Origin of the sequence: Marinobacterium profundum (assembly GCF_001528745.1) — a bacterium.
GTDB lineage: Bacteria > Pseudomonadota > Gammaproteobacteria > Pseudomonadales > Balneatricaceae > Marinobacterium_A > Marinobacterium_A profundum.
The window spans coordinates 1-57671 of sequence record NZ_BCNS01000100.1; the positions used below are offsets into that span (position 1 = coordinate 1).

The following is a 57671-nucleotide window of genomic DNA, read 5'->3' on the forward strand; positions in this document are numbered from 1 at the left end:
TTCCAGGCATTTGAGTTGAGGATATATTAAGATTTATCAAGAGTGAAACACTACACTAGCAGAGCCCGACGACCAGCCCTATCAGGCCAGCGCCAGGTTATCGCGATGCACCAGCTCCACCTCCGCCATATATCCAAGCAACGACTCGATCATTGAGCTTGGCTTGCCGATCAGCTTGCGCGCATCTTCAGCACCGTAATTCGCCAGCCCGCGCGCGATGATCTGCCCCTGCTCATCCTGCAGCACCACCATCTCGCCGCGCGAGAAATTCCCGGACAGACTGCGCACACCGGCCGGCAACAAGCTTTTGCCGCGCTCACGCAACGCCGCCACAGCACCCGCATCCAGCACCAGAGTGCCCCGCGCCTGCAAATGCCCCGCAATCCACTGCTTGCGCGCAGCCTCAGGACTGCGCTCAGGCACCAGCAGCGTACCCACAGCATCACCTGCCTTGAGCCGCAGCAGCACATCCGGCTCACGCCCACTGGCAATCACCGTAACAGCACCACTGCGTGCAGCCAGGCGCGCAGCACGCACCTTGGTCGCCATGCCGCCGCGACCCAGCTTGCCGCCACCGCCCGCCATGGCGATCAGCGCATCATCCTCTGCCCGCGCCTCGGACACAAAGGCCGCATCGGGATTGGAACGCGGATCAGCCTCAAACAACCCCAACTGATCAGTCAGCAGAATCAATCCATCCGCTTCGATCAAATTGGCCACCAGAGCGCCGAGCGTATCGTTGTCACCAAAGCGGATTTCATCCGTGACGACGGTGTCATTCTCGTTCACTACCGGCACAACACCCAGACGAATCAGCTCACCCAAGGCCGCACGGGCATTGAGATAACGCCGTCGGTTGGACAGATCCTCATGGGTCAGCAAAATTTGCGCCGTATGGGTGCCGTGGCGCTGGAAGTTGGCCTCATAGGCCTGCACCAGCCCCATCTGACCAATGGCCGCCGCCGCCTGCAAACGGTACATCTCGTGCGGACGGTTAGACCAGCCCAGACGCGACATACCCTCGGCAACCGCTCCCGAGGACACCAGCAATACTTCCATGCCTGCAGCACGCAGAGCGGCCAGCTGATCAACCCAGCGAGAAATCGCCTCCTGATCAAGCCCGCGACCATCATTGGTCAGCAGCGCGCTACCGATCTTTACGACCCAGCGCCCGCCCGTTTTCAGCCTGTTCCTACCCGTGGACACCCGTGAATCCTCTAATTACTAGCGAGCCCATTCGACATCAACGTCGAACTCGTCATCGTCGAAATCATCCCAGTCATCATCCTCACCCGTGCGCCGCGCCCGAATAGCCATACGCATCGCCTCGACACACTCACGCGCCTCGGCATCAATCTGCAGACGAGTATCACGCTCAACATCAAGCAAGTCCGGATCCTGCTGAATTTCCAGCGCACGCCTATCAAGGAAGCCCTGAATATCCTGCACCAGAACCTGCACACCTTCCTTGTTCAGCGCCGAGATGCGATATACAGGCCCTTCCCAGCCCAGCGCATCAACCACTGCCTGACAGCGCTCTTCCTGCTCTTCTTCAGGCACCAGATCCAGCTTGTTCAGCACCAGCCAGCGCGGCTGAGCTTCCAGTGTCGCGCTGAATTTCTTCAGCTCAGCCACCGCCACACAAGCCGACTGCGCAGCACCCTGCTCATCCCAGGGCGCCATATCTACCAGGTGCAGCAACAAACGGTTGCGCGCCAGGTGACGCAGGAACCGAATACCCAGGCCCGTGCCTTCTGCTGCGCCTTCGATAATGCCCGGAATATCCGCAATCACGAAGCTGCGGTGACTTTCGGTACGCACCACACCCAGGTTCGGCACCAGAGTCGTGAAGGGGTAGTTGGCCACTTTCGGCTTGGCGGAAGAGACTGAGCGAATAAAGGTCGATTTGCCCGCATTCGGCAAACCCAGCAGACCCACATCCGCCAGCACCTTGAGCTCCAGTTTCAGGTTGCGCGCCTCACCCGGGGATCCATTACTGGTCTGGCGCGGCGCACGGTTAACCGAACTCTTGTAGCGAATGTTGCCAAGGCCATGAAAGCCCGCCTGGGCCACTTTTTCAATCTGCCCTTCAACCGTCAGATCCGCCAGCACTTCACCGGTATCCTGATCGACAACAGTGGTACCCACCGGCAGCTTCAGCACAAGGTCTTCACCCTTGGAGCCGGTACACTGACGCGTCATGCCATTCTGACCGTTCTGCGCCTTGTAGTGGCGCGTAAAACGGAAATCGATCAGCGTATTCAGGCTGCTATCCGCCTCAACGAATACCGAACCGCCATCACCACCGTCACCACCGTCGGGGCCGCCTCTGGCAACGTATTTCTCGCGCCGGAAACTCATGCAGCCGTTACCACCTTTACCGGCTTCCACCGAGATCAACGCTTCATCGACAAACTTCATTAAAACCTCCCCGACGGGTCAGGATCCTGCACTGAATATAGCGCGAACACTGCCCGAATAGCCTCACACACACGACACCACGCACAACCACGAGCCCCAACAGGCCCGAGACCCGGCGCCGTCATGAATGACGCAACCGCCGCTTTGCACATGCAAATACAGTAAATCACAGCCCTATACGAAAAAAGCCCCGCACAGGCGGAGCTTTTTCGAACATCAAAGTGCGCTTCAGGCAGGTACGATACTGATGTACTTACGCTTCTTTTCGCCTTTGATTTCAAACTTTACTACGCCATCCGCTTTAGCGAACAGAGTGTGGTCCTTGCCCAGACCGACATTGGTGCCGGCGTGAAACTTGGTGCCACGCTGACGAACCAGGATGTTACCTGCAGCAACAACCTGACCACCGTAGCGCTTCACACCAAGGCGTTTCGATTCTGAGTCGCGACCGTTACGAGTCGAGCCACCAGCTTTCTTATGAGCCATTTTCTATCTCCTGATCTGGGTTGCGTTAAGCACTGATGCCAGTGATCTTCACTTCAGTGAACGACTGACGGTGACCCTGACGCTTCATGTGGTGCTTACGACGCTTGAACTTCAGGATGGTCACTTTCTTGCCACGGCCATGCTCAACAACTTCAGCAGTTACCTTGGCGCCATCAACAACCGGCGCACCGATTTTGATGTCATCACCGGCGCCAACCATCAGCACGCGGTCAAATTCTATGCTGGAACCCAGTTCTGCTGGCAGCTTTTCGAGCCGTACAGTCTGGCCTTCCTGAACGCGGTACTGCTTACCACCGCTAACGATTACTGCGTACATTTCTCTCTCCAGGTCATGCTCATCCGGCTACTGTGAATAACAACCTACTTCTAAGGGCGAAACCCTATGATAGGGAGCAAATTTGGATGAGCTCAGGGCGGGGGATTCTATAGTAAAGACACCCCAAACTCAAGCCAGCCGGCGGCAAATTATAGACCCTGCAGGCAAAGCGCTAACTGAGCACCTCAAGGCCGGCATCCAGAGGCCTTTAGACTGGCACTTTCTTGACACCTTTGCAGGCACCCCCTAGCATGCGCGCTTACCATTCGTACAGTCGACGACCCTCCCTACATGCAGCCACATCAGCTAAATCCGGCGATCGAGCCGCAGTTCGAAGCCGTAAATGACTACATTCTCAACCATCTGGGCTCCACCGTGCCGCTGGTCGAGAAGATTGGCCACTATATAGTTGAGAGTGGTGGCAAGCGCCTGCGTCCGCTACTCGTATTACTGAGCGCCAACGCCTGTGGTTATCAGGGTCAGCAACATGTTCCGCTGGCGGCCCTTGTTGAATTCATTCACACCGCCACCCTGCTGCACGACGATGTGGTCGACAATTCGGACCTGCGCCGTGGCAAGGATACCGCCAACGCCCGCTGGGGCAACGCACCTAGCGTGCTGGTCGGCGACTTCCTATACAGTCGTGCATTTCAGGTGATGGTCGAGATCGGCAACATGGACATCATGCATGTTATTTCCAATGCCACCAACGTCATTGCCGAAGGCGAAGTTCTGCAGCTGCTAAACTGCAAAAATCCAGACACCACCGAAGACGCCTATATGCAGGTGATTATCGGCAAGACAGCCACCCTGTTTGAGGCCGCAACCGAAACCGGCGCTATTCTCGCCCAGGCTTCAACGGCGGAACGGGATGCACTGCGCCTTTACGGTCGTCATCTTGGAATCGCCTTTCAGCTGGTCGATGATCTAATGGATTATCTCTCCAGTGCCGAAGAAATGGGCAAAAATGTCGGCGACGACCTGGCCGAAGGCAAACCCACCCTGCCGCTGATTCAGGCCATGAAAGCCGGCACCGACGAAGAACGCCTGCTTATTCGCCAGTGCATTCGCAAGGGCGGCCTGGACGATCTGCAGCCGATTCTGGATATAGTGCAGCGTACCGGCGCCATAGACTACACCCGCGCCGCAGCGCAGCGCGCCGCCGCAAGCGCCTGCGAAGCGCTTGCAGCACTGCCCGCCAGCTCTTTCAAGGACACCCTGACTCAGCTGGCCGAAATCGCGGTTAACCGTACTCACTGACAGCCACGGAAGGGTCCGAGCACCTGAACCACAGGCGCATCGGGCGTCCTGAGAGCGCCCTCTGCCGGGCCTGATCGCGACTATCGCGGCAGCGCCAAGGCAGAAACAAGCCCCAAACAGTGCTTCAGGGCGTCCGACCCGCTATAATCGGCGGATATTTTTAGCTGAAACCTATAAGACTTTCCTATATGACAAAAGCTTCTTCGTTCGATCGCAAAGACCTGCTGAGCTGCGGCCACGGCGAAATGTTCGGCCCGGGCAATGCCCAGCTGCCGATCGACAACATGCTGATGATGGACCGAGTTGTTAATATCTCCTCGGAAGGCGGCCTCTATGGCAAAGGCGAAATTATTGCCGAGCTCGACATCAATCCGGACCTCTGGTTTTTCCAGTGCCATTTCCCTGGCGACCCTGTGATGCCGGGCTGCCTGGGTCTGGATGCCATGTGGCAGCTGGTAGGATTCTTCCTCGGCTGGCGCGGCAACCAGGGCCGCGGACGCGCACTGGGCTCAGGTGAAGTCAAATTCACCGGCCAGATCCTGCCGACCGCCAAAAAGGTGACTTACCACATTCACCTCAAGCGTGTAATCGAGCGCAAACTGGTCATGGGCATCGCCGACGGTTCCGTGTTTGTTGACGGTCGCGAAATCTACACCGCCAAGGATCTGCGCGTCGGCCTGTTCACCACCACCGACAACTTCTAGCAGGCGCCGGGGGCTGCCGGCCACTGGCCTGCGCCCCGTAAAAGCCGATAAAACCTAATTCAGGTAGCCATCAGAGGCGCTTTATCGGACAATAGGCGGTCTGTATATCCGCAAAGAACATTACCTTAGTGAAACACAAGAGGCCTCACATGCGTCGTGTCGTTGTTACAGGTATGGGGATTGTGTCCTGTCTGGGCACCGACAAGGATTCCGTCCTCAGCGCCCTTCAAGAAGGACGTTCTGGTATCAAATTCCAGGAAGAATACAAGGAGCTCGGCTTTCGCAGCCAGGTTGCCGGTAGTATCGACCTCGACCTTGAATCCCTGATCGACCGTAAACTACTCCGCTTTATGGGCAACGCCGCCGCCTACGCGTACCTGGCCATGGACCAGGCCGTGAAGGATTCCGGCCTGAGCGAAGATCAGGTATCCAACGTACGCACCGGCCTTATCGCCGGCTCCGGTGGGGCCTCATCCGCCGATATCGTTGAAACCGCGGACATTCTGCGCACCAAGGGCGTCCGTCGTGTCGGCCCTTACCGCGTCACTCGCACCATGGGCAGCACTGTATCCGCCTGCCTGGCCACGCCGTTCAAAATCAAGGGCGTGAACTACTCCATTACCTCTGCCTGCGCCACCAGCGCACACTGCATTGGTAACGCCATGGAGCAGATTCAGCTGGGCAAGCAGGACGTTGTTTTTGCCGGTGGCGGTGAAGAACTGCATTGGTCCCTGAGTGTGATGTTTGATGCCATGGGCGCGCTGTCCAGCAAATACAACGACACGCCGGAAAAAGCTTCCCGTGCCTACGACGCCAACCGTGACGGTTTCGTCATCTCTGGCGGCGCCGGCATGCTGGTACTCGAAGATCTCGAGCACGCCAAGGCTCGTGGCGCCAAGATCTATGCTGAACTGGTTGGCTACGGCGCCACCTCCGACGGCTACGACATGGTTGCACCGTCTGGCGAAGGCGCCCTGCGCTGCATGCAGCAGGCGATGGCTACCGTTGATGGCCCTATCGACTACATCAATTCCCACGGCACCTCCACGCCGGCCGGTGACATCCAGGAATTGAAGGCAATGAAGATGGCTTTCGGCGACAAAATGCCGACAGTCAGCTCTACCAAGTCGCTGACCGGCCACTCACTGGGTGCTACAGGCGCACAGGAGGCAATCTACTGCCTGCTGATGCAGGAAAACAACTTCATCTGTGCCTCTGCCAATATCGACCAGCTCGACCCGGAAGCCGAAGGCCTGCCGATCGCGACCACGCGGATCGACAATGCCAACCTGGAGCGTGTGATGTCCAACAGCTTCGGCTTTGGCGGCACCAACTCCACGCTGGTCTTCCAGAAGTACAAAGGCTGAGCCTCCAATACCCAGCCACGAAAAAGCCGCTTTTTAGCGGCTTTTTTTTGTGCTTTAACGAACTGAAGCTTATTACCTACAAAGAACCTCAGGCACCGATGCGCACCTGCACCCTATCCGCATCGACAACGCCAACCTGGAACCTGTGATGTCCAACAGCTTCGGCTTTGGCGGCACCAACTCCACGCTGGTCTTCCAGAAGTACAAAGGCTGAGCCTCCAATACCCAGCCACGAAAAAGCCGCTTTTTAGCGGCTTTTTTTTGTGCTTTAACGAACTGAAGCTTACTACCACAAAGAACCTCAGGCACCGATCTCGCGCATTTCCTGCTCGATCCAGGCCACCGATTCACGGTGCACATCATCAACCGTGCGCTCCACCGTCGCCAGAGGCGCACCAATTCGCACCTGCACCACCCCCGGAAACTTCACAAAGCTCTTGCCCGGCCAGTAGAGCCCCGCATTGTGCACTATGGGCACCACCGGTACCTGGCTATCGACCGCCAGCATGGCACCGCCCTTGTTGAAGCGTCCCATCTCGCCCACCTTGACGCGGGTTCCCTGGGGAAATATCAGCACCGGCACCTGCTGCGCCAGACGGTCACGCCCCTGGCTGAGCAATTGCTTCAAGGCGCCACGGCGCTGACTGCGATCCAGTGCAATGGGCTGCAGCATGGCGAGCGCCCAACCGAAAAAGGGCAGTTTGAGCAGTTCCTGCTTCAGTACCACCGACTGGGGGCGCACCAGCGTCTGGAAATACAGCGTTTCCCATTCACTCTGGTGATTGGCCACCACCACATAGGCGCCACTGCGGGGCAAATTTTCCAGCCCAGACACTTCAAAACGCACGCCGCAGCAGATGCGCAGCCAGATCATGTAGAAGTAGTTCAGCACCGTAAACAGCTTGAAGCGGGGACGAAAGGGCAACGCCCAACCCACCAGAAGGCAGAAGGTCGAATACAAAATGGTGACCGGATAAAAGCCGGCATAGAACAGGGTCGCACGCAGATAATGCAGCGGTGTCGCTTTAGGCATTTTCAGCCTCCTGTGACCGGTGGGAAAAAAGCAACTTCATCGCCATCCGCCAGGGAGGTCGATAAGCTGACCATCTCCTGATTAACGGCGACCAGCAGGTTCGGCGCCTTGAGCACCGCCTGCCAGCGCTCGCCACGTTCAGCCACCAGATAATCGATCAGCTGATCGACCCGACTCAGTTCAGCAGAACACTGCAGCTCTTCGGCATCAAGACCAAGCTGTTCCCGTACGCGGGCAAAATAAACCAACTGCAATTTCATCTTATTCCTCTACTTTCCAGTGCCCACTCTTGCCGCCCTTCTTTTCCATCACCCGAATACCCGAGATGATCATGCCGCGATCGACCGCCTTGCACATGTCATAGAGCGTAAGTGCGGCGACACTGGCCGCCGTAAGCGCCTCCATCTCCACCCCGGTCTGCCCGGATAACTTACAGGTAGCGGTAATTTCGATGCGGTTATGTTCCGGTACCGGCACCAGCTCCACTGCCACCTTGCTCAACATCAGCGGGTGACACAGCGGGATCAGCTCCCAGGTACGCTTGGCGGCCTGGATACCGGCAATACGCGCCACCGCCAGCACATCACCCTTCTTGTGGCCGCCACCCATAATCAGCTGCAGCGTTTGCGGCAGCATTTCTATATAAGCCTGGGCTACAGCTTCGCGATAGGTTACGTCCTTAGCGGATACATCCACCATATGGGCATGGCCCTGGTCATCCAGATGGGTCAGCTTGCTCATGACGCCTCCAGGGCACGCTTGTTGATCAGTGGATTGGCATACATCTGCCGCATGATGTCCTGCGCGCCAGGCTCAAGCTCATCCAGCCGCTGCTGGAAAGCCGTGCGCTGCTCCTCTGTGACCTCGGCCGTATCGCCAGCGGCAATCCGGTTGGATGAATGCAGCTGATAGTTGGCGATAATTTCCCGGTCGATCACAGCAGCCAGAGCTTCGGGGGACTCAAAGTCACCCTTAATAGGTTCACCAAAGGCGACATGCACCTCTCCTTTGAGGCCCGTAATGCCCTTGACGATGCTATCCAGATCTTCGTACTGACCCTTGGCATAGCAGCCATCGCTGGCCCTTGCATAGAGCTCCCGCGCCTTGGCGGCATCGCAGGGATCGTATTCGTAGGAAATCGACACCGGCACCAGGTTCAACCGGGTAATGGCCTCACCGAAAGAGCGCTGCTTGCGCTGTGACATATAGAACATCTTCAGGATGGCGGGATCGGTGCGATCATTACCGTCCTTGGCGCGCCCTTCGCGCTGCGCAATCCAGATGGAGGCACCTTCATTAATGCTGTGATCGATATAGCTCGACAGCTGATTCAGCGCCGTCATCATCTCGCGACCACGGGCCGAGCGGTTGACGATGAAACTCTTGTTGAGGCGCATCAGGTCCGATACATACCCCTTGCGCAGCAGGTTGTCACCAATGGCGATGCGCGCCGTGTTCATGCCAGCCTTGTACAGCACCCAGTTTACGAAGGCGGGATCCAGCGCTATATCGCGGTGATTGGAGATAAACAGGTAAGCTTCGTCCGGATCAAGCCGCTCGATACCTGAACAACTCAGGCGAGTGGTACTGCGGCCGATCATTTTTTCCATGTACTTGGCCACCCGTTCCTGGAAGCCACGAATGGTTTCAACATCGCCCACTTCCCGCGCCAGCGCCATGCGCACCAGGGGGCGCAACAACCAGCCGAAGGCGCTCGCCATCCGGGGAAACTGGTAACGGGTCACAACCCGGATAAATTCTTCGTTATACAACAACCGGTTGAGCACCTCTGCCACTTCGGTGTCGCGGTACGGACGGATCTCTTTGTACGGATCCTGCAGCGCGGTATTGTCGTCGCTCATGGTGCTCTCTAATTATCATGATAGGGTTCAGCTGGGCGCTATTTTACCCGCTGGGAGGGGCTTTTGCAGTGCCGTTAGCCCAGCAGCTCCGAGAACGGTATAAAGCCCACCAGATCGCCCTCGGCAATTGGGGTCTGCGGCGGCACAACCACCAGCCCCTGCGCCCAGCTGGCAGAAGACAGCACGCCCGAGCTCTGATTCACAAAGGGACAGGCACGCCCGGCCTCAATCCGCGCACGCAGATACTCCTGGCGTCCGCCAGGACGGGGGCGCGCAAAGCCCGCCGGTACCTGCAGCAGCAGCGGTGGCTCAACGACTGTCCCTTGCAGACGCAGCAGATAAGGCCTGGCCAGCAGACAAAAAGTCACCAGCGCCGACGCCGGATTACCCGGCAAACCAAAGAAAGGCACCCGCCCCACCCGGCCGTACGCCAGCGGTTTGCCAGGCTTGATACGCAGGCGCCACAAACGCAACTCACCAAGGGACTCCACCGCCGCCTTGACGTGATCTTCATCACCGACAGAAACGCCGCCGGTGCTGATAATGCAATCCGCCTGACTCGCAGCCTGCGCCAGTGCCGCTCGAGTCGCTGCAGCGCTATCGGCCACCAGGCCCAGATCGAGAACCTGAATACCGAGCTTGCGCAGCAAGCCGGCCAGCAAATAGCGATTGGAGTTGTAAATCTGCCCGGGCTTAAGCGCAGTACCCGGCTCGACCAGCTCATCGCCGGTGCATAGCAACGCCACCCGCAAGGGGCGCGTGACCCACACCTGGGCAACGCCGGTCGATGCCAGCACACCCAGATCGGCCGGCTGCAGCCGCGTTCCCGCCGCGACCACCACCGCACCTGCAGCTATATCCTGTCCGCGCGGCCGCACATTGTCGCCAGCCTCTGGCTGTACGCTGAAATGCACCAGACCTTCGATAACCTCGGCCTGCTCCTGCATCACCACAGCGTCAGCACCTGGCGGAATTTCGGCGCCGGTGAAGATGCGCGCTACAGTGCCAGGCGCCAGTGATGCAGGCGCGGAACCTGCCGGGATGCGTTGGCTGATACGCAGCCCCGCCTTGGCGGCATCAGCATGAAAGCAGGCATAGCCATCCATGGCACTGTTGGCCGCTGGCGGTACGTCCACGGCCGCTATAACGTCTTCGGCCAGCACCCGACCCAGGGCATCCATCAAAGGCAGCCGCTCGGAATCCGATATGGGCTGAACATCTGCCAGCAGTGCTTCAATGGCCTCTTCTACCGGCATCAGATCCGACTTTGCGCCAGGTGCAGCATCACAGCCCTGCATGCCTTAAACCTGTTCCTGTGCGTGACGCATCAGCATGTCGACGAAATTGCACGGCCTATGCCGCTTGTCGAGCTGCTCGGCAATAATGCGATCCCAGCCGGTACGACAGGCACCGGTAGACCCCGGCAGGCAGAAAATCACCGTACCATTGGCCAGGCCTGCCACTGCGCGGGACTGAATGGTCGAAGTACCAATTTCCTCAAATGACAGGCTGCGAAACAGCTCGCCAAAGCCTTCAATCTGCTTGTCGAACAGTGGCTGCAGTGCCTCGGGCGTAGAGTCGCGATGGGAAAAGCCGGTACCGCCGGTGCTCAGCACTACATGGATACCGGGGTCGGCAATCCAGGCGGAGACTTGGGCTCGCAGCTGATAGACATCATCCTTGACGATGGTGCGCGCCTGCAGCTTATGCCCCACAGCCTCCAGCCGATCCACCAGCGTTTGCCCCGAAGTATCCGTTTCCAGCGTGCGGGTATCGGATACGGTCAGAACGGCAATGTTAAGTGCAACAAAATCTGCGTCGTCGCTGCAACGTCCCATAAAAATCTCCTGAAAATTGTTAAAACTGAATCTATGTCAACAGGCGCCCGGGCTGGCCACACAGGCCCTTGTACGCAACAATGACCCCCGCGCCAAGAAAACCCGTCCCTGCACTCCCAACACTCTGATGCGTATAGAAAATATTGATCGCATCAACCGAAAAAAACCACAAGGAAAGAGCCTTACTGCCATGTACATGACACTGAAACACCTGCACCTGGCTGCAGTGACCCTGAGCATTTCGCTATTTCTGCTGCGTGGCTACTGGATGCTGATCGGTTCAGGCTGGCGGAACAGCCGCCTTATGCGCGTCATACCACATCTGGTGGATACCGTTCTGCTACTCAGTGCCACAGGCCTGGCCCTTACGCTGCAGCAATATCCATTTGTGAATGACTGGCTCAGCGCCAAACTCTTCGCTCTGGTGGCCTACATAATGCTCGGCATCATCGCCCTTAAGCGCGGCCGGAGCAAGACCAGCCGCACCCTGGCGTTTGGTGCAGCACTGGCCACCTTTGGCTATATCGCCTGGGTTGCGGTCACGCGGGATCCAACGCCTTGGCAATAATACCAAGCAGCTTCCAGCATTTGGATCAGAAACGTTCGTAGAGCTGGCGCACCAGAGAAACCAGCTCACCGCGCCAGGGACGCTGGCGAATGCCGAAGGTACTGAGAAGTTTGGTGCATTTGAGCACCGAGCTGGCGGGACGCTCAGCCTCGGTGGGGAAGTTTTTGCTGGCAACCGGCGTCAGCCGCTCCACCTTGAGCGCTTCGTACTGACTCGCCGTGGCAATGATGGCTTCACTGAAAGCATAGCGGGTGGTAATTTCGGCGCCGCAGTAATGGTAAGTGCCCCAGGCATCGGCACCGCATGTGAGCTGTTTGACGATCGCCAGCACCACACGGGCAACATCGGTCGCCGCTGTCGGGCAGCCACGGCGATCATCCACCGAAACCAGCTCGACCTCAGTGCGCGCCTGCTCCAGAGTACGAATCAGGAAGTTGTGTCCGCTACCACTGAAGACCCAGCTCACGCGCAGAATGATATGCCGCGCATGGGCTTGGCGCAGTAACTCCTCCCCCTGCCATTTGCTGTCGCCGTAGACACCCAGCGGGCGTACTGCATCGTTTTCACGGTATCCGCTGGCATAGTGACCATCAAACACATAGTCCGTGGAAAGGTGTATGAGGGGAATATCCAGCTCGGCGCAGGCGCTTGCCAACTGCTGCAGCGCCTCAGCGTTGACGCGCATGCAGTACTCGCGCTGCTTTTGCGCAGCGTCGGCCCGGTTAAAGGCGGCACAGTTGATAACATAGTCAGGCCGGTGCTGTTCAAGCTGCTGACGAATCTTTGCGGTATCCGTGATATCCAACTGCCTGCGTGTCAGGCCAATCACATCAAAAAAGACATCCGCGCCCGCCTGGCCAACCAGCTCGCGCCCGACCTGCCCATTAGCTCCCGTTATCAGAATACGTGCCGGCCGATTGAAGTAATCACTGGCCATAATGCGATGTACAAACCTCCACTGGGAGCAGGAAATTCAGAAATATGCGAATGCGATGAACGAATTTCACCTTACCACAGAACCCTGCCGGACAATACAGCCACAGCGCTGTACTTTAATGCCTTAATTCAAGCACCGGCCAGGCACGCTGAAAGGGCCACAACCCAGACGGCAGAACAGCTTCCGGCAATTAAAGAGCCACTCCCAGTCCCCGGATGCTGCATTGCAGCTAAGCTTGAGATGACCGTTCAACGCATGTCATTATTTTCTGACTCTTGAGTCAGTTTTTGTTGACTTCAAAGTCAGCTTTAATCTAAAGTCAGTTCATCGGCTAATAATTAAACAAACAGCAGGAGGTTTGCCTTGATCAGGTTCTTACTCAACCAGGAACTGCGGACAGAGAGCGATCTCGATCCGAACGTCACGGTCCTCAACTATCTGCGGGAAAATCTCGGCAAGACCGGCACCAAGGAAGGCTGCGCTTCGGGTGACTGCGGCGCCTGCACCGTCGTCGTCGGCGAGCTGGTGAACGACCGCATTCGCTACCGCACCCTCAATTCCTGCCTGACCTTCGTTGCCGCGCTCGATGGCAAGCAGCTGATCACCGTCGAAGGCCTCAAACACCAGGGACAGATGCACAGCGTGCAGCAGGCCATGGTCGACTGCCACGGTTCGCAGTGTGGCTTCTGTACCCCGGGCTTTGTCATGTCACTGTTTGCGCTGCAGAAAAACAGCCCACAGGCCGACAAGAGCGCAGCCGAAGAAGCCCTGGCCGGCAATCTCTGCCGTTGCACCGGCTACCGCCCGATTCTGGACGCCGCCGCCAGCAGCTGCACCGCAGCCCCCCAGGATCAGTTTGATCAGCAACACGAGCAGACTCTGACTCGGCTGCGCGCCATTCAGCCAGACACCACCAGCACGCTGAACAGTGCCGGCCGGCAGAGCTTTGCACCACTCACAGTGGCGGATCTGGCCCAGCTGTATCAGGACAACCCCCAGGCCCGCCTGCTGGCCGGCGGCACCGACCTGGCACTGGAAGTCACTCAGATGCACCGCACCTTGCCGGTCATGATCTATGTCGGCAATGTGGCCGAGCTGAAACAGGTTGAGACGTTCGATGATCGCATCGAGATCGGCGCCGCCGTGCCCCTGACCGATTGCTACGACGTTCTGACCCACGAATATCCGGATTTCGGTGCCATGCTGCATCGTTTCGCATCACTGCAAATCCGCAACCAGGGTACCCTTGGCGGGAATATCGGTAATGCCTCACCGATCGGCGATTCGCCACCCGCCCTTCTTACACTAGACGCGCAGATCGTTCTGCGTCAGGGCAGCAGCACCCGCACCATTGCGCTGGCCGACTACTTTGTGGACTACCGCGTCACCGTACGCCAGGAAGCGGAATTCATCGAGAAGATCATTGTGCCGCGGGCGCAGGGCCGTGACAGCTTTAGGGTCTACAAAATCTCCAAGCGTCTGGATGATGATATCTCCGCTGTGTGCGGCGCCTTCGACCTGCGCATAAAGGACGGCCAGATCAGTGACGCCCGCATCGCCTTCGGCGGCATGGCCGCCATTCCAAAACGCGCCAGCCGCTGCGAACAGGCGCTGATCGGCAAGCCCTGGAATCAGGCCACCATTGAAGCGGCCGCCAAGGCCCTGGGGGAAGATTTCACCCCCCTCAGCGATTTTCGCGCCAGCAAGGAGTACCGCGTGCTCACCGCCGCCAACCTGTTGCGCAAATACTTCGTTGAACTCAGCACACCGGAACTGGCTACACGGGTGACCGATTATGTCTAACCACAACAAGATCAGCAGAACTCAGGACGAAATGATGGCGCTGGTGCGCCAGGACCTGCAAACAGGCGTTGGCCGCAAGATTCCCCATGAAAGCGCAGCCAAGCACGTCAGCGGCGAAGCGGTCTATATCGATGACCGGCTGGAGTTCCCCAACCAGCTGCACATCTATGCCCGCCTCAGTGACAGGCCCCATGCCCGCATCCTCAGCATCGATACCAGCCCCTGCTACCAGATGCCGGGCGTACGCATCGCCATTACCAGCAAGGACGTACCGGGTCAGCTCGATATCGGAGCCGTGGCGCCGGGTGATCCGCTGCTGGCCGATGGCAAGGTGGAATATGTCGGCCAACCGGTCATCGCCGTTGCCGCCGACAGCCTGGAGAATGCCCGTCGCGCCGCCATGGCCGCGGTCATCGAATACGAAGACCTCGAAGCCGTGCTAAGCGTGGAAGATGCGCTGAAGAAGAAACATTTCGTGCTCGACAGCCACCAGCACAAGCGCGGCGACTCCGCCCGCGCCCTGGCTGCCGCACCCCACCGTCTGCAGGGCAAACTGCATATAGGTGGTCAGGAACATTTCTACCTCGAAACCCAGATCTCGTCGGTCATTCCCACCGAAGACGACGGCATGATCGTCTACACCTCCAGCCAGAACCCCACCGAGGTGCAGAAACTGGTCGCCGAGGTGCTCGACGTACCCATGCACAAAATCGTCATCGACATGCGTCGCATGGGCGGTGGTTTTGGCGGCAAGGAAACCCAGGCCGCAGGCCCTGCCTGCCTCTGCGCCGTGGTCGCACGCCTCACCGGCCAGCCCACCAAGATGCGTCTGCCCCGAGTCGACGACATGCTGATGACCGGCAAGCGCCATCCGTTCTATGTCGAGTACGATGTCGGTTATGACGACAAGGGCCGGCTGCACGGCATCGATCTGGTGCTGGCGGGCAACTGCGGCTATTCACCAGACCTGTCGGGTTCCATCGTCGACCGCGCCATGTTCCATTCCGACAATGCCTATTACCTGGGCGATGCCACGGTCACCGGTCACCGCTGCAAGACCAACACCGCCTCCAATACCGCCTATCGCGGTTTCGGTGGCCCCCAGGGCATGGTGGCCATCGAATACATCATGGATGATATCGCCCGTACCCTGGGCAAGGATCCACTGGAAGTGCGCAAGCACAACTATTACGGCAAGACCGAGCGTAATGTGACGCACTACTACCAGACCGTCGAAGACAACATGCTCGACGAGATGACCGCTGAACTCGAAGCCAGCAGTGAATACCAGCAGCGCCGTGAAGCCATTACCGCTTTCAATGCTGGCAGCACGATCCTGAAAAAGGGCATCGCCCTGACACCGGTGAAGTTTGGTATTTCCTTTACCGCGACCTTCCTTAATCAGGCCGGCGCTCTGGTGCATGTCTATACCGATGGCAGTATCCACCTCAACCACGGCGGCACCGAGATGGGCCAGGGCTTGAACACCAAGGTTGCGCAGATCGTGGCCGAGGAATTTCAGGTTGAAGTCGAGCGCATCCAGATCACCGCGACCAATACCGACAAGGTGCCGAACACCTCGCCCACGGCGGCCTCCAGCGGCACCGATCTTAACGGCAAGGCGGCGCAGAACGCCGCCCGCACCATTCGCGGCCGCCTGGTAAGCTTTGCCGCCGCACACTTCCAGGTGTCCGAGGAAGATATCGAGTTTCGCAACAGCCATGTGCGCATCCGCGACAAGGCGATGCCGTTCGACGAACTGATTCAGCTGGCCTATTTCAACCAGATTTCGCTGTCCAGCACCGGTTTTTACCGCACGCCCAAAATCTACTACGACCGCGACAAGGCCGCCGGCCGGCCCTTCTACTACTACGCCTATGGCGCGGCCTGTTCCGAAGTGCTGCTCGATACCCTCACCGGCGAGTACCGCATGCTGCGCACCGATATCCTGCATGACGTCGGCGCCTCGCTAAACCCGGCCATCGACATCGGTCAGGTTGAAGGCGGCTTCATACAGGGTATGGGCTGGCTCACCATGGAAGAGCTCGACTGGAATGCCCAGGGCAAGCTGACCACCAACAGTCCTGCGAGCTACAAGATCCCGGCGGTGGCCGATATGCCGCTTGATCTGCGCGTGCGCCTGGTGGAAAACCGCAAGAACCCCGAAGACACTGTGTTCCACTCCAAGGCCGTGGGCGAACCGCCCTTCATGCTCGGCATCTCTGTGTGGTGTGCGCTCAAGGATGCCATCGCCAGCGTGGCGGATTATCGCATCAGCCCGCACGTCGATGCTCCGGCCACCCCCGAGCGCGTGCTCTGGGGCGTCGAACAGATGAAAGCCGCCATGGCCCAGACCCAGGTAACGGAAAACATTTAACGATCCGGCCGCGCTCGCCGCGGCCTGCAGGTCGGCCGTTTACGGTATTGCAAGAGGACAGACTATGAACCGGGTTGACTGGATCAGCGCACTGAACAAGCTGCGGGACAGAGGCGAATCCTGCGTGCTGGTCACCATACTGGACGAGCGCGGCTCCACGCCGCGCAACAACGGCACCAAGATGGTGGTCACGGCACAGAAAAGCTACGAGACCATTGGTGGCGGTCACCTGGAGCACAAGGCCATGCAGATCGCCCGCCAGATGCTCAGCGATGGTGATACCGAGGTACGGCTGGAGAAGTTTTCCCTGGGCGCCAGCCTCGGTCAGTGCTGCGGCGGCGCCACCTCGCTACTGTTCGAACCTGTACTGCAGTCCGGCGTTCAGATCGCTCTCTTCGGCGCCGGCCATGTTGCCCGGGCGCTGGTGAATCTGCTGGCGACGCTGCCCTGCCGGGTGCGCTGGATAGACTCGCGCGACAACGAGTTCCCGGCGCAGATTCCGGATAACGTCGAGAAAGTCGTCAGCGAGTTTCCCACCGACGAGGTGGACGACCTGCCCGCCCACAGTTACTGCATAGTGCTGACCCACAACCACCAGCTGGATCTGGAACTGAGCGAGCGCATCCTCAAGCGCGGTGACTTCGACTATTTCGGCCTGATCGGCTCGCGCACCAAGCGCAAGCGCTTTGAGCACCGCTTGCGCGCCAAGGGCATGGACGATGCCCTGCTGGCCCGCATGATCTGCCCCATGGGCACCCCGGAAGTCAAAGGCAAGCTGCCGGCGGAAATCGCCATCGCCATCGCCGGCGAAGTGATTGCGCACTACAACGCCGACTTCGGGGCCCAGAAAAAACGCACCAAAGAGCCTCAGGCTCTGAGCATTTGCCGGCCCGCCTGAGCCGGCCCAAACACCTTTTCAAGCTTCAAGAGTGACAGACTCCATGACATCAGCACGCAAGGCTTACCGCGCATCCATCCTCCATAGCATCGCCGATCCGGCCGAGGTGGGTATTGAAGCGTCTTACGAATACTTTGAAGACGGCCTGCTGATCGTCAGCGATGGCCGCATAGAAGCCCTGGGCGAGGCAGAATCCCTGCTGGCCGAACTGCCGGCGGGCACCGAGGTTACCGAATACGCCAACGGCCTGCTGATGCCCGGCTTTATCGACACCCATATTCACTACCCGCAAACCGGCATGATCGCCTCCTACGGCGAACAGCTGCTGGACTGGCTCAACAACTACACCTTCCCGGCCGAGCGCGAGTTTGAAAACCCGGAACACGCCGCCGAGGTCGCCGAGATCTTTATTCGCGAACTGCTGCGCAACGGCACCACCAGCGCCCTGGTCTTTGGCACCGTGCACAAGGCCTCGGTCGATGCTCTCTTCAGTGCCGCTGAAAAGCGTAACCTGCGCATGATTGGCGGCAAGGTACTGATGGATCGCAATGCCCCGGACTACCTGACCGATACCGCCGAATCCGGCTATCAGGACAGCCGTGAACTGATCGAACGCTGGCACGGCAAGGGCCGACTGCACTATGCCGTCACGCCCCGTTTCGCCCCCACCTGTTCCGACGAACAGCTGGCCAGCGCCGGCCAGTTGCTGCAGGAGTACGAAGGTCTGTACATGCATACCCATCTGTCGGAAAACCGCGACGAGGTGGAATGGGTCAAGTCCCTGTTCCCGCAGTGCAGCAGCTATCTGGATGTTTACGACCACTTCAACCTGCTGAGCGAGCGCTCCGTCTTTGCCCACGGCATTCACCTGTGTGATGACGAATGCAAACGTCTGGCTGAAACGGGCTCGGCCATCGCTTTTTGCCCGACCTCCAACCTGTTCCTGGGCAGCGGCCTGTTCAACCTGCCGAAAATGGAGCAGTACGGCGTTAACGTCGGCCTGGGCACCGATGTCGGCGCCGGCACCAGTTTCTCGATTCTGCAAACGCTGAACGAGGCCTACAAGGTCATGCAGCTGCAGGGCGCCAAGCTGAGCCCCTTCAAATCGCTCTACCTGGCAACCCTCGGCGGTGCCCGCGCCCTGCGCCTGGATGATCGCATTGGCAGCTTTTCCCCGGGCAACGAAGCCGACTTCGTACTGCTCGACTACCACTGCACACCGCTGATGCAGTACCGCATGCAGCAGGCGCGCACGCTGGACGAACGCCTGTTCGTACTCATGACCCTGGGTGACGACCGTGCCGTGCGTGCGACCTTCGCCGCCGGCCAGTGCGTACACCAGCGCGACTGATCAAAAGCCCTCGGAGGCCGCGACCATGATGATGGTACTCCCACAAAAAAGCCCCCTGCCTTGCGGCGAGGGGGCTCTGAACAGCAGCGTGACGGCGGCCTTATTTGGCGCCCTTGCTGCGATCCTTGATCAGGTGCGAGAACACCGCATGCAGATCACCGGACGCGCCGTCATCCTGCAGGTTCAGCTTGTGATCAATATGATCCAGGTGGTGCATCATCAACTCTACCGCGCGGGTCTTGTCGCGCTGCTCAATGGCCTTGATCAGCTGATTATGCTCGTCGTAGGAGCAGTGCGAACGGTTACCGGTTTCGTAACGGGCAATGATCAGGGAGGTCTGGGAAACCAGGCTGCGCTGAAAGTTCAGCAAGGGCGCATTGTTGGCCATCAGCGCCAGCTGCAGGTGGAACTCGCCCGACAGGCGAATGCCGGAGCCTCGGTCGCCCTTGTCGAAACAGGCCTGCTCTTCCTTCACCAGCCGCTTCATGTTGGCGATCTGCTCGCTGGTGGCGTGCTCTACCGCCAACTCGGTAATGGCACGCTCAACGATGCGCCTGGCAAAGGAAATCTGCCGAGCCTCTTCCAGGCTCGGTTCGGCCACCACCGCGCCCCGATTGGGCCGCAGCAGCACCACCTGCTCGTGGGCCAGACGCGACAGCGCGCGACGAATAATGGTGCGGCTGACACCAAAGATCTCGCCCAGGGCTTCTTCGCTCAGCTTGGTACCTGGCGCCAGGCGCTGTTCCAGGATGGCATCAAAGATATGCGCATAGACCACATCATCCTGGGTGCCGCTACGCACCTCGCGCGGATTACCGCTCTGGCCGATGATCTGCTGCAATCGATCGTTCATAAGTTTGACCACGTTCTGCTGTCGGGCACCGCGCAACAGTCCTCCGAAGGAGAAGCATGGCTGCGAAGTACACAAAGAAATTGTTTAAGTGCCGTGAATAGTACAGAGGACGCCAACAATTGTACACGCAGAATGGGAACAATGATGCAGTCAAAACATCCATTTCTGCGCTTTGGCATTGGCGACCGCAAACGCAGCGGGAAATTATTCACCAGCGAGCATCGGCACTTTTGGAAAACGTACACACTAGGCAATGCGGCCTCTGGAATCCTTTTTTACGTTTTTAAAACTTCATTATGGAAATCACCCACCGACCGGAGAGCACACTAACTATTGATATTTTTGTATACAATCCTAGAATACACCAGACTGCAGCGTCAGTCTGGTATTGCAACAGCCAGTCCACTACAACGGTGAGCAACCGCTCGCAATACCAATAAAGAAATGAGGAGCACGCGTCGTGGCGAGCATTCAACAAGAACAAGATGCCGCTCATTCCATGAATGAGCCACAGACCCGCGGACCGCTTGATCGCTTTTTTAAACTGAGCGAGCACAAGACTAACGTCCGCACCGAACTGATCGCAGGCATGACAACCTTTGTCACCATGGCCTACATCATTTTTGTGAACCCCAATATCATGGCCGATGCCGGCATCGACCATGGCGCTGCCTTCGTGGCCACCTGCATAGGTGCAGCCCTGGCCTGCTTCCTCATGGGACTCTACGCCAACTGGCCGGTCGGGCTGGCACCCGGCATGGGCCTGAACGCCTTCTTTACCTACACCGTGGTCGGTGACATGGGCTACAACTGGGAAATCGCTCTGGGAGCCGTATTCCTGTCCGGCATCCTGTTTGTGATCCTCAGTTTCTGGCATATCCGCGAGTGGCTGCTCAACAGCATCCCCTCCAGCCTGCGCTTTGCCATGGGCGCGGGTGTGGGACTCTTCCTGGGTATTATCGGTCTGAAAACCGCCGGTATCGTCGTCGACAGCCCGGCTACTCTGATCACCATGGGCTCCTTTACCGAACCTTCGGTGCTACTGGCCGCACTCTGTTTTCTGATGATCGCCGTGCTGTCGCACCTGCGCGTGTTTGGCGCTGTGCTGATCAGCATAATGACCGTGACCCTGATCGGCTGGGGCCTTGGCCTGGTGGAATATCGCGGCCTGGTCTCAATGCCACCGAGCCTTGGACCCACCTTCCTGGCCATGGATATCGTCGGCGCTTTTGACGTTGCCATGATCAGCGTGATTCTGGCTTTCCTGTTCGTCAACATGTTCGATACCGCAGGCACCCTGATGGCGGTGGCGCACCGCGCCAACCTGATCCGTGAAGACGGCTATATCGAGAACATGAGCAAGGCCCTCAAGGCCGACAGCAGCTCCAGCGTAATCGGCTCCCTGGTGGGTTGCCCGCCAGTGACCAGCTATGTTGAAAGCGCTTCAGGCATCGCCGCTGGCGGTCGCACAGGCCTGACCGCCGTTACCGTGGGTGTACTCTTTGCCGCCGCTGTTTTCCTGGCACCCCTGGCCGGCATGATTCCGGCCTACGCCACCGCCGGCGCGCTTATCTACGTTGCGATGCTGATGATGGGCGGCCTGAGCCAGATCGAATGGGAAGATCAGACCGACATGATCCCGGCCATAGTGACCGTGGTCATGATGCCGCTGACCTTCTCCATCGCCAACGGCATAGCGCTGGGCTTTGTAACCTACACCGTCATGAAGGTGTGCACCGGACAGCAGAGCAAGATATCCGCCGCTATGTACGTGCTCTGTGCGATTTTCATCGCCAAGTTCGTCTTCCTGTGATTCCAGGAGCCTGACTCGTCCTCCGCCGGTACAACCGGCGGCATCCGACAGGACTCCCTAACCCCGGCCAGAGGCTGCAACCCAGCAGCCTCGGCCACAACACCTGCAGCGGCTTCACGGCCGCTGCGGGTCTTTTGCTATTGGGAATAATGACTGATGCTGCTGGAAACCTGGTTACTTTTTACCGCCGCGATCTTCGTGGTGATACTGATTCCCGGCCCGCTGTCGCTGCTGATGGTTAGCAACAGCCTGAACTACGGCATTCTGCGTACCACACCCGCCTTTCTCGGCGGTGTCAGCGCCTCGGTGCTGCTGCTTACCGCCTCCGCCCTGGGCCTGGGCGCACTGCTGATGGCCTCGGAACAGCTGTTCAGCGCCCTGAAGATCGCCGGTGCCCTCTATCTGTTCTATCTGGCATGGCGCAGCTGGCGTGAAGCCAGCCACCTGAATGCCTGCTCCCTGGCCGAAAAGCAGCCTGTCCCGGGTTTCAAAGTCATGTTCTGGCAGGCCTTCGGCCTGGGTGCCAGCAATCCCAAGGACATTCTGTTCTTCGCCGCCTTCCTGCCCCAGTTCATCAGCGCCGACAGCCCCCTGCTGGCACAGCTGCTGATCATGATTGTCACCTGGGCCTGTGCCGACCTGATCTGCAAGCTGGGCTACGGCCTCTGCGCCCGCGGCGCAGCACGTTTCATGACAACCGCATCGAGCCGCGCCTGGTTTAGCCGTTTTACCGCCGGCATCTTCGCCAGCGCAGGGGCCGCGGCTCTGCTGAGCCGGTGAAAGCTGAAAGCTGAAAGAGGCTAGGGGCTAGGGGCTAGCTGAAAGTTGCAGGGAGCAGGGAGCAGGTGCGAGGGGCGAGGGAGCAAGAGCTTTCAGCTTACGGCTTACGGCTTACGGCTTACGGCTTACGGCTTACGGCTTACGGCTTACGGCTTAAAACAATGAGCCACCGGGAAAAAAGGGGCAAGCGGAAAGCGGAAAGCCGCAGGGCTTTTCGGCCGCTGCGGTTTTTATGATGTCGATTAAGAGCCTGCGGCGGATCAGCTGCCGCGGTAGGTCGAATAGCTGTACGGCGAAATCAGCAGCGGTACATGATAGTGATCGTCTTCAGCCGAGATGCCAAAGCGCAGCACAACCTGATCGAGGAAAGCAGGCTCGGGCATTTCCACACCCAGGGCGCGGTAGTAGTCGCCGGCGTGGAACAGCAGCTCGTACACACCGGCAACAAAAGCGTCGCCTTCCAGTACAGGGCTGTCACAGCGACCATCATCATTAGTGACAGTGGTCAGAACCAGCTCGCGCTCCTGCCCCACAATACGATAAAGATCAATGCGGATTTCATTGCCCGGACGGCCGTGAGCGGCATCCAGCACATGCGTGGTCAAATATCCCATTGGTTCAAGAGGCCTCCTGCATCTGCACCCGACTCTCGAGTGCCATGCCCTTGCGCCCCACCTCCTCTTCGATCAAGTCAGCTGACGTTACACCCCATATCGCACCTATATGCGGCCAGGGCAGTTTCAGAAATAATATACACAGTTTTAAATTTTTTTGTACACAAAAGTACCAACAACTTGACACTCAGCATCGTAATCAGCCCCTCGACACCGCCATCCGAGGCACCCAGAATACATTGGTGCCCAGCTAAAGCGGCCTGATCACCCGACCAGCGACCTTTTATCACACAAACAAATGGCAAATTTATTTACAATGACTAATATTTTTTGTATACAATAAAGCACATCAAGGCTTCCGCGGTTACCGCACCAAGCCGAACCCGACAATCTGTCACTGGAATATTGAGAAGGAGTCGCCCTGTGAGCAATGATTACCCACGCGACCTGATTGGCTACGGTGCCAATCCCCCGCACCCCCGCTGGCCGGGCGACGCGCGTATCGCAATCTCTTTCGTACTCAACTACGAAGAGGGTGGCGAGCGCTGCATCCTGCACGGGGACAAGGAATCCGAAGCCTTTTTGTCGGAAATGGTGTCAGCTCAGCCGCTCCAGGGCGAACGCAACATGAGCATGGAGTCGCTTTACGAGTATGGCAGCCGCGTGGGTGTCTGGCGTCTGCTGCGCCTGTTCAAGAAACACGATATTCCGCTGACCATCTTTGCCGTCGCCATGGCCGCCGAGCGCAACCCCGAAGTCATTCAGGCCATGCACGCCGCCGGCCACGAGATCTGCAGCCACGGTTACCGCTGGATCGACTATCAGTATATGGATGAATCTGAAGAGCGCGATCACATGCAGCGCGCCATCGACATCCTGACCCGGATTACCGGCGAACGTCCGCTGGGCTGGTACACCGGCCGTACTGGCCCGAACACCCGCAATCTGGTGATGCAGGAAGGTGGTTTCCTTTACGACTCTGACACCTATGACGACGACCTGCCGTACTGGGCCGACAATAACGGCAAAGGACACCTGGTTATCCCCTACACTCTGGATACCAATGATATGCGCTTCTCCCAGGCACAGGGTTTCAACTGCGGTGATCAGTTCTACCAGTACCTGAAAGACGCCTTCGATGTGCTCTACGAGGAAGGCGCCGAGGCACCGAAGATGCTGTCCATCGGCATGCACTGCCGCCTGCTCGGTCGCCCGGCGCGCATGGCCGCGCTGGAGAAGTTTATCAAGTATGCCAACAGCCACGACAAGGTCTGGTTCAGCCGCCGCGTCGATATAGCCCGCCACTGGCATGAAACCCATCCGTACAAGGCCGGGGAGTCCAAATGAGCCCGTTCAAGACCTGCACCCCCAGCACACTGAGTCGCGCAGCCTTCATCCAGCTGCTGGGTGATATCTATGAGCACTCCGCCTGGGTCGCTGAGCAGACCTTCGATCAGGCACAGGCCGAGAACAACACAACGGAGCTCGACAGCGTCGAGTCGCTGCACGCTCTTATGGCTGCGCAACTTATGCAGGCCTCACACCAGGCCCAGCTGGCACTGATCAATGCCCACCCGGATCTCGCTGGCAAGGCCGCCGTGCGCGGTGAGCTGACCGCAGCCTCCACCTCCGAGCAGGCCGGCGCCGGTATCAGCGAGTGCAATGCGCAAGAGTTTGCCCGCTTCACCGAGCTCAACGCGGCCTATAAAGACAAATTCAAGTTCCCTTTCATCATGGCGGTGAAAGGCAGTAATCGGCACCAGATACTGGCGGCGTTCGAAGAACGCATCCAGAACAGCCACGAACAGGAGTTCGCGCGCGCACTGGCCGAAATTAACAATATTGCGCTGTTCCGGCTGCAGACTCTTTAAGGACTAACCCCAAGAGCTGACCCGCGACAGGCAAAGACCCAATGGACAAGGACATTATGAGCACAGAGAATTTCGACAAGTACATCAACCTGGCCGACGCGCGCCTGGGCACCAAGGCCATCTCCGTCACTGACGACTGGTTTGCCGACGTGAACCGCCTGTTCCAGCCGGATGCGGCTGTGTGGAAAGAAGGCGTATTCGATGATAACGGCAAATGGATGGATGGCTGGGAATCCCGCCGCAAACGCTTTGAAGGTTACGACTCCGCCGTAATCCGCCTTGGCGTGCCCGGCACCATCAAGGGTTTCGATATAGACACCAGCTTTTTCACCGGCAACTTCCCGCCGTCCGCTTCTATCGACGCCTGCTTCTGCGCCGAAGGCGAACCCAATGAAGACAGCCGCTGGGAAGAGATACTGACCTCGGTCGAGCTGCAGGGCAACAGCCATCACCTGCACGCCATTGCCGATGGCCGCGCCTGGACGCACCTGCGTCTTAACATCTACCCCGATGGCGGCGTGGCCCGTCTGCGCGTTTACGGCGTACCCTTCCGCGACTGGAGTGCACATAACAGCAGCGAACAGGTCGACCTGGCCTCGGCCCTGAATGGCGGCCGCGCCCTGGCTTGCAGCGACGAGCACTTCGGTCGCATGAGCAATATCCTCAACCCTGGCCGCGGTATCAATATGGGGGATGGCTGGGAAACCGCCCGTCGCCGCACACCGGGCAATGACTGGGTTATCATCGCCCTGGGTCACCCCGGTGAAATCGAACAGATAGTGGTCGATACCCTCCACTTCAAGGGCAACTACCCGGACAGCTGCTCTATTCAGGCGGCCTATGTTGAAGGTGGCACCGACTCCCAGATCGAGGCACGCAGCCTGTACTGGCGTGAACTGCTTCCCTCGCAGAAACTGGAAATGCACCAGGAACACAGCTTCGCAGCCCAGATCAAGGATCTTGGCCCGGTTACGCATGTGCGCCTGAACATCTTCCCCGATGGTGGTGTGAGCCGGCTGCGCCTGCTCGGCCGCATCGCCAAGAAAGCCTGAGGCCCGTCGCCATGCAGAGGTTAAAGATTGAAACCCTGAACCCGGAGGCCTTCGCCCCCTTCGGAGATCTGATCGGCAGCGAGGGTCATGATTTTTTCATGATCAACAATGGCTCCACGCGCCGTTACCATCGTCTGGCCGAGGTGGAAACCGGCAACGAGGGCACGCCGATTATCAGTATTTTCCGGGCTCAGACACTCCCCATGCCCCTGCGGGTACGCATGATGGAACGTCACCCCTTGGGCAGCCAGGCCTTTATTCCGATGCGTGGCAATCCGTTTCTGATTCTGGTGGCGCCACCGGGGGATGATCTGACATCATCCCAGTTGCGTGCCTTTTACAGCGACGGTACCCAGGGCGTGAACTATCGCCCAGGCGTCTGGCACCACCCGATTCTGGCACTGACCGATCAGGACGAATTTCTGGTGGTCGACCGTGCCGGGCCCGGCAACAACTGTGACGAATTTTTCTTTGCCGACAGCGAAGAAATAATGCTCGACCCAGAGCTCTGAAATTTAGAGCACCAAAAACTCAACTATTAACCACAACTAGCAGCAATTTGGAGCCGGGAAGCAGTCGCCCCAGAGCGTACTGAGCAGTTACCCAGGTTCAGTCACTGGCCCCCCGGGGCCGGTGCATCTGAGGAGCGAATTATGGATCCGCATATTACTGAATGGCTCAACCTGACCGCCCGCTGGGTACACATGATCGTAGGCATTGCCTGGATCGGAGCGTCTTTCTACTTCGTCTGGCTCGAAAACCATCTTGACCGCAGCAATCCCCGTGAAGGCCTGTCCGGCGATCTCTGGGCCATCCATGGCGGCGGCATTTACCACCTGGAAAAGTACAAGCTGGCGCCACCGAAAATGCCGGAAGAGCTGCACTGGTTCAAGTGGGAAGCCTACGCCACCTGGCTCAGCGGCATGGCGCTGCTGACCATAGTGTTCTATCTGAATGCCGACCTCTATCTGGTTGCACCGGGCTCAGACATGAACCCGACCACCGCCATTGCCATAGGCGTGGGTGCACTGATTGCAGGCTGGTTTATCTATGATTTCCTGTGCGACTCAGCCCTTGGCAAGCAGCCTGCCCTGCTCGGCGCCCTGCTGTTCGTATTGCTCATCGGTGCCGCCTGGGGCCTGAGCCTGGTGTTCAGCGGTCGCGGTGCCTTTATCCACGTGGGCGCCATTATAGGCACCATGATGGTGGGTAACGTATTTCGCGTCATCATGCCGGGGCAGCGTGCTCTGGTAGGCGCCATTGAAGCCAAGCGCGAGCCCGACCCAACACTGCCAGCCAAGGCCCTGCTGCGCTCGCGTCATAACAACTACCTGACACTGCCTGTGCTGTTCATCATGATCAGCAACCATTTCCCGAGCACCTATGGCAGCGCATCCAACTGGATGATTCTGGCAGCTCTGGCGGTACTGAGTGTACTGGTTCGCCATTACTTCAACACCCGTCACGAAAGCCAGAAACTGGCCTGGACCCTGCCAGCCGCTGCGCTGGGCATGGTTGCCCTGGCCTTTGTCACCAAGCCGGATACAGCGCCGACAAGCGTTGAAACCGCTAGCGGCCGACCCGCCGCGGTTCAGAGCGTGAAGTTCGACGCCGTATACAATGTGATTCAGCAGCGCTGCGCCAGCTGCCATTCCGCCACGCCCTCCAGCCCGGCCTTCAGCACCGCACCCGGAGGCGTTATCATGGATGAACCCGGCCAGATCAAGCAGCTGGCCTCGCGTATCCATGCCCAGGCTGTTGCCAGCAATATAATGCCGCTGGGCAATATCACCAATATGACCCAGGAAGAACGCAACCTGCTCGGCAACTGGATTGCCGCAGGCGCACCCACCGAGTAACAACCCAGAATTACTGCAATTCCCTCAGCCGCCCCGACTCTCGTCAGGGTGGCTTTTTTGTGTTCCCCCGCTACCTAGCAAAGGTTCAGATCCCTCGAAACACAAAAAAACAGCCCAATTTGTATCCATATAAAAATATAAGTGCATACGAAATTCAGACCGAATATTCATGAAAAACCTGTAAACACAACAACAATAAGGACAGCTGATGATCCGCAAAAGAAATATCCTCGCCCTCATGCTGGGTAGCACCCTTGCCGGCTCCGCCAGTGCCGAAATGCTCTGGAGCGACTTCAGCCTTAGCTACCTTAATGGCCGTGATTACGAAGTCGTGACTCCCAGCGGCAAGATGGAGACCGTCACCTTTGAGCACGCCAGCGGACACAGCTGGGGAGATACCTTTCTGTTCATTGATCGTCTGATGCCAGACGAGCGCGACAGTACCTTCTATGGCGAATTTGCGCCCCGCCTGAGTCTGTCGTCACTCAGCGGTAGGGATCTGAACGCCGGCCCCATCCAGGATGTACTGCTGGCCGGCACCTGGGAGATGGGGGATGGTTTCGACAACCAGCTCTATGGAATAGGATTTGCACTTAAGGTACCGGGTTTTCGCTACTTCAACCTGAATCTGTACAAGGCCAGCAATGACAAGTGGGACGACGACGAGCAGCTCACTCTGAGCTGGGCTTATCCCTTCAGCATCGACAATGCCGACTTCCTGCTTGATGGCTTCCTGGACTGGTCCAGCAGCTCAGATACCAATGCCTCTGAGATGAACTTCACCCCGCAGCTGAAGTGGAATGCCGGCAAGCATCTGGGATTAAAGGCACCACTGTACGTCGGAATGGAGTATTCCCACTGGAACAACAAGTTTGGCATTCAGGACCGTAACGAGCGCAATGCCTCCCTACTGCTAAAATGGCATTTCTGATCGAGCATTTCGTCGTTGTTGTCAGGCGCTCCTGCGCCTGGCGATAACGACGGATCAGCGACCACAGACGGGGCGAGCGCCCATTCAGTCTGATTACGCGACAAGTTAAAATTGTGTACATTATTCTGAATTATTATAGACATTAATTTTTCCATCCCCTATATTGGTCACTACCTGACCAACTAGTCAGCATTGTCAAAACCCGTTATCTCGCGACGGTTACGGCCCTCGCCACAACCAGCTCTTCATAACAATAACTAGGGTAGGCACTTACCATGACCGCAAAAACCACAGGGGCAAAGGCAAGCCCCAAAACCAATCACGATCTTATCTATCACCTTGAGGATACCCCGACCTTCGGCCCGGCATTCTTTGCAGCGCTGCAGCACGTGCTCGCCAGCTTTATCGGCATCATCACCCCTACCCTGATTGTCGGCGGCGTGCTGGGTCTGGGCAGCGAAGTGCCTTACCTGGTGAGCATGGCACTGGTCGTCTCTGGTGTCGGCACCTTTATTCAGGCGCGCCGTATTGGCCCCATCGGTTCCGGCCTGCTCTGCGTACAGGGCACCAGCTTCGCCTTCCTCAGCACCATCCTCAGTGTCGGTTTTATCGTCAAGAGTGCAGGCGGTGGCCCCGACGAGATTCTGTCGACCATCTTTGGCGTCTGCTTTCTCGCCGCTTTTGTGGAAGTTTTCCTGAGCCGCTTTATTCATCGCCTGGGTCGGGTTATCACTCCCGTGGTCACCGGTACCGTGATTACCATTATCGGCCTGTCGCTGATCAAGGTGGGCATGACCGATCTGGCGGGCGGCTTTGGCGCCAAAGACTTTGGCTCGCTTGAGAACCTCGGCCTCGGCGGCCTGGTGCTCGCAACCATTATCATCATGAACCGTTTCAACAACCCGATGATTCGCCTCAGCGCCGTGATTGTCGGACTGCTGGTCGGCTTCTGTGTTGCCTGGACCCTGGGTCGCGTCGACTTCAGTGGTCTGTCGGATCTGCCGCTACTGACCATACCGCAGCCGTTCAAGTACGGTTTCTCGTTTGATATTGCCGCCTTTGTTTCCCTGGCTGTAATCTATGTAGTCACCGCGATTGAAACCACCGGCGACCTGACCGCCAACTCCATCGTATCGAGCCAGCCAGTCAAGGGCCCCATCTACCTGAACCGCATCAAGTCCGGCGTTCTGGCCGACGGCTTTAACTCCGCCATGGCCGCAGCCCTCAACAGCCTGCCCATGACCACCTTCAGCCAGAACAACGGTGTCATTCAGCTCACCGGTGTCGCCAGCCGTCGCGTGGCCTACTACATCGCCGGCATACTGGCGCTGCTCGGCCTGTTCCCCTACATCGGTGGCATTCTGCAGCAGATGCCTAAACCGGTACTCGGTGGCGCCACTCTGATCATGTTCGGCACCGTTGCCACCGCAGGCGTGAAGATCCTTGCCCAGTGCGAACTGAATCGCCGCAACATGCTGATTGTTGCCGTTTCCATCGGCCTTGGCCTGGGTGTCGCAGCGGTTCCTGAAGTACTCCAAGAGCTGCCCAAGACGCTGCAGAACATCATCGGTTCGCCGGTCAGCATCGGCGCCTTCAGCGCCATCATCCTGAGCCTGTTCCTGCCGGATGAGTCTGCCCAGCACGCCGATGAGGATCTGCCGGACCAGCACCCGGCAAAAGATGCCAGCCCGTCCAGAACAACGGACAGTCAGCAGGCCACCCGGGCTGATTCGCTGACCGACAGCACCAGCCCCAAGCCTCTGGGCGGTACAGCCTCTTAACCGGATAACTCACCGGTTCCAGGCAACCGAAAGCGCTGCAACCTGCAGCGCTTTCGGTCTTTGGCGTGATGGCGCCAATCCATTCCGGCCTTGCTTTTGCCACAGCGCCGCGCCTTGAGCCGCCGGAGGACGGAATGGTAAGATTCAGCTCCTGACGCAACGATACTTAGCTCCCTGCTGCGCTCAGTACCAAGGTCCATGACGGGCCCGCATCACAGCAAGGAACAGGCTTCAATGGCCAGCATTCGCGAACGCAATAAACGCCTGATCATCAAGACCGCCTGTCAGGTGTTCGCCGACACGGGCTTTGCCGCCACCAAGACCAGTGACATCGCCGACAAGGCCGGCCTGCCCAAGGCCAACATCTATTACTATTTCAAATCCAAGGAGGCCCTGTACCGCGCAGTGCTCGAAAGCATTATCGAGCCGCTGCTGCAGGCCTATGCACCCTTTCACCGCGAGGAAGAACCGGAGCTGGCACTGCGGGCTTATATAAAGGCCAAGGTACGTATTTCACGGGAACACGCCGATGCCTCCAAGGTCTTCGCCAGCGAGATAATGCACGGCGCACCGCACTTGTCTGCTGACAGTCTGGAACAGCTGAAGACAGAAGCCGAACGCAGCATCCAGCGGTTACGCCAGTGGATCGCCGATGGCCGCATGGCAGCGGTGGATCCGCAGCACCTGATGTTCACCATCTGGGCCTCGACCCAGACCTACGCGGACTTCGACTGGCAAATTCTGGAAGTGACCGGCCGCAAGAAACTGCAGGCCAGGGACTATGATGCCGCCGCCGAGCTAATCACCCGACTGGTGCTCAAAGGCTGCGAAGTTCAGCCAGAGCACAGCAGTGCCTAACAGCCTGACCGGCCCCCCAGAACGCAAACAGGCCCGCTGCCAGGGGCAGCGGGCCTGTTAGAAGCTCACAGGCCGTCGATCAGACGCCGTTGTCACCCCGCAAGCCGCTCACCGCCACGCCTGCCATGGCGCACAGCTCATCCACATCCGACGTATCACCACTGATACCCACAGCTCCCACGATAACGCCGGCGTTATCACGCACCAGCACACCACCCGCCACCGGCACTATGTTGCCCTGGGCCAGGGTATTCACCGCACCTATAAAGGCCGGGCGATTTTCCGCATCCGCCGCAATCAGACGCGAAGGCTTGCCCAGCGCCAGCGACCCCCAGGCTTTGGCTGTGGCTATCTCGGGCCGCAACAGGCTGGAACCGTCTTCGCGCTGCAGCGAAACCACACGCCCAGCCTGATCAAGCACCGCGACGGTCAGGGGCGCCGCTCCAAGTTCCCGCCCCTTGCTCAGGGCGGCCGCGCAAATACTCAGCGCCGTTGCCAGATTAACTGTCGACATTTTACATCTCCTCAAGGTTTTACAAGGTTAAACAAGATCAGTTGACGCTGCAGGACAGCCCCTGCCTGGGGCTCCTTGTCCTGCCCGCCTGAAATGGGTCGGGTGTGCGCCCGGGACAGATCGCCAGCAGAGACCTGTACTGAAAAAACGCCAGACTGTATGCACTAGTACCGAACAGATCGGTTACAAAAAACACAATTAAAAATACAAACCAACCTTAAACAGACAATATCTATAGCCCAACAAAACCACCAATCCAATACATTTTTTATATTTTTTTGTATACAAAATGTAACAGACTAAAGTATTAGTCCGTAACATCATGTTTTAAAACAACTTACCAGGCAGCCCGCAATTTCACCTTCAGTCAAAGGGGGCTTGACCTTAAGTAGGCCTAATGCATAGAATCAGTCATAAGTATTTTGTACACAATTAACAACAAATAAAGGTCACAATATAATGGCAAAGATGAGAGCGATTGAAGCCGCCATTGAAGTACTCAAGCGCGAAGGCATCGACACCGCCTTCGGTCTGCCAGGCGCCGCCATCAACCCGATGTATGCCGCCATGAAAAAACTCGGTGGTATTGATCATGTGCTGGCACGCCATGTTGAAGGCGCCTCCCATATGGCCGAGGGCTACACCCGAACCAACCCTGGTAACATTGGCCTCTGTATCGGTACCTCCGGCCCCGCCGGCACCGACATGATCACCGGCCTCTATTCCGCCTCCGCCGACTCTATTCCCATTCTGTGCATCACCGGCCAGGCCCCCCGTGCACGCATGCACAAGGAAGACTTCCAGGCGGTGGATATCAGTAGCATCGCAGCCCCTGTCACCAAGTGGGCCACCACCGTACTGGAACCGGCCCAGGTACCCTGGGTATTCCAGAAGGCATTCCACATCATGCGCTCCGGTCGCCCCGGCCCCGTGCTGATCGACCTGCCATTCGATGTACAGATGGCCGAAATCGAATTTGATATAGACACCTACGAGCCGCTGCCCCAGGCCAGGCCTGCAGCCACCCGCAAGCAGGTCGAGAAAGCGCTGACCATGCTCAGCGCCGCCGAGCGCCCGCTGCTGGTGGCCGGTGGTGGCATCATCAATGCCGACGCCTGCGAGAAGTTTGTCGAGTTCGCTGAACTGACCGGCATTCCGGTTATCCCGACGCTGATGGGCTGGGGCATCATCCCGGATGATCACCCACAGATGGTCGGCATGGTGGGGCTGCAGACATCCCACCGTTACGGCAACGCCACCATGCTGGCATCGGATGTAGTACTGGGCATCGGCAACCGCTGGGCCAACCGCCACACCGGCTCCGTTGAGGTCTACACCGAGAACCGCAGCTTTATCCACGTCGATATAGAACCAACCCAGATCGGCCGCGTCTTCATGCCGGATTTAGGGATAGTGTCCGACGCCGGCGCCGCACTGGACCGTTTCCTGGAAGTTGCCCGCGAATGGAAGGCCGCCGGCAAGCTGGCGGATCGCAGTGCCTGGCTGGCGGAATGTCAGGAACGCAAGCGTACCCTGCAGCGCAAGACCCACTTCGACAATGTGCCGGTCAAACCGCAGCGCGTGTACGAGGAAATGAACAAAGCCTTTGGCAGGGACACCTGTTATGTCAGCACCATCGGATTATCACAAATCGCCGCTGCGCAGTTCCTGCACGTCTACAAGCCACGCCACTGGATCAACTGCGGCCAGGCCGGCCCACTGGGCTGGACCATTCCAGCCGCACTGGGCGTCGTCAAAGCCGATCCCGCCCGTCAGGTGGTGGCGCTATCAGGTGACTACGACTTCCAGTTCATGATCGAGGAGCTGGCGGTCGGTGCGCAGTTCAATCTGCCTTACATTCACATACTGGTGAACAACTCCTACCTGGGCCTTATTCGCCAGGCGCAGCGCGGCTTTGACATGGACTACTGCGTGCAGCTGGCATTCGAGAACCAGAACGCCCCTGAACTCGAAGGCTACGGTGTTGACCACGTCGCCGTCGTTGAAGGGCTGGGCTGCAAAGCGATTCGTGTTCGCGATCCGGAGCAGATCCAGGCCGCCTTGCAACAAGCCAAGGAACTGATGCACAAGCACCGTGTACCCGTAGTGGTTGAGATCATGCTGGAGCGTGTCACCAACATCGCCATGGGCACCGAAATCAACGCCATCAACGAGTTCGAAGACCTGGCCGAGCGCGGCATAGACGCGCCCACCGCCATCTCCATGCTCGACTGATCGATACCGCAGGAGCAGCGCTCCTGCGCACAACCGCACATTGAGGTAAACGAAATGCCACGTTTTTGCGCCAACCTGTCGATGCTCTTCACCGAGCACGACTTTCTCGAGCGCTTCGACGCCGCCGCCAAAGCCGGCTTTAGCGGCGTCGAGTACCTGTTCCCCTACGATTTTGATGCTGCAGAAATCCGCGCGAAACTCGATGCCAACAACCTGACCCAGGTGCTGTTCAACCTGCCCGCCGGTGACTGGAATGCCGGCGAGCGCGGTATCGCCTGCCACCCCGACCGCATCGAGGAGTTCCGCTCGGGCGTCGAGCGCGCCATCCAGTACGCCAAGGTGCTGGGCAACGATCAGGTCAACTGCCTCGCTGGCATTCAGCCAGACGCTGTCAGTGATGATCTGGCCGAGGCCACCCTGGTGGAAAACCTCAGCTATGCCGCCGCCACGCTCAAGCAAGCCGGCATCCGTCTGGTGATGGAAGCCATCAATACCCGCGATATCCCCGGTTTCTTTCTTAACAACACCCAGCAGGCACTGCGTATCCGTGAGCAGGTGGGCAGCGACAACCTGAATCTGCAGTACGACATCTACCATATGCAGATCATGGAGGGTGATATCTGCCCGACGCTGCAGGCCAACCTCGGTGCCATTGCGCACGTTCAGCTGGCCGATAACCCGGGCCGGCACGAGCCCGGCACCGGCGAGCTGAACTACCCCTTTATTTTCAGTTTTATCGACCAAATCGGCTACGACGGCTGGATTGGCTGCGAATACAAACCGGCCACCAGCACTGAAGCTGGCCTGAGCTGGCTGAAAGACATGAATGCCGTTTAAGCAGCTTCCAGTTCAAACAACTTAATAGTCTAAGTACTTAATTAGACAGGAGAATAGACAATGGCAAAGATCGGATTCATCGGCACCGGCATCATGGGCAAGCCCATGGCTCAAAACCTGCAAAACGCAGGGCACACCCTGTTTTTCTCGGAACATCATGACCCGGCGCCCGCCGACCTGCTGGGTGAGCGCGGTGTCGCCCTGGCGACCCCAAAAGACGTCGCCCAGGAAGCCGAGTTCATCATTCTGATGGTGCCCGACACCCCCCAGGTTGAAGACGTGCTGTTCCGTGAAAACGGTGTCGCCGAAGGCGCAGCGGCGGGCAAGGTCGTGATCGACATGAGTTCCATCTCTCCCATCGCCACCAAGGCGTTCGCCGAGCGCATCAAGGCCACGGGAGCCGAATACCTGGATGCACCCGTATCCGGCGGCGAAGTGGGCGCCAAGGCTGCGAGTCTCACCATCATGGTGGGCGGCAGCGAAGCGGCGTTTGAGCGCGCCAAACCGCTGTTCGACCTTATGGGCAAGAATATCACCCTGGTGGGTGGCAACGGTGACGGCCAGACCACCAAGGTGGCCAACCAGATCATAGTTGCACTGAACATCCAGGCTGTCTCCGAGGCTCTGCTGTTCGCCTCCAAGGCCGGTGCCAATCCCGCCAAGGTACGTGAAGCTCTGATGGGTGGTTTTGCTTCCTCCAAGATCCTGGAAGTACACGGCGAGCGCATGGTCAAGGGCACCTTCGATCCGGGCTTCAGAATCAGCCTGCACCAGAAGGATCTTAACCTGGCACTGGAAGGCGCCCGGGCGTTGCAGATCAACCTGCCCAATACCGCCAGTGCGCAGCAGAATTTCAGCACCTGCGCAGCACTCGGTGGTGAAAACTGGGATCACTCGGCCATGATCAAGGCCTTGGAACATATGGCTAATCATTCGATCCGCGACTGAAAAGCGAAAACTGGGGCTTAACCACGGCGGCGATGTTCAAGGCCCTGGAACATATGGCTAATCATTCGATCCGCGACTGAAAGGCGAAAACTGGAGTTTAACCACGGCAGCCATGATCAAAGCCCTGGAACATATGGCCAATCATTCGATCCGCGACTGAAAAGCGAAAACTGGGGTTTAACCACGGCGGCGATGTTCAAGGCCCTGGAACATATGGCCAATCATTCAATCCGCGACTGAAAGGCGAAAACTGGGGTTTAACCACGGCAGCCATGATCAAAACCCTGGAGCAGATGCCAACCACAGCATTCGCGAGAAATAAGTCGATTTATCCGCAGACCGAGCTCCTGCAACCTGCGTAGGAGATCACTCTGCGGGTGATATACAAACCTTGTTCACGGCTGAAGGGACCCGGTTTATCCGGTGCCCTTCATCTATTTGGGGTCAGGGCTGGTCTGCCAGAAAAGGCCGACGTCCGTTGCCGGCTTGATTCTGAGCCCTGATCCATTTTTTCAGTAGGTTACACATCAACTCCAATCTTTAAATATTGAACCTTGAACCCTGAACACTCAATAATCCGGACTCGGGCTTGCATCAATAATCCCCGGCCTGATTCCAGAGCATTGATAACCCACCAGCTGGCAGCCTTTTTGTCGGAAACACCTATCTTGAGCACAAGACTTACCCTGGCCTGCGGGCTCGATATGCTGCTGCACAGTTTTAGTCAGATCCTGTTTCAGTCACACCGTGGCTGTGGCGCGCTGATCCTGCTGGCCATTGGCCTGGAATCCATCACGGCGCTACTTGGCAGTTTGCTGGGCTGGGGCGGCGCCCTGCTCGGCGCCCGCCTGATCAGGGCCGATAGCGCCATGATGCGCGCCGGCTACTTCGGTTTTAACGGCGCCCTGCTGGGGCTGGCGCTGAACCTGTTGCTAGGACAGTCGTGGTTCAGCGTCACCTGTATCCTCGCGTTTTCTGCCTTAAGCGCGCCCCTGGTGCAGCTGCAGATTCGACGCTGGCGCATCCCGCCCTATACCAGTGCTTTTATACTGATGAGCTGGTGTGCCTGGCTGCTGGCTGCAATGCTGGAGTTGCTGCCGAACACCGCTATTCCGGATACTGCAGCCCTTGGTACAGCAACGGATGATGCCGTCACGGGCGCGATAACACTGCTGCAGTGGAGTGCTGGAGTAGTGCGCGGACTCGGTCAGGTGTTTTTTCTGGAATCGCTGCCAGCCGGGTTGCTGATACTGGCGGCGCTGGCGCTATCAGCACCGCGCAATGCACTTTGGGGCCTGGGTGGCGCACTGCTTGGCAGCCTGGTTGCCAGCCTGTGCAGCGCTCTTGCCGACACCCCGCTGTTCTCGCCCCAGGCGATTGCCGCCGGCTTGTTCGGCTATAACGGCGCCCTGGCCGCCTTGGCGTTACTGCAGCGCTTCCCTCGCCAGCCGGCCATCATCGCCGCCGGCGTAGTGCTGGCAACAGTATTGCAGCCCCTGTTCGGCATCATCGGACTGCCGGCCTTCACCGCCCCCTTTGTACTTGCCTGCTGGCTGATTGTGATACTGGCCAGCATCCTGCAAAGGCAACAGCAAAAGCGAAACACCCTATCTCCCTGACGGCAGGTCCGCTCTACCTGTTCAAGTGCGCATCAGGCTCAAGCGGGCCGAAGGCCGCAGCATCAGCAGGCAGACTGCGGCGTAAAGTCCAATGACCACCAGCCCGATCCACTCGATCTTCAGCGGCGTGAACTGAAACAGCAGCACCAGGCCATACATCAGCAACCAGTTGCCAATAAGGTAAGGATAGAACCCGAAACGCTCCACGGTGATATCGAGGTTGGTGGTGTAGAGCCGGATCAGGGAATCCAGCGAATTGACCACAAAGATGACCCCAACCACCAGCATCGAGGTCTTGAGCAGCGTACTCATCACCAATGCCTGTTCGAAGTAGAAATAGAGTACCGAGAACCAGATGGCAATGGGAATAGAGGGGATCACCAGCATCGCCAGACACAGCTGCCAGGCCGGCAGGCCACCGACAAAGCGGGCAACAAACTGGCCAATCATGATGCTCCAAGAAAACCACCAGAACAGATAGAAGGCATGATAGTCACTCAGAGGTGTCACAAAGTGCTGCAGATTGGCGAAGTAATCCCCCATCAGCACCAGGCTGTCGGACAGCGCCGCAGGCTTCATACCAGCATTCACGGCCAGCAGCCCGATAAGGCCGAAGAAGAGCCAGGTTGAGCCTATGCTCAGCCATTTCACGTACCTTACGTCCGAGCTTGAGAAGACCGCCAGCAGCACCACCAGTGCAGTGAGGCCGTACCTCAGCGGTGTGGAAATGCCCTGCGCATAGTCCGGCAGGTAGCTCAGGAAGAGGAATCCGGTAAAGGCACAGGTACCTATAATCACCAGATTATTGACGAACTTGATCAGCGGAATTTCAAACAGTTTGAGTCGCGGCTCAACGATTACAAAATAAAAGGTGGTTAGAAAGTAAAAGGCCCAGACCAGAAAACCCCAGAAGCCGAACTCAATCGCCAGGGGGTTGGTGAAGGCATAGGCCGATTCACTGGCATAAACCGGAAACTCGCCCAGGGGAAACATGATCAGCCCGACATCGAGCCCGGAGGTAAAGAGAATCGCCATAAAGGCAAACAGTGATGTGGGCATGGGGCCTTCGCAGCGCATGCGCCCCCAGCGCACCAGAATAACAACCACCAGCAGCAAGGCCGCGATAATGGCGACCGATAGAACAGCATTCATACTCGAGCCCTCTGGACAACAAGCGACACAACCCCTGGCCCGACGGGCGACATGGCATCGCCCCAACGCCACCTTGCGGCACGCGCCCTATCTGCCCTGCTGCACCCTGGCCATCTGTTTTATTTTTTATTGAACGATTAATTAAGTTAAATATCCAGTAAAACAGACCCGAATGCAGCTCGAGAAACGCCGTCTGCCATCCCCATAACGACATCCGATTACACTGGGCGTCTGGACTGCGCTGTTGAAGCGCTCGCCAAAAACAACGATCATGTCCGCCCAGGTGTCACTCGCTACAAGGAACCGACATGCCCAAGGTTGGAATGCAGCCGATTCGACGCAAGCAGCTGATTGAAGCCACAGCCGCCGCCATTCATCAGCACGGTTACGCCAATACCACTGTGGCGAAGATCAGCAAGATCGCGGGGGTTTCCACCGGCATTATTCATCACTATTTCGACGGCAAGAGCGACCTGCTGGCTGAAACCATGCGCCAGCTGATGCGTCAGCTTACCGATGGAATCTACAGCGACTGGAGCCGCGCCAACTCGCCCCGGGAACGTATTGCGGCCATCATTGATGGCAACTTTTCCGCCGAGCAGTTTGCCCCTGAAGTGGTCACCTGCTGGCTGGCGTTCTGGGCCGAAACGCCCCACGATACCGCCCTGCAACGGCTGTCCGGCATACGCGGTGCCCGCATGCGCTCCAATCTGCTGCACAACTTTCGCGAATTGCTGCCCGCCGATGAAGCCCGGGATGCCGCGCTGCTGCTGGCCTCCCTGATCGATGGCCTGTGGATAAACTGTGCCCTGGCGAGCCTCACCTCAGACTCATCCACCGCTCGACGTCTGGCGCACCAGACGCTGGCACGCCTGCTGCACGAAGACGTCTGACCCGGCAAACACACCGAAAGAGGAGCCCCCCCATGCCCAAGGACACCACTGCGCCTGTCATTGTCTTTGATGTAAACGAAACCCTGCTGGATATCACCACCCTCGGGCCTCTGTTTGAACGCATCTTTGGCGACGACCGGGTATTCAGAGACTGGTTTGCGCAACTGATCCTCTATTCCCAGGCAATGACCCTTTCAGATCTCTACACACCCTTTGGCGAACTGGCCGTGGGAAGCCTGCGCATGCTGGCCAGCATCCATGGGGTAGCCATTACCGATGGCGACATTGATGAACTGAAACAGTGCATGAATAGCATGCCGGCCCATCCCGATGTAGTGCCGGCGCTCAGCCGCCTGCGCGATGCGGGTTTCAGGCTGGTGACACTCACCAACTCGGCCAGCGCAACCTCGCCCACGCCACTGGAACGCGCAGGTATTAGCGAGTTTTTCGAACAGTCATTCAGTGTTGAGTCTGTACAGAAATTCAAGCCGGCGCCTGAATGCTACCGTCTTGTGGCAACGCAGATGGGGGTGGAGACATCGGACCTGTGCCTGGTCGCCTGTCATTTGTGGGATACGCTGGGTGCCCAGGCCGCGGGCGGTTACGGTGCTCTGGTGACACGCCCCCACAATGCGATGTTACCCGCAGCAGGCGTGCCAGTGCCGGACTTTAGCGCCGCGGATCTGACCGAGCTTGTCGATCAGATCATTGCGCGCTGGCAGGCGCCCTGAAGACTGCTGCGTCACGCAGCGCCAACCTGAGAAACCCGTCAGCTAGGCTGGCGGGTTCAAACGCTGCTGCTGCTGCCACTGCGGGTCTATCCAGACATCCACACCGGCATCCGGCAAGGGCGCTTTGCCAAGAATAATGTCGGCCGCTTTTTCCGCCACCATTATTGTCGGTGCGTTGAGATTGCCGTTGGTAACCGTCGGGAAAATGGACGAATCCACCACCCGCAGCGCTTCCAGGCCACGCACTCGGCACTGCGCATCCAGCACCGCCATGGCATCATCATCCGCACCCATTTTGCAGGTACAGGACGGGTGATAGGCACTCTCCACATTCTGTCGCACCCAGGCATCAATCTGCGCATCGCTCTGGATATCCTTGCCCGGCTGAATCTCGTCACCGCGGTAGGCATCAAATGCCGGCTGGGCAATGATCTCGCGGGTCAGGCGGATAACCGCACGCCAGTCGATAATATCCTGCTCGGCCTGCAGGTAATTGAACTGAATGCTCGGTGTGTCTTTAGGGTCGGCCGAGCGAATGCGAATATGACCGCGGCTGGCTGGCTTGTTGGGCCCCACATGCACCTGGAAACCATGACCATCGAATGCCGCCTGACCATCGTAGCGCATGGCCGCCGGCAGGAAGTGGTACTGCACATCCGGCCATTTCAGCCCGGCGCGCGAGCGAATAAAGGCACAGGATTCAAAGTGATTGGTCGCTCCCAGGCCACTCTTGAACATCAGCCAGCGGGTGCCGATCAGGCCCTTGCTGATAAGCCCGAGCTTGCCGTTAAGTGAAATCGGCTGTTTGCAGCGGTACTGGAAATACACCTCCAGGTGATCCTGCAGATTCTCGCCGACACCCGGCAGTTCATGCTGCAGCGCCACACCGGCCTGCTCCAGCACCTCACGCGGCCCTATACCCGACAGCTGCAGCAGCATCGGCGACCCCACAGAGCCCGCCGACAAAATCACCTCTATAGCCGCCATGGCCGTCTGTGTTTTGCCAGCAACGCTGTATTCCACTCCTATAGCGCGTTTGCCCTGCAGCAGCACCCGGTGGGTGATCGCACGGGATACCAGATGCAGATTCGGTCGTTTCATCGCTTCACGCAAATAGGCATTGGAGGTGGACGCCCGTACGCCGTTCTTGACGGTCATGTGCATGGGCCCGAAACCTTCCTGGCGATAACCGTTATAGTCCGCCGTATCCGGGTAGCCGGCCTCAACGCCTGCGTCGATAAAGGTCTGATACAGCGGGTTGAGACGCATCTCGTTGCCATTGCAAGTCGACAGCGGGCCGCTGCCACCACGGTAGTCATCGGCGCCGCCGGACCAGGTCTCGGCCCGCTTGAAGTACGGCAGACACTGCTGATAACCCCAGCCCTTCACGCCCTGCTCTTCCCACTGATCGAAATCACAGGCATGGCCGCGCACATACACCATGCCGTTGATGGACGAAGAGCCTCCCAGCACCCGGCCCCGCGGACAATGCAGGCGGCGGTTGTCGATACCGGGTTCCTGCTCGGACTCAAACGGCCAGCTGTATTTGGGCGAGTTCATCGGATAGGACAGCGCCGTGGGCATCTGAATAAAGATGCTCTTGTCACTGCCACCCGCCTCGATCAGCAGCACCTGATGCTTGCCGCTCTCGGTCAGACGATTGGCCAGCACACAGCCGGCGGAACCCGCACCGATGATGATGTAGTCGTACTTCTGCTGTGTCATGCGCTCTCCCGTGACCGACAGTGCTGTTCTGGACAACCCGCAACCGGGTTACTGCAATACACTGACCGACGTCTGTTAATTTACGATGCCACCAACATAATCTATTTTAATTAAACGTTCAATCAACTTAAACTCCGTATGATTTGCCTGGACAGCTGGCACGACTCGTACGCATTCCTCTTTAAGACCCACCAAAACAAGAAACCCCCGCAGGGCGGGGGTTTCAAGGATATTCTTTACAGTATTATCTAAGGTAGGAATTAAAAAGGGATGTCGTCGTCAAAATCATCAAAGCCCGGTGCCGGCTGCTGTGGCTGTTGCGGAGCCTGCTGCGGGCGCTGCTGTGGTGCTGGCTGACCACCCTGGGGCTGCTGATAATTCTGCTGCGGCGCCTGTTGCGGGCGCTGCTGGGGTGCCTGGGAGCGCTGCTGCGGCTGCTGGGAATAACCACCACCGGTATCCTGGTTATAGTTGTCGCCTGCGTCGGCACCGCTACCACCACCGGAGCCACCACGGCCACCCAGCATCTGCATTTCGCTGGCAACGATTTCGGTGGTGTACTTGTCCTGGCCGCTCTGATCCTGCCACTTGCGGGTGCGCAGCGCGCCCTCAACGTAGACCTGGGAGCCCTTGCGCAGGTATTCACCCACCACTTCGGCCAGCTTGTTGAAAAACACCACCCGGTGCCATTCGGTGCGTTCCTGCATCTGCCCGGTGTTCTTGTCTTTCCAGCTTTCGCTGGTCGCCAGAGTCACGTTGGTCACCGCATTGCCGGAAGGCATGTAACGCACCTCCGGATCGCCGCCCAGGTTGCCTACCAGAATTACTTTATTAACGCCGCGTGCCATCGGTTTCTCCACTTCGTTCTGCAGGGCCTGCCGCTACCACCGGCAAGCTTTACTATAGCCGTGAAGGATAACATAGAGCTTGAGCTTTGACCTATCAGGAGACGATCGTTCAGCCTTGTTTTGCAATTGACGCATCAGCCTTATGGAACGCCCACTCTGAACATCAAGACGTCGGCCACGGCTATGCCCAGCGGCATTACCGGCAGTTCGGGTGATCGTTCCGCTGCTGTGCCCATTCTGCTATCTTAGCGGCCCACCGCCTATCCAGCAGATACGGAGCAATCGTCGTGCAGACACCCTCCCCAGAGTCGCTATTCAATCCCGTGAATGTCGACAGACCGGACCGGTTTGACCTGACGCTCTGGAATCTTCCCGACGTACGCAACAATCTGTTATCACTCTGGTCACCCAAGTCCTACCGCGCCCGCAGCCTTTCGTTTAGCTTGCTCAATCAGCCCTATTTCGTGTGCAACTCACCCGATACCGTTCGGCGAGTGTTTCTGGATCGACATGACAATTACGATAAAAAAAGTCCACAGATGCGTAATGCTCTTGAGCCACTGCTCGGTGACGGACTCTTTGTAAACGATGGTGATCTGTGGAAAAAACGCCGGGCAGCCTGCTCGCCCCCGTTTGAACGAGAATTTCTGCCGGGTTTTTGCGAAATCATGTCGGCTTCAGCCACTGAAATGGCGGAGAGCTGGGCGCTTAAGCCTGACGGGGCAACCATAGACGTGCTGAATGAAATGGCACGTCTCACGGCTCAGATTATAGGCCGTACGGTATTCGGAGATGATGTTTCCGATGCCGATGCTGCTCAGGTGGTCGATGGCTTTACCGACTACCAGCACACAATTAACCAGCTAGATCTCGCCGACACCTTTGGCCTGCCTGTGTTGAAGAATTTCACCAACCCGCTGCGGCGCAGAAAAGCTGCAAAGGCAGCCGCTCAGGTACATAAAGTCATAGACCAGATCATCGAACGCTATCAGCGCGGCGACAAACCCGATCGGCTGACCCTGCTATCAGTACTACTGGATGGTGATGTCGGCGCCTCCGGCAAGGGTGGTTGCCCATTGCATGCAGAAGCGGCACGCAACGAAGCAATTGTCATGTTCATGGCCGGGCACGAAACAACGGCCAACGCCCTCAGTTGGGCCTGGTATTTACTGGATGGCTGCAAACGGTCTCGTGACAAAATGTACGCAGAAATCGACAGCGTATTGCAGGGCCGAGTCCCGAGTTACGAGGATGTTGCCAACCTGCCTTTCACCCGCGCGGTATTCGAGGAAACACTCAGGCTCTACCCGCCGGTGCCGATTTTGAGCAGGCAGGCGCGTGCAGAGGACGAGATCCGTGGTACCAAAATAAAACCCGGCACTATCATGCTGGCCGTACCCTGGCTGCTACACCGCCATGAACGTGAATGGGAGGCGCCGAACTCCTTCTGGCCCGAACGCTTCCTTCCAGGCACACCACGTCCGGACAAGTTTCTGTATATCCCGTTCAGCGTAGGCCCGCGAGTATGCCTCGGACTGCGCTTTGGTTTAACCGAAGGAATACTCTGCCTAGCAACCCTGGCACAGCGCTTCCGGTTGCGGCTCCCGCAAGATCACAAAGTGGATATCGAATGCCGGCTGACACTCAGGCCCAAGGGTGGCCTGCCAATGCTGCTTGAGAAAAGAGGCTGAAGATCGACAAGAGCACGCCAAGCTCGAACCAACCATAATTGGCGCTCCGACCCCTGGATCTGAGCGCAGCCCTTGTGACGGGGCAGTCATTCCCCGGAGATAGAGGTAGTCTTGTGACAGGAAAAGCGAACACTGACAATTTTCAAAACATTTTGTTAGTGACCATCGGTACTCTGGGCGATGTTCTGCCTTTTATGGTCATCGGCCGTCACCTGCAACAACAGGGGCTGCAAGTTACCATCGCCACCCACGAGCATTACCGGGACAAGGCCGTGGCTTACGGGCTCGCTTTTGAACCCATAGCCGAGACTGACCTGCAGCAATTTACGGCACACGAGCATGCCTGGCATCCGGAACTGGGCGTTAGCGTGGCGGTAGATAAACTGCTGCTTCCCATGCTCGAACCCGTGTTCGAGCTGACTCAGCGCCTGGCGCTGGGCCGAAATATACTGACACTCGCTCATCCCCATGCGCTCGGCGCCCGTGTTGCCCAGGATCTGCACAAGTTTCCGCTCTGGACTCTGTATCCAAGCGCCTGGCTATTCCAAAGCATCTTTGCGCGCCAGGCCTACCCACGTGTACGCATCAGTTCTGCTGATGCCCAGGGTCGCACGCCTGTGCAATATCGCCTGCTCGACTGGCTGGCAGATCGCGTGATGGGCGACGCAGCAAGCAAGCCCGGCATTCTCATCGGCAGGAAAAAACCCCTGTGGCTGAGGCGCTTTGCAAGATACATGTTTCAGCATGTGTCGGATCAGATGCTGGCTGCGGCCGTAAATCATCTGCGTCAGCGTGTCGGCCTGCCAAGCATCCGGGGCGTGCTGACAAACTGGTGCCACTCACCCCAGAAGGCGGTGGGTCTTTTCCCTTCCTGGTACGCCAAGCCCCAGGCCGATTGGCCCCAGCACCACCTGTTAAGCGGATTTATTGAAGCAAGATCCAGTGCGCCACTGCCCCACGACCTGCAGGCCTTCCTGACGGCCGGTGATGCCCCTGTCGTCTTTACCTTCGGCTCGGAAAAGATGGACAACCAATCCGGCTTTAAAGCGGCGGCCAGCGCATGCAGAAGTCTGGGCATGCGTGCAGTTTTCATCAGTGCCGACGATGCGGATGTGCCGGCTGAACAGACAGGCGACATTTTCTTCGTTCGATTTGCTCCCTTCGATACACTGTTCAAACACGCCAGTTGCGTCGTTCATCATGGCGGAATGGGAACGGCTGCGGCCGCCCTGCGCGCCGGCATTCCACAGTTACTGGTGCCGTTTAGCTATGATCAACCGGACAATGCCGCACGCCTGCGTGCTTTAGGCGTCGGTGTAACCCTGGCACCGGCCATGTTTGATAGAGAGCACCTGGTAGAGCAAATACAACTGTTACTCACATCGGCAGAAATAAAGGACAACTGCCGCCGTTACGCGGAGTCTATTCGCAACGATACTGCGCTTGATGTCATAGCCCATGAGATATCAGCAGCCAGATTCTCTGCTCCGCTTCACAAAAACTAGCCAGAGCCGGTCATTATTAACGGGTTTTCTGCTCGTCAGCAATGTCTATGGGTACGCCATATGGGCACATTGCCAGCGTACCTAAAATGCATTTACCAACCCATCAATCACCCAGGGCCGCAGTAATACTGCGGCCACATTAAAGGTTTTTTTATATCAAGTTTTTAGACGCACCAGGGTGAGCGAACGGCAACAAACCCTTGTCAGAACCTCTTTCAGATACGTATAAAACTCATGCCCACTTGGCTTGGCGGGCTGAGTCAAACCAGTGATAGCACCGGCAGTCAGGACGACTTCGGACTACGGTAGCTGGTCGACCCTGACGGGGCGCACTTGAACGTCTAATAATTGAACCCGACCAGCATAGCTGCGGCAAAATTCACATCCTGCTTTATTCTTAATAAATATAATTATAAAAATACAAAACCAGCAATAATCACTTTATAAAAAGCACCAGACTGGTGCAAACCAGAAAAATAAAGACCGAAAATGCCCAAATAAAATGCATTAAAACAACCAAAACACTCGATATAAATCAAAATAATACACCGCATTAAATATATAAAATTGACCCCTGTTCGCGTTTGGCTGAATCTGGTTCCTCAACTGACGAGGAATCCTAGAATGATAAAGTCCTTCCGCAAATCCATACTGGCCCTGACGGCTGCCACTGTGCCGCTGCTGACGATGGATGCCTCGGCGCTGGAATTAAAACTGGCCAACGTCCTGCCGGACAGCCATAGCTGGAACATCGCCGCCAAGGGCTTCGCAGAAGACGTAAAAGCCGAAACCAGTGACAGAGTCAGCATCAAGCTGTTTGCCAACGGCCAGTTGGGTTCCGAAAACACCCTGGTTGAAGGTCTGCAGATCGGCAGTATCCATGCAGGCATCATCGGCTGTGGCTCCTTCCAGCCACTGGAGCCCAAGATGGGTGTTGTCGAACTGCCATACGCCTGGCCCAGTCGCGAAGCCGCCTACGCCGCCTACGATGGAGAACTGGGGGACACTCTCGAAGGTCTGGCCGAGCAACACAACATAAAGATCCTGTCCTGGTGGGAAAACGGATTTCGTCATATCACCAATAACCGGGCGCCGATCAATACACCGGCAGACCTGGACGGCCTGAAAATCCGCGTCACCCCAGATAAAATGCGGCTTGATGCCTTTGCCGGCCTTGGCGCCAGCCCCGCTCCCCTGGCCTTCGGCGAACTCTATTCAGCCCTGCAGCAGGGCGTGTTCGATGCCCAGGAAAACCCCCTGGCCATCATTTATTCATCGTCATTCTTTGAAGTACAGAAGTACGTTTCCCTCACTGGCCACGTCTGGTCACCTGCCTGCCTGACCGTATCTCAGCCAATCTGGAACCGCATTTCCGCCGACGATCAGCAGACAGTGCAGACACTGGCTGACAAATGGCGCGACCAGCAACGCTTGATGACACAGAAGGATGACGCTGAGCTGATTGGCAAGCTCGAAGCCGCCGGCATGCAGGTTAATCAGGTCGACACAGCCCCGTTCTCAGCCGGCGTACAGGATGTCTGGACCCAGTATGAGAGTGTCTTCGGCCCCGAACTGATCGGCTTGGTAAAACGCTACAGCAGTGCGCAATAAGCAAGGGTGAACCTGATGCTACGCATTCTTACCCAACTGTGCCTGGGCATCTCTGCGATTGGAGTGGCCCTGCTGGCCACTCTGATCAGCTGGGCGGTGTTTATGCGCTGGGCCCTGGGCGATACGCCCCACTGGGCGGAAGAGCTGCCGCAGTTCGTGCTGATCTGGATGGCCATGCTCAGCGCCGTCTGGTGCAGCCACCACAACTCCCACCTGACCGCCGGCCTGCGCGACCTGTGGCTGCACAACCTGGCCGCACGCCGGGTGATGCAACGTCTGGTCGACCTGCTGCTGGTCCTCGCCATGGTCATGCTGACAAAAGCGGGATGGGATCTGTCCATGCTGACGCTGGCGCAGAAAACGCCAGCCCTGCAATGGCCTGTCGGTCTGCTCTATCTGAGTGTGCCGGTGAGCTGTGCCTCCATCGCCCTGGTACACCTGGGCGCGCTCTTGAGTAACCGGAGAAAACCCCATGAGTAACGGAGCCCTGGTCCTGCTGGCGGTCTTCACGCTTTGCCTGATCATCGATGTGCCGATTGCCTTCGGCCTGCTGATCGCGGCCCTGAGCTATCTGCTAATTTTCGATGCTGCGCCCCTGATGGTGGCGGCGCAGCAATATGTCGCCGGCATGCACAGCTTCACGCTGCTGGCGATCCCGCTGTTCGTTCTGGCGGCACAACTGATGAACCGGGTCGGCCTGACTGCCCGCATTGTCACCCTGTGCATGGCACTGGTGGGCAACAAGCCCGGTGGTCTTGCGGTCGTCGCGGTATTGGCCTGCATGATGTTCGGTGCCCTGTCCGGCTCCGGTGTTGCCGACGTGGTGGCGATTGGCAGCATGCTGCTACCGGCCATGCGCAAGGAAGGCTATGCCCCCGGCTTCAGCGCCGCTCTGGTCGGAACCTCGAGCTCGCTGGGCACGGTAATCCCGCCCAGTATTGTCATGATCGTCTACGGCACCACCGCCAACACCTCCATCGGCAAGCTGTTCATGGGCGGTGTAATTCCCGGTCTGCTGCTGGCCGCGGCGCTGATAGTCGTGGCCGTATATCTGTCCAAACGTAACGGCTGGGCAGGCGGGCGCACCTTCAGCCGCGCTGAAAAATTGACGGCATGGCGTGAATCCATACCGGCGCTGATGGTGCCGGTGATGATCATCGGCGGTATCCGCATGGGTGTATTCACCCCGACCGAAGCTGCCGTTTCAGCCATTATCTACGCCCTGATACTGGGCTTCGTGGTCTATCGCTGCCTGTCACTGACGGCACTCTGGCAGTCACTGAAGGAAACCGCGGAAGTCAGCGGCGCCATCCTGCTGATCATCGCCGCCGCGGGCCTCTTTGCCTGGGGCCTGAGCTATGAAGAAGTCCCTCAGGCCATCTCCACCCTGGTAGGCGACCTGACCGACAGCAGAACCACAGTGCTGTTAATGCTGATGGCGATCGTGCTGGTACTGGGTACCTTTATGGAAAGCATCGCCATCATCATCATTATCACCCCAATAGTGCTGCCGCTGCTGCTGCAGTACGACATCGACCTGGTGCATTTCGGTGTATTGCTGACGGTCAATCTGGCGATAGGAGCCAACACACCGCCATTGGGCATCGATCTGATGGCCGCCAGCCGTATCGCGGGTATTTCCACTGCAGAAACCCTCAAACCACTCAGCCTGATGCTGCTTGCCATGGTCGCGGTGCTGATGCTGATCGCCTTCGTGCCTGAAATCGTGCTGTTTCTGCCGAACTGGATGGAGTAAATCATGCGCCCAGAAACCACTCACCCCCTGCGCAGCTGGCTGTTCGCGGCTGGCCATGATCTGGCCGCACTGCACACAGCCCTCAACGCCCGTCCTGCGGTACTGGTCGTGGACCTGGAAGAGTTCACTCCGGCCGACCGCAAAGCGGAGGCCTGCGTACTGTTTCACCACATAGTTCCGGCCTGCAGAGATGCTGGCGTGCAGTGCGCTATCCGCCTTGACCGGCTGGATAACGGCGGCACAGAGCAGCTGGCGCTGATCGCCGCCGCCCGTCCTGCCGCTGTGCTGCTGCCACAAATCGAGCAGCCGGAACAGCTGCGCGAACTGCGTCAGCTGATGGATCAGCACGACCTCCGGGACACCCAGATTGTGCCCACCATCGAGACTCGGGCCGGCCTGGCCCGGCTGGATGAACTGTTCAGAGCTACCCGGCTGATCGGCGCTGCCCTGCTGGGCACCGGCGATCTGGCACAGGATTGCGGCCTGGCACAGGATCCGACTCGAATGCAGCAACTGCAGCCGTCCCGCACGACCTTTGCCGACCTTTGCCAGCGCAATGGTATCGAGGCGATAGACGGCCCCTGGCCCGAGCGATCCGACCCCCTCACCCGAGCCGATGCATACCACCAGGATTGTGACTTCTCCCGTTCAGCCGGCTTTCGCTCGCGCTGTGCCCTGACCGCCGGACAGGTTCTCAGCTGGCAATCATATAACCGCGCCGGACACGCTATACAAGAACAGCTGGAGCCCAAGATGCTTACTTCTTCAGAACATTGCCCAACCGAAACATCCCGTCTGCGTAACGGCGGGCAGATACTCATGCAACAGCTTCGTCTTCAGGGTGCTCGCCGGCTGTTTATGGTCGCTGGCGAAAGCTACCTGCCCTGCATTGACGCCTTCAACGAGCACACCGATCAGATCCAGGCCATCACCTGCCGGCAGGAGAGCGGCGCCGCCTATATGGCCGAGGCCTACGGCAAGCTGACCGGTGAACCTGGCATCTGCTTCGTAACCCGAGGCCCCGGCGCAACCAACGCCTCGGTTGGCGTGCATACCGCTTACCAGGATTCCACCCCGATGATTCTGTTCATCGGCCAGGTGGGCAACGACTTCATTGAACGCGAAGCCTTTCAGGAGATCGACTACCGCCGCATGTTTGGTGAAATGACCAAGTGGGTAGCGCAAATAGACCGCACTGATCGCATCCCCGAGTATGTCGCCCGCGCCTGGGCCATTGCCACCAGCGGCCGCCCAGGCCCTGTGGTATTGGCACTGCCGGAAGACACCCTGTTCAACACCGCGGACGTCGCCAATATCAACCCGGCCGCCCCGCTGGACAGCTTTGCCGGCACAAGCCAGATGCAGGCCCTGCAACAGCACCTGGAAAATGCTAAAAAGCCGTTTCTGCTGGTTGGCGGCAGCAGTTGGCGCCCGGAAGCCATGCAACAACTACAGGCCTTCGCACAGCGCTTCGACCTGCCGGTTGGTGCCGCCTGGCGCCGGCTGGAATGCTACGACCAGCGCGACGAGCAGTTCGTTGGTCACGTCGGCTGGGCCATGCACGAGCCGCTGCGACAGCAGCTGCTCGAGAGCGACCTGATCATCGCCGTCGGTACTCGCATGGGTGAAGCCACCAGCGAAGGCTATAGCTGGATCGAATGTCCGCAGCCCAGGCAAACACTGATTCATGTCTACCCCGATCCAGAGGAGCTGGGCCGGGTCTACCGCCCGGACCTGGCGATCAATGCCAGTGTCAACGGCTTCGCCTCCATGCTGGAAGCGCTGCAACCAAGCGGAAAACACGCCTGGTCGGCACTGCGGGCCCAGGCACGCCAGGACTATCTCGCGACCCTGACTCCGCTGCCAGCGCCTGGCGCGCTGAGCCTGGATGAGGTATCCCATACGGTCAACAAGGTGCTGGACGGCCAGGGCTGCGTCACGGTTGGCGCCGGTAACTATGCGCTTTACCCACACCGCTATGTGCAGTTCGCAGGCGCAGCCAGCTCCCTGGCCTCCACCGTGGGCACCATGGGTTACGGCCTGCCGGCAGCAATTTCCTACAAGCTCGAGAACCCGGATCAACCTGTGGTTTGTTTCGCCGGCGACGGCTGCTTTCAGATGAACATGCAAGAACTTGGCGTCGCGCTGCAGTACAACCTCGGCATAGTGGTGCTGGTCTTCAACAATGGCATGTGGGGCACCATTCGCGCCCATCAGGAACGCGAGTTCCCGGGCCGCGAGATTGCCCTTAGATTCCAGAATCCTGAGTTTGCCCGCCTCATCGAAGCCTACGGCGGCATGGGCAAGGTCGTTACCGAAGATGCAGAGTTTGAACCTGCCTTTCGTGCCGCGCTGCAGTTCACACACGAGCACAAACTGCCGGCCATCATCGAGTTGCGTTACGACAGCAATGGCATCGCCCCCGGCGCCCTGCTGAGCGATATCCGTGACCAGGCCCTGGCCGCCCAGCAACTCTAGCCACACCAAAATACTGTGCATGCCCCGCCGCCCGCCGCCCCAGGCGCGGCGCCGGGCACTCTGAATAGCGGAGAACACATCCATGAATACCTCCATGCTACATATCGATGGCGCACGCCTGTGGCAGTCGCTGATGGACCTGGCCCAGGTAGGAGCCACGGATCTGGGCGGTAATTGCCGCCTGGCCCTCACCGACGAAGACAAGGCCGGCCGAGAACTGGTCAGTGGCTGGCTGCGTGATGCAGGTCTGAGCCTGCGGGTCGATGCTCTGGGCAATATCTTTGCCCGCCGCGCCGGGCGCAATCCGGAGCTGCCACCAGTCATGAGCGGCAGTCATATCGATACGCAGCCCACCGGCGGGCGCTTCGACGGCAACTATGGTGTGCTCGCCGCGCTGGAAGTGGTACGCCGCCTGAACGAGCTCAACATCGAGACCGAAGCCCCCATCGATGTTGCTATCTGGACCAATGAGGAGGGCTCCCGCTTTGTGCCGGTCATGATGGGATCGGGCGTGTTCGCCGGCGTACTGACGCTGGACCAGGCCCTCAATGCCCGGGACAAGGCAGGCCTGTGCGTGCGCGACGAACTGCTGCGTATCGGCTATGCCGGCCCGGAGCCCGTCGGTGGCTATCCGGTAAAGGCCTATTACGAGGCCCATATCGAGCAGGGCCCGGTGCTGGACACCGAAGACCTGTCAGTCGGCATCGTCACCGGCGCCCTGGGGCTCTACTGGTACGATGTCATAGTCACCGGCCAGGAGTGCCATGCCGGCCCCAGCCCCATGCCCTATCGCCGTGATGCCCTGAAAGTCGCCTGCGGCCTGATCAATGAAATCCTGACCTTCGCGGACACGCGCCAGCCAGATGGCCGCGTCACCGTCGGCGAGCTGGACATGCACCCGAACTCCCGCAACGTGGTGCCCGGCCGCGTGCGCTTCACCGTGGACCTGCGCCACAGCGATGCCGCTGAACTGGAGCTCATGCATACCCAGCTGCAGCAACTGATCGAAGGCGCCGGCAATGTCGGCGTTAGCGTCGAGCTTAAAGTGGTACAGCAGATGGCGCCGACCCTTTTTGACGCCGGCCGCGTGGCCAATGTTCGACAGGCCGTGCAGTCACTGGAATTGCCGCACCTGGAGCTGATCAGCGGCGCCGGCCACGATGCAGTCTATCTCAGCCGCGTCATCCCCACTGCAATGATTTTCGTGCCCTGCATCGGCGGCATCAGCCATAACGAAATCGAGGACGCCAGACCCGATGAGCTGGCCGCCGGCGCCAGCGTACTGCTCAACGCCATGCTGGCAGACGCTGGGAGGGTCGCATGAGTCAGTACAGCCTGGAACAGTGGCAGCAAAAAGCAGCCAATCTGATCATCGAAGGCCGCGCCTGGATCGATGAGGGCTACTGCAGGGCCGAAAACGACAGCACCCTGCCCAGCATTAACCCGGCTACAGGCCTGCCACTGGCCGATATTGCCGACTGCAGCGAAGCTGACGTTGATCGTGCCGTCAGCCTGGCCCGCGCTGCGCTGGACCGCGGCGACTGGTCCCGCCGCGCGCCGTCCGATCGCCGCCTTGTGCTGGAGCGCCTTGCTGACCTGGTGGCCAAACATGCCGAGGAACTGGCACTGCTGGAAAGCCTCGACATGGGCAAGCCAGTGGGTGATGCGCTGGCCTTTGACCTGCCCCAAACCGAACATTGCCTGCGTTTTTACGCCGGCGCCATCGAGACCCAAACCGACGAGGTTCTGCCGACCGGTGATCAGGTACTGGCCACCGTCACCCGCGAACCGGTGGGCATAGTCGCGGCAGTGGTGCCCTGGAATTTCCCGCTGATGATCAGCTGCTGGAAACTGGCGCCTGCGCTGGCCACCGGCAATTCGGTAATCATCAAGCCGGCAGAGCAATCCAGCCTGAGCGCCATCCGTCTGGCCGCACTGGCCGCCGAAGCCGGCATTCCCGCCGGCGTTTTCCAGGTATTGCCAGGCCAGGGGAAAATCACCGGCCAGGCGCTGGGGCTGCACATGGATGTTGACTGCCTGACCTTCACCGGCTCAACCCTGACCGGCAAGCGTTTCATGGCCTATGCCGCCCAGTCCAACCTGAAACGGGTGTGGCTGGAGTGTGGCGGCAAGTCACCGCAGATAGTGTTTGCCGACAGCCAGCAGTTGGAGCGCGCCGCCGCCGCCGCAGCCGCCGCGATCTTCGTCAACCAGGGCGAAGTCTGTATCGCCGCCTCCCGGCTCTATGTTGAAGACGCCATCTACGACGATTTCGTACAACTGCTGCTCAGGGAAGCTCGCCAGTACTGCCCTGGCAATCCGCTTGATCCGGCCAGCCGCGCCGGCGCCATGGTCGACCAGTTGCAGTTCGACCGTGTGGTGGGCGGCGTCACTGAGGCTCTCGCCGCCGGCGCCCGCACGCTCACGGACACCCCGCTGATCGCCGCCCAGAACAACGGCTGGTTCCTGAATCCCACAGTGCTTGAGTGCGACAGCAACGCCAACCCACTAATGCGCGAGGAGCTGTTTGGGCCTGTGCTGGGGCTGTGCCGTTTCCACAGTGAGGAAGAAGTCATTGCTCTGGCCAACGACTCGGCCTATGGCTTGGGCGCCGGCCTCTGGACCGACAATCTCGGCCGGGCCCACCGCGTTTCCCGGCGCCTGCAGGCCGGTATGGTGTGGATCAACAGCTATGCCGACGGAGCCATTACAGTCCCCTTCGGTGGCCGCAAACAATCCGGTTTCGGCCGCGACAAGTCCATCCATGCACTGGACAAGTACACCGACCTCAAGTCGACCTGGATCGATCTCAGCCACTGAGTTCGGCACCTGAGCGCAGCCCTGTGCTGCGTCTTCGGAGCCGCTCCCCGAGGAGTTCATAGCATGAAACCAGATCTGTTAAATTCGCTGCTGCAGGTGGAAACCGCCACCCTAGGCCATGCCATCACCGAGGGTTTCATGACCCCTGCGATGCAGTGCGCCACGTCCGAAAAGCGCTGCTGCGGCCCTGCACTGACCGTTTCGCTACCGGGGGATGACGGCTACAGCCTGCCGCTGGCGCTGCTCAAGGCACGCCCCGGCGATGTCCTGGTGATCGAGCGCCTGAACGACGACCGCCATGCCTGCTGGGGAGCGGTCATGACAGAAGCTGCACTGCAGGCCGGTATCAGCGCCGTGGTGCTGGATGGCTATATCACCGATATCGGCGCCGTCCGGGCGGCGGGCCTCGCCGTCTGGTGCAAGGGCCGCTCGCCCGTCACCACCAAGGCGGGCAAAACCGGCGGCAGCGTCAACCAGACGGTGACCTGCGACGGCGTACGGGTGGGGCCTGGCGATATAGTGCTGGCCGATGAAAACGGAGTCGTAGTGCTAGCACCGGAGCAGGCCGAAGCCTTGGCAGCTCAGGCGCTGGAGATCCAGGCAAGGGAGTTGCCGATCATTGAACGCATACGCCTTGGCGAGTCTCTCGCCTCTATCTATTACGGGCAGCAGTAAGCCGCCCTATCCCTTGCACGCGGGGTCCTTCCCGCCTGTTGATCAGCAAACGGAGAGTCAAGATGCAATTGAAACGTTCGCTTCTGTGCACCCTGTTGGGTGCTACCCTGGCCTGTTCAACCCTGTCCTCCCTGCCCGCTCTGGCCGGCAAGACTGACGATACCCTCAACGTCGCGTTCTCCGCCGAGCCCGAAGCTCTTGATACCTACAAGATTGCCGGTCGCGAGGGTCTCATTCTGGCCCGTCATCTATACGACGGCCTGCTGTACAAGGATCTGGACACCGGCGAATTCAAACCTGCTCTGGCTGAGTCCTGGGAGTTCACCGACCCCCTGACCATCGAGCTGAAGCTGCGCCAGGGCGTCAAATTCCACAACGGCGCCAGCTTCTCCGCCGACGACGTTCTCACCACCCTGAATACCGTCATCAAGCCAGACTACGGCACCCGCTACCAGATTTCCGTGGACTGGATCGAAAGGGTCGAAAAGATCAACGACTATAGCGTGCGCATCCACATGGCCAAGCCATTCGCCGGGGCCGTGGAAATGCTCGCCGATGCTCTGCCGATCTATCCCCGCGCCTACTTCAGTGAAAACGGATCCGCCGGCATGGCGGCAATGCCCATCGGAACAGGCCCCTACCAATTGATGGAACAGACCCCCGGCGTGCGCTATGTACTGGAACGCTTTGATGATCACTATGCCGACAGCCCCAAGGGCCGTCCGTCCATCAAGCGCATCGTCGCCCGCACCATTCCGGAGATGAACACCCAGTATGCCGAACTGATGTCCGGATCGCTGGACTGGAGCTGGCGCATCCCGCCTGACCAGGCGAAAAAGCTGGAACGCCGGGTCACAATTGTCAACGCGCCTATCATGCGTATCGCCTACGTCAACTTCGCCAAAGCAGCTCAGGACGGCGCCTACGCCATCAGCGATGCAAGGGTACGCAAGGCCATTATCCATGCGGTGAATCGTGAACAGATCGCCAAGGTATTCGGTGGTGACGCTTCCGAGGTACTCAACTCCGCCTGCAACCCGGCCCAGTTCGGCTGCGAGCAGGATGTCACCCGCTATGAGTACGACCCCGCACAGGCCAAAGCCCTGCTGCAGGATGCAGGCCTGGGCGATGGTTTCGATATGGACATGACCTTTGCCGCCATGCCCCGCCCTGTGGCTGAAGCCGTGGCGGCAGATCTTGCCAAGGTGGGCATTCGCGTCAACCTGAACGAAAACCAGTATGCCGCGGCCGTGCAGAAATGGCGTGAAGGCTCGGTGCCCGCACTGTTTTCCAACTGGGGCAGCTACGGTATCGGCGATGTGGTCTTCATTGACTCCAACTTCTTTGGCGGTGGCGCCGATGACCAGAGTGCCGACCCAGAAGTTGCGGCGCTGCTGCAGCTGGCCGATACCTCCAATGACCGCGCGGTCCGCAAGGCCAACTACAGCCTGGCGCTGAAGAAAATTGCCGACGAAGCCTACTGGATGCCGATGTACAACTTCAATATCAACTACGGCCTGTCCGACGACCTCAACTTTACGCCACACCCCGATGAGTTCGCCCGCTGGTGGCTTGCCAGCTGGAAATAAGGCGAACCAGTGATGGCCGCCTGCGGCCATCACTCCTCAAAAATAACAGCGAGCACAACCTATGTTGAGATTTTTACTGAGGCGACTGCTGGTTGCCCTGCTGGTGGCGTTGGCGGTCTCGTCCATCAGCTTTTCACTGGCCTACCTCTCCGGTGACCCTGCTATCGCCATCGCCGGTTCCGGCGGCAGTGCTCAGGATGCGGAGCTGGTCCGCCAGCTGTACGGTTTTGATCGTCCCATTTTTGTGCAGTATGCCGACTGGATATTCCAGGCCCTGCAGGGCAACCTCGGCACCAGTTACTACTTCAGCATGCCGGTCAGTCAGATCATCGGCGAACGCATTCCGGTGACGCTGATTCTCGGCACCGCATCCTTCGCAGTGGCCCTGTT

52 protein-coding genes (1 of these 52 running past the window's edge) are annotated in these 57671 nt (G+C 58.6%); 35 read left to right on the top strand and 17 right to left on the bottom strand.

The genetic code is table 11. The annotated features are described in order from the left end of the window. Positions 1-81 precede the first annotated feature (81 nt). The 4 genes from proB to rplU all read right to left on the bottom strand — a co-directional run bounded on the left by proB (position 82) and on the right by rplU (position 3244). Complete coding sequence (proB, locus tag MPRO_RS08725) at positions 82-1206, bottom strand: glutamate 5-kinase (RefSeq protein ID WP_067290511.1); 1125 nt, start codon at positions 1204-1206, stop codon at positions 82-84. Positions 1207-1224: 18 nt separating this feature from the next. Next, a complete protein-coding gene (gene cgtA, locus MPRO_RS08730) occupies positions 1225-2421 on the bottom strand; it encodes an Obg family GTPase CgtA (protein WP_067290514.1) in 1197 nt (398 codons plus the stop codon). Between the two features lie 228 nt (positions 2422-2649). Continuing rightward, complete coding sequence (rpmA, locus tag MPRO_RS08735) at positions 2650-2907, bottom strand: 50S ribosomal protein L27 (protein ID WP_067290518.1); 258 nt, start codon at positions 2905-2907, stop codon at positions 2650-2652. A gap of 25 nt (positions 2908-2932) precedes the next feature. Further along, positions 2933-3244 (bottom strand): 50S ribosomal protein L21, encoded by a 312-nt coding sequence (gene rplU / locus MPRO_RS08740; RefSeq protein WP_067290521.1) that lies wholly within the window; start codon positions 3242-3244, stop codon positions 2933-2935. A gap of 291 nt (positions 3245-3535) precedes the next feature. On the opposite strand from rplU, the gene ispB reads away from it, so the two are divergent. The 3 genes from ispB to fabB all read left to right on the top strand — a co-directional run bounded on the left by ispB (position 3536) and on the right by fabB (position 6575). Beyond that, complete coding sequence (gene ispB / locus MPRO_RS08745) at positions 3536-4504, top strand: octaprenyl diphosphate synthase (protein ID WP_067290524.1); 969 nt, start codon at positions 3536-3538, stop codon at positions 4502-4504. Positions 4505-4692: 188 nt separating this feature from the next. After that, on the top strand, positions 4693-5208 hold the full coding sequence (gene fabA, locus MPRO_RS08750) for a bifunctional 3-hydroxydecanoyl-ACP dehydratase/trans-2-decenoyl-ACP isomerase (protein ID WP_067290527.1): 516 nt from the start codon (positions 4693-4695) through the stop codon (positions 5206-5208). A gap of 149 nt (positions 5209-5357) precedes the next feature. Further along, positions 5358-6575 carry a beta-ketoacyl-ACP synthase I gene (fabB, locus tag MPRO_RS08755; RefSeq protein WP_067290531.1) on the top strand — a complete coding sequence of 406 codons (1218 nt, stop codon included), beginning with the start codon at positions 5358-5360 and terminating at the stop codon, positions 6573-6575. 301 nt (positions 6576-6876) lie between these two features. Here fabB and MPRO_RS08765 read toward each other — a convergent pair whose 3' ends face one another. The 6 genes from MPRO_RS08765 to moaB all read right to left on the bottom strand — a co-directional run bounded on the left by MPRO_RS08765 (position 6877) and on the right by moaB (position 11308). After that, positions 6877-7608, bottom strand: a complete 732-nt coding sequence (locus MPRO_RS08765; RefSeq protein WP_067290537.1) for a lysophospholipid acyltransferase family protein — start codon at positions 7606-7608, stop codon at positions 6877-6879. 2 nt (positions 7609-7610) lie between these two features. After that, positions 7611-7868, bottom strand: coding sequence for a molybdopterin converting factor subunit 1 (moaD, locus tag MPRO_RS08770; RefSeq protein ID WP_067290539.1), 258 nt, complete (start codon positions 7866-7868; stop codon positions 7611-7613). Between the two features lies 1 nt (position 7869). Then, the gene (gene moaC, locus MPRO_RS08775) at positions 7870-8349 is read right to left on the bottom strand and encodes a cyclic pyranopterin monophosphate synthase MoaC (protein ID WP_067290543.1); all 480 of its coding nucleotides are present in this window, start codon (positions 8347-8349) and stop codon (positions 7870-7872) included. After that, on the bottom strand, positions 8346-9470 hold the full coding sequence (locus MPRO_RS08780) for a 1-acyl-sn-glycerol-3-phosphate acyltransferase (protein WP_067290546.1): 1125 nt from the start codon (positions 9468-9470) through the stop codon (positions 8346-8348). Before MPRO_RS08780 ends, moaC begins: the two co-directional genes overlap by 4 nt. A gap of 74 nt (positions 9471-9544) precedes the next feature. Beyond that, positions 9545-10768 (bottom strand): molybdopterin molybdotransferase MoeA, encoded by a 1224-nt coding sequence (locus MPRO_RS08785; protein WP_067290550.1) that lies wholly within the window; start codon positions 10766-10768, stop codon positions 9545-9547. A gap of 3 nt (positions 10769-10771) precedes the next feature. After that, a complete protein-coding gene (moaB, locus tag MPRO_RS08790) occupies positions 10772-11308 on the bottom strand; it encodes a molybdenum cofactor biosynthesis protein B (RefSeq protein WP_067290553.1) in 537 nt (178 codons plus the stop codon). Between the two features lie 190 nt (positions 11309-11498). Here moaB and MPRO_RS08795 point away from each other — a divergent pair, with 190 nt between their 5' ends. Next, positions 11499-11876, top strand: coding sequence for a SirB2 family protein (locus MPRO_RS08795; RefSeq protein ID WP_067290555.1), 378 nt, complete (start codon positions 11499-11501; stop codon positions 11874-11876). Positions 11877-11901: 25 nt separating this feature from the next. Here MPRO_RS08795 and rfbD read toward each other — a convergent pair whose 3' ends face one another. Next, on the bottom strand, positions 11902-12813 hold the full coding sequence (rfbD, locus tag MPRO_RS08800; protein WP_067290561.1) for a dTDP-4-dehydrorhamnose reductase: 912 nt from the start codon (positions 12811-12813) through the stop codon (positions 11902-11904). A gap of 363 nt (positions 12814-13176) precedes the next feature. Here rfbD and xdhA point away from each other — a divergent pair, with 363 nt between their 5' ends. The 4 genes from xdhA (at position 13177) to guaD (ending at position 19242) form a co-directional block, all read left to right on the top strand. Further along, entirely contained in the window at positions 13177-14616 is a 1440-nt protein-coding gene (gene xdhA, locus MPRO_RS08805; protein ID WP_067290563.1) for a xanthine dehydrogenase small subunit, read from the top strand. Further along, the gene (gene xdhB / locus MPRO_RS08810; protein ID WP_067290564.1) at positions 14609-16993 is read left to right on the top strand and encodes a xanthine dehydrogenase molybdopterin binding subunit; all 2385 of its coding nucleotides are present in this window, start codon (positions 14609-14611) and stop codon (positions 16991-16993) included. Before xdhA ends, xdhB begins: the two co-directional genes overlap by 8 nt. A gap of 64 nt (positions 16994-17057) precedes the next feature. Next, positions 17058-17891 (top strand): xanthine dehydrogenase accessory protein XdhC, encoded by an 834-nt coding sequence (xdhC, locus tag MPRO_RS08815; RefSeq protein ID WP_067290566.1) that lies wholly within the window; start codon positions 17058-17060, stop codon positions 17889-17891. A gap of 43 nt (positions 17892-17934) precedes the next feature. Further along, on the top strand, positions 17935-19242 hold the full coding sequence (gene guaD / locus MPRO_RS08820) for a guanine deaminase (protein ID WP_067290569.1): 1308 nt from the start codon (positions 17935-17937) through the stop codon (positions 19240-19242). A 100-nt stretch (positions 19243-19342) separates the two neighbouring features. On the opposite strand, the gene MPRO_RS08825 is transcribed toward guaD, so the two are convergent. Beyond that, entirely contained in the window at positions 19343-20095 is a 753-nt protein-coding gene (locus tag MPRO_RS08825; protein ID WP_067290572.1) for a GntR family transcriptional regulator, read from the bottom strand. A gap of 499 nt (positions 20096-20594) precedes the next feature. Here MPRO_RS08825 and MPRO_RS08830 point away from each other — a divergent pair, with 499 nt between their 5' ends. Continuing rightward, a complete protein-coding gene (locus MPRO_RS08830; protein WP_102136291.1) occupies positions 20595-21908 on the top strand; it encodes an NCS2 family permease in 1314 nt (437 codons plus the stop codon). Positions 21909-22064: 156 nt separating this feature from the next. Beyond that, the gene (locus MPRO_RS08835) at positions 22065-22688 is read left to right on the top strand and encodes a LysE family translocator (RefSeq protein WP_067290580.1); all 624 of its coding nucleotides are present in this window, start codon (positions 22065-22067) and stop codon (positions 22686-22688) included. Positions 22689-22948: 260 nt separating this feature from the next. Here the strand turns inward: MPRO_RS08835 and uraH are convergent, their stop codons facing one another. Beyond that, positions 22949-23302, bottom strand: coding sequence for a hydroxyisourate hydrolase (gene uraH / locus MPRO_RS08840; RefSeq protein ID WP_067290583.1), 354 nt, complete (start codon positions 23300-23302; stop codon positions 22949-22951). A 423-nt stretch (positions 23303-23725) separates the two neighbouring features. Here uraH and puuE point away from each other — a divergent pair, with 423 nt between their 5' ends. From puuE to MPRO_RS08880, 8 genes are all read left to right on the top strand, one after another. Then, positions 23726-24649, top strand: coding sequence for an allantoinase PuuE (gene puuE, locus MPRO_RS08845; protein WP_067290586.1), 924 nt, complete (start codon positions 23726-23728; stop codon positions 24647-24649). Continuing rightward, the gene (uraD, locus tag MPRO_RS08850; RefSeq protein ID WP_067290589.1) at positions 24646-25173 is read left to right on the top strand and encodes a 2-oxo-4-hydroxy-4-carboxy-5-ureidoimidazoline decarboxylase; all 528 of its coding nucleotides are present in this window, start codon (positions 24646-24648) and stop codon (positions 25171-25173) included. The genes puuE and uraD overlap by 4 nt, the downstream gene beginning before the upstream one ends. 56 nt (positions 25174-25229) lie before the next feature. Then, positions 25230-26225 carry an allantoicase gene (gene alc, locus MPRO_RS08855; RefSeq protein WP_067290888.1) on the top strand — a complete coding sequence of 332 codons (996 nt, stop codon included), beginning with the start codon at positions 25230-25232 and terminating at the stop codon, positions 26223-26225. An 11-nt stretch (positions 26226-26236) separates the two neighbouring features. Next, positions 26237-26737, top strand: coding sequence for an ureidoglycolate lyase (locus tag MPRO_RS08860; RefSeq protein ID WP_067290592.1), 501 nt, complete (start codon positions 26237-26239; stop codon positions 26735-26737). A 141-nt stretch (positions 26738-26878) separates the two neighbouring features. Then, entirely contained in the window at positions 26879-28084 is a 1206-nt protein-coding gene (locus tag MPRO_RS08865) for a urate hydroxylase PuuD (protein WP_067290596.1), read from the top strand. Between the two features lie 208 nt (positions 28085-28292). After that, complete coding sequence (locus MPRO_RS08870) at positions 28293-29015, top strand: outer membrane protein OmpK (RefSeq protein WP_067290599.1); 723 nt, start codon at positions 28293-28295, stop codon at positions 29013-29015. Between the two features lie 275 nt (positions 29016-29290). Further along, positions 29291-30796, top strand: coding sequence for a nucleobase:cation symporter-2 family protein (locus MPRO_RS08875; RefSeq protein ID WP_067290601.1), 1506 nt, complete (start codon positions 29291-29293; stop codon positions 30794-30796). Between the two features lie 234 nt (positions 30797-31030). After that, positions 31031-31654, top strand: coding sequence for a TetR/AcrR family transcriptional regulator (locus MPRO_RS08880; RefSeq protein WP_067290603.1), 624 nt, complete (start codon positions 31031-31033; stop codon positions 31652-31654). Between the two features lie 79 nt (positions 31655-31733). Here MPRO_RS08880 and MPRO_RS08885 read toward each other — a convergent pair whose 3' ends face one another. Beyond that, complete coding sequence (locus MPRO_RS08885; RefSeq protein ID WP_067290604.1) at positions 31734-32168, bottom strand: GlcG/HbpS family heme-binding protein; 435 nt, start codon at positions 32166-32168, stop codon at positions 31734-31736. A 459-nt stretch (positions 32169-32627) separates the two neighbouring features. Here MPRO_RS08885 and gcl point away from each other — a divergent pair, with 459 nt between their 5' ends. The 4 genes from gcl (at position 32628) to MPRO_RS08905 (ending at position 37807) form a co-directional block, all read left to right on the top strand. After that, a complete protein-coding gene (gene gcl / locus MPRO_RS08890; protein ID WP_067290605.1) occupies positions 32628-34403 on the top strand; it encodes a glyoxylate carboligase in 1776 nt (591 codons plus the stop codon). Positions 34404-34457: 54 nt separating this feature from the next. Then, a complete protein-coding gene (gene hyi / locus MPRO_RS08895; RefSeq protein WP_067290606.1) occupies positions 34458-35240 on the top strand; it encodes a hydroxypyruvate isomerase in 783 nt (260 codons plus the stop codon). 60 nt (positions 35241-35300) lie between these two features. Next, complete coding sequence (locus tag MPRO_RS08900) at positions 35301-36188, top strand: 2-hydroxy-3-oxopropionate reductase (RefSeq protein ID WP_067290607.1); 888 nt, start codon at positions 35301-35303, stop codon at positions 36186-36188. A gap of 668 nt (positions 36189-36856) precedes the next feature. Beyond that, a complete protein-coding gene (locus MPRO_RS08905) occupies positions 36857-37807 on the top strand; it encodes an urea transporter (protein WP_158651778.1) in 951 nt (316 codons plus the stop codon). Between the two features lie 21 nt (positions 37808-37828). Here the strand turns inward: MPRO_RS08905 and MPRO_RS08910 are convergent, their stop codons facing one another. Further along, a complete protein-coding gene (locus MPRO_RS08910; protein WP_067290610.1) occupies positions 37829-38959 on the bottom strand; it encodes a BCCT family transporter in 1131 nt (376 codons plus the stop codon). Positions 38960-39267: 308 nt separating this feature from the next. Here MPRO_RS08910 and betI point away from each other — a divergent pair, with 308 nt between their 5' ends. Next, on the top strand, positions 39268-39852 hold the full coding sequence (betI, locus tag MPRO_RS08915) for a transcriptional regulator BetI (RefSeq protein ID WP_067290613.1): 585 nt from the start codon (positions 39268-39270) through the stop codon (positions 39850-39852). A gap of 32 nt (positions 39853-39884) precedes the next feature. Further along, positions 39885-40583: a haloacid dehalogenase type II gene (locus MPRO_RS08920; protein WP_067290615.1), complete on the top strand. Its 699-nt coding sequence runs from the start codon at positions 39885-39887 to the stop codon at positions 40581-40583. Positions 40584-40625: 42 nt separating this feature from the next. Here the strand turns inward: MPRO_RS08920 and betA are convergent, their stop codons facing one another. Continuing rightward, complete coding sequence (betA, locus tag MPRO_RS08925) at positions 40626-42308, bottom strand: choline dehydrogenase (RefSeq protein ID WP_067290621.1); 1683 nt, start codon at positions 42306-42308, stop codon at positions 40626-40628. A gap of 260 nt (positions 42309-42568) precedes the next feature. Next, a complete protein-coding gene (gene ssb, locus MPRO_RS08930; protein WP_067290624.1) occupies positions 42569-43156 on the bottom strand; it encodes a single-stranded DNA-binding protein in 588 nt (195 codons plus the stop codon). A 287-nt stretch (positions 43157-43443) separates the two neighbouring features. Between ssb and MPRO_RS08935 the strand changes: the two genes are divergently transcribed. From MPRO_RS08935 to MPRO_RS08985, 11 genes are all read left to right on the top strand, one after another. After that, positions 43444-44847 carry a cytochrome P450 gene (locus MPRO_RS08935; protein WP_067290626.1) on the top strand — a complete coding sequence of 468 codons (1404 nt, stop codon included), beginning with the start codon at positions 43444-43446 and terminating at the stop codon, positions 44845-44847. 158 nt (positions 44848-45005) lie between these two features. Next, positions 45006-46352, top strand: coding sequence for a glycosyltransferase (locus MPRO_RS08940; RefSeq protein ID WP_158651779.1), 1347 nt, complete (start codon positions 45006-45008; stop codon positions 46350-46352). 624 nt (positions 46353-46976) lie between these two features. After that, positions 46977-47963, top strand: coding sequence for a TRAP transporter substrate-binding protein (locus MPRO_RS08945; protein ID WP_067290628.1), 987 nt, complete (start codon positions 46977-46979; stop codon positions 47961-47963). Between the two features lie 15 nt (positions 47964-47978). Further along, positions 47979-48443 carry a TRAP transporter small permease gene (locus MPRO_RS08950; RefSeq protein ID WP_102136292.1) on the top strand — a complete coding sequence of 155 codons (465 nt, stop codon included), beginning with the start codon at positions 47979-47981 and terminating at the stop codon, positions 48441-48443. After that, positions 48436-49719 (top strand): TRAP transporter large permease, encoded by a 1284-nt coding sequence (locus tag MPRO_RS08955; RefSeq protein ID WP_067290630.1) that lies wholly within the window; start codon positions 48436-48438, stop codon positions 49717-49719. Before MPRO_RS08950 ends, MPRO_RS08955 begins: the two co-directional genes overlap by 8 nt. A 3-nt stretch (positions 49720-49722) precedes the next feature. Then, entirely contained in the window at positions 49723-52197 is a 2475-nt protein-coding gene (locus MPRO_RS08960; protein WP_082708598.1) for an aldolase/citrate lyase family protein, read from the top strand. A gap of 82 nt (positions 52198-52279) precedes the next feature. Next, positions 52280-53521: a Zn-dependent hydrolase gene (locus MPRO_RS08965; RefSeq protein ID WP_067290633.1), complete on the top strand. Its 1242-nt coding sequence runs from the start codon at positions 52280-52282 to the stop codon at positions 53519-53521. Then, positions 53518-55017 carry an aldehyde dehydrogenase gene (locus MPRO_RS08970; protein ID WP_067290637.1) on the top strand — a complete coding sequence of 500 codons (1500 nt, stop codon included), beginning with the start codon at positions 53518-53520 and terminating at the stop codon, positions 55015-55017. The genes MPRO_RS08965 and MPRO_RS08970 overlap by 4 nt, the downstream gene beginning before the upstream one ends. A gap of 63 nt (positions 55018-55080) precedes the next feature. Next, the gene (locus MPRO_RS08975; protein ID WP_067290641.1) at positions 55081-55692 is read left to right on the top strand and encodes an RraA family protein; all 612 of its coding nucleotides are present in this window, start codon (positions 55081-55083) and stop codon (positions 55690-55692) included. A gap of 62 nt (positions 55693-55754) precedes the next feature. Beyond that, the gene (locus MPRO_RS08980; RefSeq protein ID WP_067290644.1) at positions 55755-57281 is read left to right on the top strand and encodes an ABC transporter substrate-binding protein; all 1527 of its coding nucleotides are present in this window, start codon (positions 55755-55757) and stop codon (positions 57279-57281) included. A 61-nt stretch (positions 57282-57342) separates the two neighbouring features. Beyond that, positions 57343-57671, top strand: the start of a protein-coding gene (locus MPRO_RS08985) for an ABC transporter permease (protein WP_067290645.1). Its footprint extends 589 nt past the window's final position; the window shows 329 of its 918 coding nt (coding positions 1-329); its start codon is at positions 57343-57345; its stop codon lies beyond the right edge, outside the window.

Excerpts from the sequence above, each read along its gene's own strand:
- MPRO_RS08885 (WP_067290604.1), bottom strand. The coding sequence starts at position 32,168 with ATGTCGACAGTTAATCTGGCAACGGCGCTGAGTATTTGCGCGGCCGCC.
- hyi (WP_067290606.1), top strand. The coding sequence starts at position 34,458 with ATGCCACGTTTTTGCGCCAACCTGTCGATGCTCTTCACCGAGCACGAC.
- MPRO_RS08950 (WP_102136292.1), top strand. The coding sequence starts at position 47,979 with ATGCTACGCATTCTTACCCAACTGTGCCTGGGCATCTCTGCGATTGGA.
- MPRO_RS08920 (WP_067290615.1), top strand. The coding sequence starts at position 39,885 with ATGCCCAAGGACACCACTGCGCCTGTCATTGTCTTTGATGTAAACGAA.
- MPRO_RS08865 (WP_067290596.1), top strand. The coding sequence starts at position 26,879 with ATGGATCCGCATATTACTGAATGGCTCAACCTGACCGCCCGCTGGGTA.
- rpmA (WP_067290518.1), bottom strand. The coding sequence starts at position 2,907 with ATGGCTCATAAGAAAGCTGGTGGCTCGACTCGTAACGGTCGCGACTCA.
- fabA (WP_067290527.1), top strand. The coding sequence starts at position 4,693 with ATGACAAAAGCTTCTTCGTTCGATCGCAAAGACCTGCTGAGCTGCGGC.
- MPRO_RS08875 (WP_067290601.1), top strand. The coding sequence starts at position 29,291 with ATGACCGCAAAAACCACAGGGGCAAAGGCAAGCCCCAAAACCAATCAC.
- MPRO_RS08910 (WP_067290610.1), bottom strand. The coding sequence starts at position 38,959 with ATGAATGCTGTTCTATCGGTCGCCATTATCGCGGCCTTGCTGCTGGTG.
- MPRO_RS08870 (WP_067290599.1), top strand. The coding sequence starts at position 28,293 with ATGATCCGCAAAAGAAATATCCTCGCCCTCATGCTGGGTAGCACCCTT.
- ssb (WP_067290624.1), bottom strand. The coding sequence starts at position 43,156 with ATGGCACGCGGCGTTAATAAAGTAATTCTGGTAGGCAACCTGGGCGGC.
- MPRO_RS08980 (WP_067290644.1), top strand. The coding sequence starts at position 55,755 with ATGCAATTGAAACGTTCGCTTCTGTGCACCCTGTTGGGTGCTACCCTG.
- MPRO_RS08900 (WP_067290607.1), top strand. The coding sequence starts at position 35,301 with ATGGCAAAGATCGGATTCATCGGCACCGGCATCATGGGCAAGCCCATG.
- rplU (WP_067290521.1), bottom strand. The coding sequence starts at position 3,244 with ATGTACGCAGTAATCGTTAGCGGTGGTAAGCAGTACCGCGTTCAGGAA.
- MPRO_RS08830 (WP_102136291.1), top strand. The coding sequence starts at position 20,595 with ATGAATGAGCCACAGACCCGCGGACCGCTTGATCGCTTTTTTAAACTG.
- MPRO_RS08860 (WP_067290592.1), top strand. The coding sequence starts at position 26,237 with ATGCAGAGGTTAAAGATTGAAACCCTGAACCCGGAGGCCTTCGCCCCC.
- gcl (WP_067290605.1), top strand. The coding sequence starts at position 32,628 with ATGGCAAAGATGAGAGCGATTGAAGCCGCCATTGAAGTACTCAAGCGC.
- moaB (WP_067290553.1), bottom strand. The coding sequence starts at position 11,308 with ATGGGACGTTGCAGCGACGACGCAGATTTTGTTGCACTTAACATTGCC.
- MPRO_RS08975 (WP_067290641.1), top strand. The coding sequence starts at position 55,081 with ATGAAACCAGATCTGTTAAATTCGCTGCTGCAGGTGGAAACCGCCACC.
- MPRO_RS08825 (WP_067290572.1), bottom strand. The coding sequence starts at position 20,095 with ATGAACGATCGATTGCAGCAGATCATCGGCCAGAGCGGTAATCCGCGC.
- MPRO_RS08780 (WP_067290546.1), bottom strand. The coding sequence starts at position 9,470 with ATGAGCGACGACAATACCGCGCTGCAGGATCCGTACAAAGAGATCCGT.
- betA (WP_067290621.1), bottom strand. The coding sequence starts at position 42,308 with ATGACACAGCAGAAGTACGACTACATCATCATCGGTGCGGGTTCCGCC.
- uraH (WP_067290583.1), bottom strand. The coding sequence starts at position 23,302 with ATGGGATATTTGACCACGCATGTGCTGGATGCCGCTCACGGCCGTCCG.
- moaC (WP_067290543.1), bottom strand. The coding sequence starts at position 8,349 with ATGAGCAAGCTGACCCATCTGGATGACCAGGGCCATGCCCATATGGTG.
- MPRO_RS08785 (WP_067290550.1), bottom strand. The coding sequence starts at position 10,768 with ATGCAGGGCTGTGATGCTGCACCTGGCGCAAAGTCGGATCTGATGCCG.
- alc (WP_067290888.1), top strand. The coding sequence starts at position 25,230 with ATGAGCACAGAGAATTTCGACAAGTACATCAACCTGGCCGACGCGCGC.
- cgtA (WP_067290514.1), bottom strand. The coding sequence starts at position 2,421 with ATGAAGTTTGTCGATGAAGCGTTGATCTCGGTGGAAGCCGGTAAAGGT.
- betI (WP_067290613.1), top strand. The coding sequence starts at position 39,268 with ATGCCCAAGGTTGGAATGCAGCCGATTCGACGCAAGCAGCTGATTGAA.
- MPRO_RS08960 (WP_082708598.1), top strand. The coding sequence starts at position 49,723 with ATGCGCCCAGAAACCACTCACCCCCTGCGCAGCTGGCTGTTCGCGGCT.
- MPRO_RS08835 (WP_067290580.1), top strand. The coding sequence starts at position 22,065 with ATGCTGCTGGAAACCTGGTTACTTTTTACCGCCGCGATCTTCGTGGTG.
- rfbD (WP_067290561.1), bottom strand. The coding sequence starts at position 12,813 with ATGGCCAGTGATTACTTCAATCGGCCGGCACGTATTCTGATAACGGGA.
- uraD (WP_067290589.1), top strand. The coding sequence starts at position 24,646 with ATGAGCCCGTTCAAGACCTGCACCCCCAGCACACTGAGTCGCGCAGCC.
- MPRO_RS08945 (WP_067290628.1), top strand. The coding sequence starts at position 46,977 with ATGATAAAGTCCTTCCGCAAATCCATACTGGCCCTGACGGCTGCCACT.
- MPRO_RS08955 (WP_067290630.1), top strand. The coding sequence starts at position 48,436 with ATGAGTAACGGAGCCCTGGTCCTGCTGGCGGTCTTCACGCTTTGCCTG.
- MPRO_RS08795 (WP_067290555.1), top strand. The coding sequence starts at position 11,499 with ATGTACATGACACTGAAACACCTGCACCTGGCTGCAGTGACCCTGAGC.
- MPRO_RS08970 (WP_067290637.1), top strand. The coding sequence starts at position 53,518 with ATGAGTCAGTACAGCCTGGAACAGTGGCAGCAAAAAGCAGCCAATCTG.
- moaD (WP_067290539.1), bottom strand. The coding sequence starts at position 7,868 with ATGAAATTGCAGTTGGTTTATTTTGCCCGCGTACGGGAACAGCTTGGT.
- MPRO_RS08880 (WP_067290603.1), top strand. The coding sequence starts at position 31,031 with ATGGCCAGCATTCGCGAACGCAATAAACGCCTGATCATCAAGACCGCC.
- ispB (WP_067290524.1), top strand. The coding sequence starts at position 3,536 with ATGCAGCCACATCAGCTAAATCCGGCGATCGAGCCGCAGTTCGAAGCC.
- guaD (WP_067290569.1), top strand. The coding sequence starts at position 17,935 with ATGACATCAGCACGCAAGGCTTACCGCGCATCCATCCTCCATAGCATC.
- xdhC (WP_067290566.1), top strand. The coding sequence starts at position 17,058 with ATGAACCGGGTTGACTGGATCAGCGCACTGAACAAGCTGCGGGACAGA.
- fabB (WP_067290531.1), top strand. The coding sequence starts at position 5,358 with ATGCGTCGTGTCGTTGTTACAGGTATGGGGATTGTGTCCTGTCTGGGC.
- xdhB (WP_067290564.1), top strand. The coding sequence starts at position 14,609 with ATGTCTAACCACAACAAGATCAGCAGAACTCAGGACGAAATGATGGCG.
- MPRO_RS08965 (WP_067290633.1), top strand. The coding sequence starts at position 52,280 with ATGAATACCTCCATGCTACATATCGATGGCGCACGCCTGTGGCAGTCG.
- MPRO_RS08765 (WP_067290537.1), bottom strand. The coding sequence starts at position 7,608 with ATGCCTAAAGCGACACCGCTGCATTATCTGCGTGCGACCCTGTTCTAT.